The sequence below is a fragment of the Yersinia sp. IP36721 genome (assembly GCF_003634395.1).
In the GTDB taxonomy this organism is placed as follows: domain Bacteria; phylum Pseudomonadota; class Gammaproteobacteria; order Enterobacterales; family Enterobacteriaceae; genus Yersinia; species Yersinia entomophaga.
The window spans coordinates 1-57,671 of sequence record NZ_QCZL01000026.1 but is presented as its reverse complement, the minus strand read 5'-3'; the positions used below and the strand labels follow the sequence as shown (position 1 = coordinate 57,671).

Below are 57,671 nucleotides of genomic sequence, written 5' to 3'. Positions count from 1 at the left end.
AATAATACGACCAGCAACCGCATCCGGTGAGAACCCGCCGAAAATTACCGAGTGAACGGCACCGATACGCGCACAGGCCAGCATAGCTACCGCGGCTTCCGGCACCATTGGCATATAAATAGCCACTACGTCGCCTTTTTTTACGCCAAGTTTTTTCAATACATTGGCAAACTGGCAAACATCTTGGTGTAGCTGTTTATAACTGACGTTCTTGGATTGGGTTGGATCATCACCTTCCCAAATAATTGCGGTTTGCTCACCGCGCTCGGCCAAATGGCGATCCAGACAGTTAGCGGATAAATTTAGCGTACCATCCTCAAACCAACGAATACTGACGTGGCCAGGATCAAATGAAGTGTTCTTAACAATACTATAGGGTTTTATCCAGTCGATAATCTTGCCCTGTTCGCCCCAGAATGCATCGGGGTTTTGTACAGATTGTTGATAATAATCATGATATTGGGCTGGGTTGATCAGGGCATTTTCTGCAATTGCAGCGGGAATTGGGTGTTTAGGTAGTTGGCTCATATTTATTCTCCTTTAGATTGTTAATAATATGTCAACTAAAGGTTAATTATAGTGTTGGGCGTCGTTTTGTTTCTTTTTTGGGCGACAGATCACGCAGAAAAGATGTTGTTTTAGGGACTTACTTGATGTGCTGTGTGGTGTATCAATATCTCAATAGGGAAGGGATTTAATCGAGAATTGAAGTTTGATCAGATGAAATACTCCTGTGTGCCATTTATTTCAGCGAAAGAAGTATTACACCGTGATTGTGTATATAGGTGACTTCTTTGTTTGAATAACGATTAAGACAAAATCCATTCGCAATAATGGCAGGAAGTTTATCTAAAAATAATTCTGATAATGATTAGAGCAAGTCGATTATTAGATTTTTATTATTACTTAATAGTATTTAAAGTCAGTAGATATTCTTAATGGAAATAAAAAACGAGTTTAAGAATAACAGCATAGTTATGCAGCAAAGATTTGTTCGATTAATCATGATTTTTCTCATTTTTGAATGAATTTATTGGGGGCTTTGGTTGCAGAATACCTAAAATAGGTAGAAAATCGAAATACTGCCCATTTAACAAAATGCGAACAAAATAAGGCATTAAATACAACAAGCCGCTGATTTTATCGGCTAATTAATTTCGCCTATTTTTTATACCTAAGGGTGAAGTGCTTATTTGCTATGGTTTAAATTTATTATTTTAATAACAGTTGGTTATGGCTTATCACTCTTTGTTCCTACCAAAAGATACTCGGCGTAGTGGGTTAAGCCAGAGTAAACAAGGCTTGCAGAACAACGGGTTGAAATGATACTGATTGAAAAGGTGGACGGCTGGCGGGAGGCCGATCCGCGGATTTTATTAACTATAGCCCCGTATTTAATGATTAAGTATTCCATCTGAAGTGCATGTCCATCATGCGCTTTGGGGAATGCTTTGAGGGATTTTTTTGGGTATGAAAAGTGTAAAAATAAGTCTTGCTTGGCAAATCCTAATTGCGCTTGTATTAGGTATTCTGGTTGGTGCTGTTCTCCATAATCAGGCCGAGTCTCGTGATTGGTTAGTCAGTAATATTCTCAGCCCTGCTGGCGATATTTTTATTCGCTTAATTAAAATGATTGTGGTTCCTATTGTTATTTCAACGCTGATTGTGGGTATTGCTGGCGTTGGAGATGCAAAGAAATTAGGGCGAATTGGCCTGAAGACCATTATTTATTTTGAAGTGATCACCACTATCGCGATTATTGTCGGTATCACTTTGGCCAATTTTTTCCAACCGGGTCATGGCATCGATATGTCGACGCTAACCGCAGTGGATATTTCTCAGTATGAAAAAACCACGGCGCAGGTACAAAGCGGTAGCCATAGTCTGGTGAGTACCATTCTATCGCTGATCCCATCGAATGTTTTCTCCTCGATGGCCAATGGCGATATGTTGCCGATTATTTTTTTCTCGGTACTGTTTGGTTTAGGGCTGTCTTCTTTACCAAAAGAAACCAAAGAGCCGCTGCTTAACGTGTTCAAAGCCGTTTCTGAGAGCATGTTTAAAGTCACACATATGATCATGCGTTACGCCCCAATAGGTGTATTCGGCCTGATTTCCGTGACCGTAGCGAATTTTGGTTTTGCCGCCTTGCTTCCGCTCGCCAAGCTGGTGATATTGGTTTACGCCGCAATTCTTTTCTTTGCCTTGGTTGTGATGGGCGCAGTTGCCAGAGCCTGTAATCTGCGGATCTGGACGTTAATTCGCATTCTGAAAGATGAGCTGATTCTGGCTTATTCTACTGCCAGCTCAGAAACCGTTTTGCCGCGTATCATCGAGAAAATGGAAGCCTACGGCGCGCCAAAGTCGATTACCAGCTTTGTGGTGCCAACCGGCTATTCCTTTAATCTGGATGGTTCTACGTTGTACCAAAGTATTGCGGCGATCTTCATCGCGCAGCTATATGGTATTGAGCTTTCTATTGGTCAGGAAATCGTTCTGGTGCTGACCTTAATGGTGACTTCCAAAGGCATCGCGGGGGTACCGGGCGTGTCATTTGTGGTGTTGCTGGCAACCTTAGGCAGCGTGGGCATTCCATTAGAAGGTCTGGCATTTATTGCTGGTGTTGACCGAATTCTGGATATGGCGCGAACTGCGTTGAACGTTGTGGGTAACGCACTGGCAGTATTGGTGATTGCCAAGTGGGAACACCAGTTTGATCGGAAGAAAGCCCGAGAATATGAGAAATCTTTCTTCGCGGAACAACAAACTCCAGCTAGCCAAGGTTAGTTAACTCCTGTCTGGATCGAAGCCCGCGGTTTGCCGAATGTGCGCCGCGGGTTTTTTATACCGGCTACCCTATTTCTCTTCGATAAACCCGATTATTTAGCGTTCACGTTTCTGTTCTGCACCAATGTAACTTTCCTTTCTCAATAATAGATCTCCGCTCCACTGCGTGGCGGGAAAGACAAAAACCTTACAAACTATGCAGGATTAAATGTTCTGTGGGTTTAAATTGCCTTATCATTGCGAGTCTTTTTAACTTTTTATTCCATCGGCGATAACAAACCTCGCTGCGTGGGGGATGAATATTGCGTGGAGGAAGCATGACCTGGCAGTCGTTTAAATCCGAATATTTGGTGCGATTTTGGGCACCGCTTCCGGCGGTGATCGCCGCAGGGATCTTATCGACCTACTATTTTGGCCTGACCGGTACTTTTTGGGCCGTGACCGGAGAGTTCACACGCTGGGGCGGGCATGTAATGCAGTGGTTCGGCGCTAACCCGCAGGAGTGGGGCTACTTTAAAGTTATAGGTTTCGAAGGTACGCCGCTGGACCGTATCGACGGAATGATGATTATCGGCATGTTTGCCGGTTGTATCGCTGCGGCGCTGTGGGCTAACAATATTAAGCTACGTAAGCCCCAACACGGTATTCGAATTGCTCAGGCGCTGGTAGGTGGGATTATTGCCGGTTTTGGCGCTCGTCTGGCTATGGGGTGCAATTTAGCTGCATTTTTTACTGGTATTCCTCAATTTTCATTACACGCTTGGTTTTTTGCCCTCGCAACGGCGGCTGGCTCCTATTTCGGGGCAAAATTTACGCTGTTACCAATATTCCGCATTCCGGTGAAATTGCAGAAAGTCAGCGCAGCAGCACCGTTAACGCAAAATCCTCAGCGCGCAAAGCGCCGTTTCCGTCTGGGTATGGTGGTATTCGCGCTGGCATTATGCTGGGCGTTAACCGAATTATTCCAGGCGCCTAAACTCGGCATTGCTATGCTATTTGGCATTGGGTTTGGCTTATTGATCGAACGGGCGCAGATTTGCTTCACATCGGCTTTTCGCGATCTGTGGATTACTGGCCGTACCCATATGGCAAAAGCCATTATTCTCGGCATGGCGGTGAGCGCTATTGGTATCTTTAGCTATGTTCAACTGGGTGTTGCGCCGAAAATCCTGTGGGCAGGGCCAAATGCGGTCATTGGTGGCCTGTTATTCGGTTTCGGCATTGTGCTAGCTGGGGGCTGTGAAACCGGCTGGATGTATCGTGCTGTAGAAGGGCAAATTCACTACTGGTGGGTCGGTTTAGGCAACGTTATCGGTGCCACTCTATTGGCATATTACTGGGATGATTTTGCCCCAGTGCTCGTGACAAACCATGACAAAGTCAATCTGCTGGACACCTTCGGCCCAATCGGAGGGCTGCTGATAACCTATCTGTTATTAGGCATCGCTTTTGCCGCCATGTTGTGGTGGGAAAAACGCTTCTTCCGCAGTCGTAAAGCTGCCGCGCCAATTTTATCTAAGGAATCACTATGAGCACCCAACCGATAGTTCCAGATTACCGACTAGACATGGTCGGAGAGCCCTGTCCATATCCAGCAGTCGCTACGCTGGAAGCCATGCCGCAGCTCAAACCAGGGGAAATACTGGAGGTGATCAGCGATTGCCCACAATCGATCAATAATATCCCGCTGGATGCACGTAATTATGGCTATAAAGTGTTGGATATTCAGCAGGATGGGCCGACCATTCGTTATCTTATTCAAAGGTAGCTACGCCCTTGGCTTTGTTAGGTGACTGGCTACTGCGCGTGACCATTCTGGCCTTGCGCAGTGCTCACTAATAAGCGCCTTTAACGTTGTAGGCGATAGGGGCGATGACTTCGATAGTTCCGTTGTTTAGAATGTCTGCCGGTGGCGCGGGCATTGGCTGAGCGCGGGAAATCAACGTCATAGCTTCGCGGTCAAGAATTCTGGCGCCGGAACTGGTGATCAGCTCTGCTAATAACACTTTTCCTTTCAGATCAACCACAAAACGCACATGGCTCACCCCTTCCAAACGATAGCGTAACCCTTCTCGGGGATAACGTTTATAGCGATCGATATGGGCTAATACTTCCCCTTGCCATGCGGCTTTACCGTTGATTGCCGCGGAAGAAGCGCTGGAAAAGTTGGCGGCGTTTTTCTTGGCCGAACCGGGCAATGGGGCGCTGGTGGTTGATGCGGTATTTTCGGCTATGACCGGCAACGGGGTTTCGGTTGGTTTCGGTTTTACTACCGGTTTTTTCTTGCTATCGACTTTCTCCGGCCGAATCGCGTGAGTACCGCGGGGAGAAAGCGCCAGCTTCGGCTGCTCCAGCAACTCCTTTTTGACCGGCTGAACGTCATCAGGTGCCGCCATTTGCTGCAAAACACCTTGTGGTACGTCAGTTGGCGCGGTTTTAGCTTGCTGAAAAATCGCCATTTCTACCATTACCGCCGGTGGCAACGCGCCCTGAGGTGAAAGCCGATTCCACCAGCCCAGCATTAACACTGCGGCCAGTAAATGTAGCGCTAAGCCCAGCAGTAAACTGGCGGTCCAGCGGGTGCGCGGGTTGCCTTCCGGTGGTCCAAAAGTGTTTGGTGTAAAGTGAGCCGCTGCAGTGGTTGGGCCGTGGCTATGGGCTGGCTGTGGGTAGAATGATTTCATTACCGACTCCGCGAACGCCGTATTCTCGGCGTTATTTTATTGATTATAAACCATTTTTATAACTGGCTGCCCATGCCGTGCCGATGATATTTATCACTTTCCCTGCACTCAATAACACCGACAGCCAAGCTGCGGATTATACGTAACAATAAGCATATTGATAGTTATAGGCATTATCATTTGCATTTATTCCGAGTTTTGCTTATAACCGCCAGCTTCAGAAGAGCGGGGCCTACGAGTATCCGCCGAATCAGCAGAGAAAATTGTGGAACGCTATTTTACAGCCAGATGTGGGCAACCGGATTGATGTACCTGACGGCTTCAATACCTATGCTGGCCTGAACGGCACAGGTCAAAAGGACCGCGCGACTTTAACGGATGCATTCATGGATAAACCCCCATCAAACAGGGTGAGTTTGGCCTATCAGGCCACTTACGGTCAGTTGGTTAGCTTCTTTCGTAAAAGAGTGGATAACGCCAGCGATGCCAAGGACTTGTCACAGGACGTATTCACACTGTGGTTGAAACGTGCCAGGCAAACACCGGTGGAGCATTCGCGCGCCTTTTTGTTCAAAATTGCTCATCGGGTGCTTATCGATCATTGGCGTGCTACCGGAAAGCAGCGGCTATTATTGTCTGAAAATCATGAAGATAGCCTAGGTAGAGAGGAAGTTGCGCCGACAGAAACCGAACCGCAGCGTTTATTCGAACACCAACAGCGTTTAAATCGGCTGGAGGAAGCGTTGCAAAGCCTTTCTCCTCGTCGTCGGGAGGCTTTTTTAATGCACCGCTTTGACGGTTTATCGCAAATTGAAGTGGCCGAGAGAATGGGAATTTCTGTCAGTATGGTAGAAAAGCACATTGCCGGTGCCTTGGTGCATTGTAAACGCTACGTAGCGGAACAGGAGAGTGAGCACAATGACGGACGCTAGCCGCCTTCTGGAAACAGAAATCGACGAACAGGCTGCGCTGTGGTTTAGCCGCAGCCAGGGGCGTCGCCTTAACGATGCGGAACAACGGCAATTTCAGGAATGGTTACAGCGCTCTGCGGCTCACGCTGAGGCTTTTCGACAGATGCAGCAAATCTGGGGGGACTGTGCCCTGATTACGCGCCCGGCGAGTGCTGCGCAGCCTAAGGCAAAACCGAGCTGGTGGCGTCCGCTGCGCGCCTGTGCCGCTGGGGCTTTCTTTTTGCTTGCTCTGTGGTTGCCTGCCAGTCAGTTGCCGCTAGTGCTGATGCACGATATTCATCTGCAAACCGATAATTATGCTCGTGAAGTGGTGCTGTCCGACGGCAGCCGCGTGCATTTGAATCGATATACTAAAATGCGTGTTCACTACGCTAGGAAAAAACGCCAACTCTGGCTGGATCATGGCGAGGTGTATTTGCAGGTGGCGGCAAATAAGCAGCGACCTTTTTTGGTCTATGCCGGAGAAAGTCAGGTGCGGGTCGTGGGAACCGAATTTGACGTCCGCTATGACGCTGATGAAATGGGGGTGGCGGTACGCCAAGGTACTGTAGCGGTCACCGGGCGGCCATCTATGGAAACCGTGATGTTGCATGCCGGAGATTCAGCGCGCTTGCTGAAAGGGGAAAACGATCTACAGCGAGGTCAGCGGCAGGTGAATGAAGTCGGCGAATGGCGTAGTGGGCAAATTTCATTCCGCAATCGGCCATTGGGCGAGCTACTGAAAGAGTTGGCGCGCTATCGGTCAGGAAAAATCGAGTTGACCGACGGGCGCTTGGCATCGCTGCCGGTTTCAGGTTCGCTGGATTTAGCTAATCCGGATGAGTTCTTAAACGCTTTACCGCTGCTTTTGGCGGTGAATGTTGTACAGGACGCTCAGGGTAACGCGTTGATTTTGCCGCGCCCGCAGCAAAAGTAAAAAATAATTCATTTCATAGGTGAGGATAATTCTCATTCTCTCGTCTTCCCTGATGCCTCTGCCCATTGGCAAGGCATTTTTATTTTCTAGGGAAGAAATTGCGAGATGACTTACAACAAAAAGAAACCTTCTGGGATGCCTGTTCTTTCTGCCCTGGCGCTGGCAACGCTGCTGATGAGTCAAGGGGCAGGCGCCGCCGATTTACAGCTCAATATGGCGGAGCAACCGTTAGCCAACGCTATTGCCAATGTGGCGCAGCAAGGCCAACTGCATGTGTTATTCGATGAATCCGAGCTGCGTAACCTGCGAGCGCCCGCTCTGCATGGTAATTACAGCCCGCAGTCTGCGTTGCAGCAATTACTGGCGGGCAGCGGCCTGGAGTTGGTTAGCAGCGGTAGCGGTTTTGTTATTCGTCCACCGACGATGAAAGGTGCTAACACCGGCGCTATTATTCTTCCGACTACCTCTGTGATGGGGGAAACCAGCGGTCGGGCAGCGGATAATCTGATGTCAGCCCCGCAGGTGATTACTTCGGAAGAGATTCGCCAGCGCACTACCGGCAACGGTAACATTACCGAATTATTGCGTACCAATCCGGCGGTACAGTTTTCTAACAGCGGTAACACCAGTCTCAATCAAGGGGAAATCAAGCCGAGTGCGATTTCTATCCACGGTTCTTCCAGCTACCAAAACAACTACAAACTGGATGGCGTGAGCTTTAACAACGACGTCGATCCGGCCAGCAGTGGCAATGGTGAAACCACGACCCGCGTTGACAGCAGCGATCAGGGGATTTATCTCGATAGCCGTTTAATCGACAGCGTGACTGTGTTCGATAACAACATTCCGGTGGAATATGGTGGTTTTACCGGCGGTACGCTGGATGTCACCAGCCGTCGCTGGCGTGGTGATAACAGCGCACATTTATATTTCCGCGAAACCCGTTCGGCGTGGAACAAGGTGTTTACCGATCCCGGCACCGCTTTTGACAGCTCAAAGAATGACACCAGTCGGCCAGATCGCTTCCAGCCGAAATACAGTAAACAGAACTTCGGGGGTTGGTTTGAAGCGGGCATAACCGATAATCTGGGCGTAGTCTTTTCTGCCTCGCATCGTATTTCGGATATTCCGACTTATACCAGCGGCGGCAGCGGTTTACAGATAGGGCCGAATAATGAGCTGGAAGGCGTCTCAATGGACGGCGGCTACCGCAGCCAGAAACGGGTGTCTGATAACTATTTCGCCAAGTTCTCATGGGATGCCAATGAGCGTACCAGCCTGCATTTATCCGGCAATTACTCGGCCTATACCAGCTCGCTCTTTTCCAGCAGCGTAATCAATTCAGGCTACGATAACGATCATAATGGCTTGAGCACGACGTTGCAGTTAGAGCACCGCTTTGATTTTGCCAACCTGGATTTAACCGCCGGTTACCAAAAGCTGGTGGATGAGCGCACCAATGATGTGAAAGATTTCTTCGCCCTGGAAGATTATTCAAACTGGCCGAATACGGGTTATTACAACAATGGCGGGCAGGGGGACTTGATCACCCGACAAAACAGTGCCACGGCGAAAGGGGTGCTGCGCTTTAATCAATTTGAGACGCTGGGGATGTTCCACTCGCCAAACGTTGGTTTTGAAGTTAATAAAACCGAGGCGCGCTATCAACGGGATCGGGATTACTACCGCTATCGGTTCTACGGATCGCCAGACTGGCTTACTTCAGATACTCAGCCCAGCAATATCACCCGCTTTCGCGCGGGAACCTATAAAGCGGATTACACCAGCTACGCCCTGTTCCTTGACGACAGCATGCAGTATGGCCGTTTGACCGTGCGTCCGGGCGTACGTGTGGATCGGGATGATTTTGTCGGCCAGACCAATATTGCTCCGCGTTTGAGCAGCAGTTTGGATATTTTCGGAACTGGTAATACGGTGCTGATCGCTGGGGCTAACCGTTACTATGGTCGTTCAATGCTGACCTATGCGCTGTATGAAGCGCAAAACGCCGGTATGCAGAATTGCTACTACGACTGTCACCTCGATCCCAATCAGGTTGAGTGGGGCGACGTGAAAGATTTCGAAGGTATCGATAAACTTTCAACGCCTTATAACGATGAGTTAAGCCTCGCTCTGCAACAGCAAATCATGAAAACCCAGTGGCGTTTGCAATATGTTCACCGCGAAGGTTATGACGAGGTACGCAGCCGTACTAAGTATCCGAACAGCGGTAATAGTTTGCAGTCGCGCATTCGTACCTTTGATAACGGCGGCCGCAGCAGCAACGATACGGTTTCACTTTCCGTGAGCAACAATCAGCCGTGGGAAACTGGTGCGTTGTCTCATGCTATGACCGGTTCCCTGAGCTGGCAGCAAAGTAAGAGCAATACGCCGAAAGATCAGGGTTACGCTTTCTTCGACCCAAGCACCAAGCTGGATTCGGATAAAGTCTGGTACGACGGCAAGGTGATTAACGCTTCCGATTTACCCTCCACCAACTTTAACTCGCCGTGGCGCTTCAATCTGGAGCTGACCAGTGATTGGCAGGAACACAACCTGACCTTCTATAACCTGCTGCAATGGCGTGGCCCGCGGGATCAGGCGGTACGCTACCAGCAAGATTATTACACCGATCCGACCACCGGTTCGCAGATGTTGAAGTACGAGAAGACCCACTTTGCCAGCACCTACCGCTGGGACACCAAAGTGACCTGGAAACCTGATTTTGCCTATGGTGCGGGGATCTCGGTCGAGGTGAATAACGTACTGAACAAACGCAACGTGGCGGACACTTTTGTGTATGAAGACAAGGTGTTGCACTCCTATGAACCGGGGCGCCAGTTCTGGCTGCAACTGAGTTACGACCTGTAATTATGTTGAGAAGTCACTGAACGCAGTCGGGCGGCTTAGGCAGCCAGACGTTTTGGTTTTTAGGTCAGTACAAGATCGGTTGATTGATGAAAACGTTAAAACAGTTCTGTTATCTCGCTAGGCCTTTTTGGGGCGTTGGCACCGCATGGTTTGCCTGGTTGCTATTGGCGATAGTGCTGGTGCTCAGCCTATCATCGGTTTGGTTTAATGTGCGTCTTAACCAGTGGAACGGCGATTTTTACAATGCGCTACAGCAGCTAAACAGCCAGGCTCTCTATCAGTTACTCCAGCATTTTATCGTGCTGGTTAGCGCTTTGATTCTGGTGGTGGTGTTTGCGGATTATTTGAAGCAACGGCTAATCATGCGTTGGCGTATCGGTATGACCGAATATATTCTGGCACGCTGGCTTTCTCGCAACGGGCAACACTATGCACTGAAAATCAACGCATTGGAGCCAGATAACCCAGACCAGCGAATTGCCGAGGATGTGCGTTTGCTGATTGAATCTAGCCTGCGTCTGTTGATTACCTTCCTGCATTCCATGCTGACGCTGGTGTCGTTCGCCGCCATTTTATGGCAACTCTCTGGCAGCCTGAATTTTTCCCTGTCGTCCCACAGTTTCACCCTTCCTGGTTACATGTTCTGGGTGTGTATTTTCTACACCTTGATTGGCATTGGCCTGACCCACTGGATCGGCTATCCGCTGCGTCAGCTCAATATGGAAAAACAGCGTCGTGAGGCCGATTACCGCAGTGGGCTGATTGCCCGACGGGAAGCCAGCGACGCTATTGCTGGCCAACGCGGCGAATTGCACGAGCGAGCGGCTTTGCTACAGCGTTTTCACGCCATTGCCGATAACTGGTATCAGCTGATTCGCTATGAGAAAAACCTATCGTTCTTCACCGTCGGTTATCAGCAGCTTAGCGCATTGGCGCCGATTTTTTTCGCGTTACCAAAATTCCTCGCCGGTGAACTGTTATTGGGCGGATTGATGCAAATCCGTCAGTCATTCGCTCAGGTGGCGGGTGCTCTAGGCTGGTTCATTTTCTCCTATCGGGACATTGCCGCCTGGCAGGCCACCGTAACCCGATTGTATAACTTTGTGGTGCTGCTGGAAGCGGAGCCGTCCAGCCCGGTAGAAACGGCTTCGGACGACGCGATGCCGCTACGGGCCAGCTTGAATTTACAAACTGCCGATGGAAATTCACTGCTGCGAGGCATCCTCGTAGAGGCTGCGCCAGGTAGCCTGACGCTGATTCAGGGACGATCCGGCATTGGTAAATCCACGTTATTACGTGCATTCAGCGGCCATTGGCCACATTACCGCGGGCAGATTACCCGCAGCGCCAGCGTGAGCTGGCTGCCGCAGCGGTTATATCTGGCGCATGAGCGATTGGACGATTTACTGGCATATCCAGCGGATCGCAGTGCTTTTAGCGATGAACAGTATCGGGACGTCCTGACACAGGTTGGTTTGCCGCAGTTCATTTATCAATTGGCCTTATCGACGGCGTGGCAACAGCGCCTTTCCGGCGGCGAACAGCAGCGGCTGATGTTTGCCCGTTTGTTATTGAATAAGCCAAGGTTGATTTTGTTGGATGAAACCACCTCGGCGCTGGATGCATCCAGCGCGCGCCATCTGCTGCGGTTGCTGCGTTCGGCGTTGCCGCACAGCGCCATTTTACTGGTAAGTCACCAGACATTCCTGGCCGATCTCGCCGACCATCGCTTGTACCTGGATGTAAAATCTGTTTTTTCTCAAGGAGTTGCTACACCATGTTTAACCGACTAGTGCTTGTGTCGCTTGTCTGCGTATTGTTGGGCTGCGCGCCGACAACCCGTGAAACCGAGCTATCTGACGGGCAGTCTTTGCCGATTCGCAGTGATGTGCAGCACTTCACGCTGGATAACGGCCTACAGGTTTATTTGCTAGCGCGATCGCAGCCGGGCGTGGAAATGCGGCTGCTGGTGAACAGTGGTTCATTGCAAGAGAGTGAAAAACAGCGTGGTTTAGCGCATTTTGTCGAGCATATGGCGTTCAAAGGTACGCGTAATTTCCCCGGCACCTCCAGTTTTAAATCACTAGAAAAACAAGGTATTACCTTGGGAAGTCACGTTAATGCAGTGACTAGTCTGAATGCCACGACTTACAAGCTTTCTCTGCCTAACGCAGAGGAAAAGCAAATTCAGCTCGGGCTGCGGATTTTGTCCGATTGGGCGACAGGTATCAGTTTTGAACCCGAAGCTTTTGATAAAGAGCGGCCAGTGATTGTGGAGGAGTGGCGTTTGCGTCAGGGCGTGGGTTTCCGTATTAACCAGTCACTGGAGCAACTACGGTATTACGGTAGCCGCTATGCACAACGCGATCCTATTGGTTTGCTGGATGTGGTACAGCAGGCTCCGGTATCTGAAGCCGTGGCTTATTATCAACAATGGTATCAGCCGCAGCGAATGGCTCTGGTGATTGTCGGAAACTTCAAATCTACGGAAGTGCGTAAACAAATTACTGGGTTATTCTCCGTTCCTGCTACCCAGCCGTTGGCTCAGGATAATCCAGATTGGAAGAAATTTGCGCCTCAGCCTGGCATGTTAATCAGTGAATTATTCGATGCAGAACAAGGCTCGCGCATTATTCAGTTGGGGTTACAGCGTGATTTGCCGGTTTCCTTAAATAGCGCTAACGGTCAGTGGCGAGATTTGCTGGATACTTTGTGGCTGACCATCTTTAACCAGCGCTTATCATTGCTGGTGGATAACGAGATGCTCTCGGTTGCCAGCATTAATCAGCAGCCCGCTTTGCTGGATAATCAGCGTATTCAGCATTTATTAATCGCTCGCCCGCAGGGGAGTGATTACAACGGAACGCTGAAACAGCTATTTACCGAGCTACAGCGCATGGCCAGCACGCCGGTGAGTGCAGAAGAACTGAATGCAGCGCGTCAGCAAATATTAACCAAACTGCGTCAGCAGGCTGCCGGTGAAAGCCGTTATCAGCCTGGTTATCTTGCAGATAATCTTACTACGGCGGTTGAACTCAATTTACCGATGCTGGATAAACAGCAGCAGCTAGCAATGACGGAAACCTGGCTGGCCGCGATTGGCCCGCAGCACGTTCAGGCGCAGGTGGCGGAATTGCTGGATACCGCTTCAGTACGATTAGCTTTAATTGGCCCAGATATGGATAAAAAACAGGTGGATAGTAAAGCTATCGCGGCGTTGTGGAACGCAACTCGTCAAACCCAGCTGGGCGCTTTCACCCTAAAACCCAAAGCGGTGACTTTAACGCTAGATACGCCGGTGGCCGGGAGGGTTGTACAGCGCCAGATTTTGCCTATCGCCAATACACAACTGTGGACGCTGAGCAACGGAATGCGGGTGATCGTTAAATCGGACGCGGGAATGAAAGATAATGTGCAGATTTCATTACGTATTCCCGGTGGGCGTTCGTTGGAAGATGAGAATGAGGTCAGTGAGGTTAGCTGGGCGATGCGCTTACCGGAAGCCAGCGGTTACGGAAAATACAGCTCGCGCCAGTTGGCTCAACTGAGTAAACAGCAGGATTTGGCGCTGACGCCTTACGACGAGATGTTATTCCACGGTTTACGCGGCTCTGCGCCAGCGGCACATTTGGAATCCCTATTGCAATTGCTGCACTTGAAAATGACTGCGCCTCAGTTTTCCGGCGAAAAGCTGGAGCGGCAGAAGCAGTCCTATGCTTTGGGCATTGATAAGCAACCGGTAGAGCGCCGTTTTCTCGATAGCATGACTCAGGAAGGCTATCAACATGGGGATCGCTTATTGGTGACAGCTAACGGGCCGTGGCGCGACTTTAATATAAAAGGGCTAGAGCAACGCCATCGTCAGCTATTTTCCGCCACGCAGGATATGACACTAACTATTAGCGGTTCTTTGGATGAAGGGAAGTTGCAAACGCTGGTGGAACGTTGGATGGGAAGTATTCCTGCTACCGAGCAGCGACTACATTGGCGTGATTTGGGCATTAAGCCGCTGAATCGTGCAATGTCGAAGGACTACCCATTAGCCAGTAGTCCTAAGACTATGGTTAGTATGCAATTCTCATCGTATGCGGTCTGGTCACAGCCGAATCAGCTAGCCTTACAACTGATGGATAAAGTGGTTTCTCTACGCTTGCGCTATGCGCTGCGGGAACAGGCCAGCGGCGTTTATACTCTGGGCTTTAGCCAAATGGTAGCCAAGTTGCCAACGCCTTATTATTTGGCTCGATTGAACTTTACCTCTGCGCCAGAAAGGGCAGAAGAAATGGCGCAGTTGGCGCAGAAAGTGCTGAAGCAGGTTGCAGAAGAAGGAATCAGTCCGCTAGAGCTGAGTAAAGCCAAAAAAGCTTGGCGAATTGAGCAGGAAGAAGGGCGAAACAGTGCAAGTTATTGGACTGATGCCTTGGCTCAGGTTGGTAGTGATGACGGCAATTTCGCCCTGCTGGCTCAAGAGGCAGAGCAGTTGGAAGCGGTGACGCCAGAACAGGTCAATGCACTAGCCGCTCAATGGTTAGGAAGAAACCCAAAAATATTTACCCTAAGCCCAGCGAAGTAATTTCATCGTCGGTTAGCCACCTTCTTTGAAGGTGGCTTTTAATGTGCGAAAAACCTGCGAATAAATAAAAAAATTCGCCTTGGAAAATAGACGTCATATATAAAAGGTTAGAAATCATCCGTATTTATTACTTTAACGACTAAAACGTCGAATAACGGAGGAAAAACTCTCGCTACGTATTTTTGTCACTTCATTTGGCCATAGTGGATTGACCGGAATGTAATAGTTTTCGTTTTTAGCGGCGATGATCAACTCCTTAAATTCATCTATATTTTTTATCACGCAAATATCATTCAATTTTCCTAGTGGCTTTGGTAGCACGAAGGTCGCGGGGAAATTTGCCGCTATGTCGCTTGCCGGGCTGCCTGCGTCAGTGCTGTGATGGACAACCGGTTCACCCTCGCCCACCATAGCTTTATTTATAAGTGGTATCATTGCGCGGATTCGCGGTGAGACATTGCCAATATTGCTGTCTTCCCGCTCATAAAATTTAGCGGGATCAAGATATTCCGCCTGAAAATATTTATTAACTACCTCGCTATGACGACGACGCTTATAAACATCCATGTTTCGTTTGAATACATCGTGGGAAACCTCTTTGATTAGGAGATTATCTTTAGCCCCGTACTCTTGTAAGTGTGGTGCAATCATCAATAAATCGTAATCAGCGGTCAGCGGTTTTTTATTTTCACCGGGCGGTGCCAGCACCTCAATGGTCTCTCCATGATGTTGAACTAAATATAAATCCGCATGTTCTTTTACTGGTATCAGCTCAAATTTATACAGTTTTCCACTGGGGGTTCGGGCATCCAGCGCAATGGGGAAACCATTAGCATCTATCTGAATATCAACCATATTTCTCTTCATCAAGATATCTAACCTTGCTGCAGTTATTTCCAGCGGTACTTTTTGCGCGTGGCCTTCGTCAATGCAGGCTTGAATTTGTTGATTAAATAACGCAATTTTATCTGGCTTATCTACCAGTTTGCTCAGCTCCTGCTTAACGCAGATAAATGCAGCCTGAGGGCCCCAGTTAGCACTTTTTCCCTTAATATGAAAACCCTTGGTTGGGTATCCATTTTTGATCAGGTCTGTTGCCATAACATCCACGGGCCTGATACCTATCAGACAATTATTTTCTTGAGCAAATACCTGTAATTTAATTAGATGCTCAGGCACTATACCTATGCAGCCTTGATCACAAAGCGTTTTTATTTCTTCTAGTCTGGGTATATCAAATTTAGATATTGAAGATGCAGATGCATTTCCTCCTGAAATAAGAGATTCTGACTTAGGCAACGACCAGTTTTGGGGTGCTTTATAAGTATTGTTTACAAGCATTAGTTTTCCCATCGGTTTCTATCGTTATTAATAGTGCCTATTCTCTCTTTTATTTGTATTTTATTTTTATGTTTTTCGCTCATTTATGCTTATGATAATAATGTGTTTAATTTTATTATTCTTACAGCGTTTTTAAATTAATTGTGAAAAATGTAATTTACATTACTTTTGCGGTGGTTATCTGTTGTTGGTGATTAATTTTATTTTGATATATTTATTATCTTAAGTTAAGCGTTGTGTAATTTGGTAAGTGAATGAATAAAAGCGAATAGGCATGTTTTTAGTATTGCTCTTGATTTATACCGTGCTATTTCCGTTGTTTTTACATGTGACGATATGTGTTTTACTGAAAAATTTTATGAATAATGAAGTGATCGTTATCACATTTTATTATCTATCCGACTTTATGGTTAAAACTGTAGGTTTGTTATATTTAAACATAAACACAACCATTTATTAACATTGAGTGAGGCATAGCGATAAAATATTATGATAGTAAAAAACTTTGGCCTGACGGCTTTGATTTTCATTAAATTTATTCTTATTCCTTACCTCATGGCTCTCTTCCGCTGCTTTCCTGTCTATTTTATTTGGTTATAAACGTTTTTTAAGTGAAATTTAATTCCCCTCACCTTTTCAGATAAATAAAACTAATTTCTCTCTTAATGTCGACTCCGTTGCATTTCTTGAAATAAACCACTGTTCATTAGATATCAACCGCTTCTTTTTGCTATTTCCGTCACATTAATCCAGTTTTTCGTGCCGTAGCATCCAGCCCTATTATATATATTATTCTTTGAATTATTATTGATCAGGGCTATAAACATGAAAATTTACAATGACTTAAAAATGACGATTAACGACGTGATTAGCGCGCAAAAAAGATTAAAGGGGCATATCTATAAAACCGGTCTGGCGAGATCAAATTACCTTAGCGAGCGTTGCCATGGTGAGATTTACCTCAAATTTGAAAACATGCAGCGTACCGGTTCATTTAAGATTCGCGGGGCATTTAATAAACTCAGTTCACTTACTGAAGAAGAAAAAAAACAGGGTGTCGTTGCCTGTTCCGCAGGGAACCATGCACAAGGCGTTTCTTTATCTTGCGCCATGTTAGGCATTAACAGCAAAGTTGTTATGCCAAATTGTGCGCCGAAATCAAAAATTGCGGCGACCAGTGAATATTCTGCTCAGGTGATACTGCACGGAGAGAACTTCAATGACACCATCGCCAAAGCCAGTGAAATTATTGAATTGGAGAATAGAATTTTCATTCATCCCTTTGATGATGAAAAGGTGATTGCCGGCCAAGGGACCATTGGTTTGGAAATACTCGAAGATCTTTACGATGTCGATAATGTGATTGTTCCTATTGGCGGTGGTGGTTTGATTGCCGGTATTGCTTTGGCGATCAAATCAGTCAACCCGACTATTAATATTATCGGCGTACAATCGGAAAACGTTCATGGCATGGCGGCCTCTTATTATAACGGTAGTATTACCAATCATCGTAAAACCTCAACATTGGCCGATGGCTGCGATGTCGCGCGCCCAGGTAATGCAACCTTTGAAATAGTCAAAGCGCTGGTTAATGACATTGTCTTGGTCAGCGAAGATGAAATAAGAAGAAGTATGATCGACCTTATTCAACGTAACAAAATCATAACCGAAGGTGCAGGGGCATTAGCATCAGCGGCATTACTGAGCGGAAAGTTAAAAGACTATATCACCGGCAAAAAGACCGTCAGCATTATATCAGGCGGCAACATTGATTTATCACGAGTATCACAAATTACGGGGTTAAGCAGTATTTCGTAAAATATCTTAATAAGGAATTTATTAATGGATATCGATAATGCTATATCAACACCAGTCAAAACAAAAACGTGGCGTAAGTCAGATACAACCTGGACTTTAGGATTATTTGGCACCGCGATAGGCGCAGGCGTTCTATTTTTCCCTATTCGTGCAGGTATTGGCGGGCTTATTCCAATATTAATCATGTTGCTTTTGGCTTATCCAATCGCTTTTCTTTGCCACCGCTCATTGGCTCGCTTGTGTTTGTCAGGAAAAAATTGTTCAGGGGATATTACTGAAACGGTTGAAGAGCACTTCGGTAAAACCGGCGGCGTCGTTATTACCTTCCTTTACTTTTTTGCTATCTGCCCACTTCTGTGGATTTACGGCGTTACTATTACCAACACCTTTATGACCTTTTGGGAAAATCAGCTTCAGTTGGTTCCGCTAAACCGAGGTTTGGTGGCGTTAGGATTACTGCTATTAATGTCCGCAGTGATTTACTTTGGCAAAGATCTCATGGTTAAGGTCATGAGTTTCCTGGTATTTCCATTTATTGCCTGCCTGGTACTTATTTCAGTTTCGTTGATTCCTTACTGGAATACCTCGGTTATTGAGCAGGTGGGTGTCAATGATATTTCTCTGTTCGGACATGACGGAATACTGGTAACGGTGTGGCTGGGTATTTCCATCATGGTGTTTTCCTTTAACTTCTCACCGATCGTTTCTTCTTTTGTTGTATCAAAACGTGAAGAATATGAGCCGGAATTCGGTCGTAGTTTTACTGAGAAAAAATGTTCTCAGATTATTAGCAGAGCCAGCATGTTAATGGTCGCGGTTGTTATGTTCTTTGCTTTTAGCTGCTTATTTGCGCTATCGCCTCAGAATATGGCAGAGGCCAAGGTACAGAATATTCCCGTACTGTCCTATCTCGCTAACCATTTTTCCGCCATGGCGGGAGGCCAGTCAGCTTTCTCCGTTACGCTGGAGTATGCCGCTTCGTTGATTGCGCTGGTTGCCATTTTTAAATCTTTCTTTGGGCATTATCTCGGCACGCTAGAAGGCCTAAATGGTTTGATTGTTAAATTTGGTTATCAGGGTGATAAAACCAAAGTTTCCAGCGGTAGGTTAAATCTGATCAGCATGGTTTTCATTATGGGATCGACCTGGATAGTGGCATATATCAATCCCAATATCCTCGATTTGATTGAAGCCATGGGGGCACCAATTATCGCCTCATTGCTGTGTCTGCTGCCGATGTATGCCATCCATAAACTGCCAGCGCTGGCTCGATTCAGAGGTCGCCCAGAAAACTACTTTGTCACTCTCGTCGGTCTACTGACCATTCTTAATATCGTCTACAAATTAGTTTAAGTATGGCGCTAAAAGCCCTCAACTTGCCCTCAATAATACATGGGCGGAGTAATGACATGACTTTAAACCCTACGGTTCTGGTTATTAACAGCGGTTCATCATCGATTAAATTTTCAGTCCTGAACCTGAGTAATTGTGAAGCCATCACGTCAGGAATTGCAGACGGTATTGGTTCCGAAGCCTCTTTTTTAAGAATTGATAAAAACGCCAAGATTCAACTGGGTAAAGGCAATTATGCTGATGCGTTGACAGCTATTTCCGATGAGTTAGCAAAGTGCGGACTGGATAAATCTATTGTCTTAATCGGCCATCGTGTTGCCCATGGCGGTGAAATATTCAGTGAATCAGTGTTAATTAACGATCGCGTCGTTGATGAGATAAAAAAAGTTTCACCACTGGCTCCTCTACATAACTACGCAAATTTGCATGGTATTGAGGCTGCACGTCAGCTATTTCCAGGCATCAGGCAGGTGGCCGTTTTTGATACAGGTTTTCACCAAACGTTGAAACCGGAGGCATATATTTACGCGCTGCCTTACCGTTATTTTCGCGAGCAAGGTGTCCGACGCTACGGTTTTCACGGCACGTCTTATCGCTATGTGGCGAGTAAAGCCGTTGATATTCTCGGATTTGATAAGCAGGACTATGGTCTGATTATTGCGCACCTCGGCAATGGTGCATCTATTTGCGCCATTCAAGATGGTAAAAGCGTAGATACATCAATGGGAATGACGCCGTTGGAAGGTTTAGTTATGGGAACTCGTAGCGGTGATGTGGACTTCGGGGCACTAGCTTATCTGGCGCATCGAACCGGACAAAATATGGCGGATTTGGATCATGTATTAAACAAGGAATCCGGGCTTTTGGGCATTTCTGGCTTATCCGGCGACATGCGGGTTTTAGAGAAAGCCTATCGTGAAGGGCATGCGGGGGCACGTTTAGCGATAAACGTTTTTGTACATCGGCTTGCCAAACATATCGGCGGACACGCCAGTTCGCTGCGGCGGTTTGATGCTTTAATCCTGACTGGCGGCATGGGTGAAAATTCGGCGTTGATCCGTCAGCTAACATTGGAGCATCTGGCCGTTTTTGGTTTTGAGACCGATTCAGCGAAGAATGCTCAATTACAGTGCGGTGCTACTCAGGTTATTACCACTAAGGCGTCGAAAGTCATCGCCGCTGTGATTCCGACTAATGAAGAGAAAATGATTGCGCTTGATGCTATCCGTCTTGGTTATGTACAAAGAGAGGTAGAAACCGTAGAGGCAGCTTGTTAAACGCGTGAGAGACAATTTTCTGCTGGTTTATATCTGAATTTAGGGGCGATTTAGCGTTCAGACAGGTAAAACACGGCGGAGATACCGCGCTTGGGCTTTTCCTCCAACGTTCCGTCATTTCCACTGACCCTCCTTATTTCTGGAGGGTTTTTTTGTTTTATAGCTCTGAGGCGTCAACAGCCGTATTGCAGAGTTTACCAGCGATGTGCTTATCACTGCTTTCTGGTCGATGAAGTTTGTATTTATAACGAGAGTCAGTTAAAAACAGTAGCTCATTTGGATTGATAGACAGGCTTGCTATTCAGGCTACCGAACTTTATTGTCACTTATTGATAACCACTTTTATTTTTTAAATATAGCAGCTAATAACATTTTTTATTTATTGAAAATATTGAGTGTATTACCGGTAGTAATGCTGTGGGAAGAAAGAGTAAATGCGGTATTTAAGGCTGCCTGATAAACCGCTAACATAATTATTTATTCGATTTATAATACGAAGTAGAGAGTTTTTGCTTCATGACAATATATTGGTTTTTCTTTTAATCAACAGGGAATCTCATGTCTTGATATGACCTATGCAAAAAAATTTTTATTAAAAGTTTTCCTGACATTTTTTATTGGGTATAAGTCAATATTCATCTGGGAATCAAAGTCTCGGACGTTATTGCTGTGGCTGGATACTCTAAATCTTATTTTGACTTGAAGGCCAAAGCGAAATAGGCATGAGCTTATCCAAATATAGACGGTGGAAAAGACTTATTTTATCCGCGGATAAACGGGTAGAGACAAATCTGAGAGTGAGTGAAATCAGCCAGGATATGGCGTTCCCTAGTCAGAGTACTTTCTGCCAGGATTTTAAAAGTTATTTCAATATGTCGCCAACTCAATACCGTTCAGAAAAGAATGGGCTTTATCAATGGCATTAATGGTTTCATAGATGCAAATATATAGACTACATATTGCTGTTACAGTATCTGTATTTCCAGATAGTAGAGTTCTTAATTCTGCTGAATTAAAAACCAATATCTATTGGGTCACTCTGAAGTAGGTTCAGTGTCGATAGAGTAATTGGCGGACTCGGACAACGCCGCTAGGCGGCTTTGAACGTCGCTTGCGACGGCCCCGCAGGGGTGAGAGCCTTTGGCTCGAATAATCGAACGTGTTCGATGAAGAGTCCAGATGCCAGAAAGCAAAAAACCAGCCGTAGGCTGGTTTCTCTAAATATGGTGCCCGGACTCGGAATCGAACCAAGGACACGGGGATTTTCAATCCCCTGCTCTACCGACTGAGCTATCCGGGCAACGGGGCGTATTAAACTCGATTACCGTTGGCTCGTCAATGTAAATCCTTCCACTTCTTGATTGCCTGCCTAATGTTTCAGCGTTTTAGCTGGTTTTGATGCATTATCGCTCATTGTTGGGCGCTGAGCGACATAGTGCCGCGAGTTTCTCAAAATCTCAGGGACGACACGTTGCCCATTACGATGTTGATAAGCTCATTATTAAATTGATTATAAAGAGCTTGGCTGATTGGTTCTGGGTAGCTCAATACCACCAGTTCGTGATCGTCAAGATCCGGATGATAGCGGGGGTGGCGGTGCTCGAAGCTGTTTTCTACGAAGCCGAGTCCTTGATAGAAGCGCAGGCGCTTACGGGCGATTTCAGTCGTCAGTGGGTCGACCTCCAGAATAATCACCGGATGCTGTCGTATAAATTGCTCAAGTATGCGTTTGCCGTATCCCTGCGAGCGTTGCTGGCTACTGACAGCCAGATGTTCAATATAGGTATAACCGTTAAACGCCCATGAACCAATCATTCCTACAAATAGTTCGCCGTCGAACCAGGCAAGTAACGAATAATTATCGTTGTTTAACGCGCTGGTTTTAGCTTTAGGAGTGCGTTTTTCATGGCGGGGGAAGGCGCTTTCATACAGTTTGTCTACTTCGACAAAGTAAGGTGCATCAGTATGTGTAATTCGACGGCTGGTTAACATTCCGGTTTTTTCCACAGCGAGAATGAGTCATATAAACGAAATAAGCCCCGCTTGAACACGGTCAATGCGGGGCCTATCTGTTTGGTTCAATGGGAAAACTTAATCTATCAGGTGAGCAATGTCATCATGATCGACAGAAGGCGGCGCCTGGCGCAGGCCTTTGGTCAGATAAACCAGATAGATAAACCCAATGACCAACCATATCAATCCTACCTTCAGTGCGTCTGGCTCCAGATTGACCCAAAGCCACACCGACATCACAAACCCTATCATCGGGAGCAGGCCATACTTAATCATGGCGCTGGTGCCGCGGCGTTTCTCATTGATCAGGAAGTGTTTGACCACGCTGAGATTCACGAAGGTAAATGCGCCGAGTGCGCCGAAGCTAATCATTGATACCACCATGCTCAAATCGAGGAACAGTGCGGAGAGCGAGATAATCGCGACAAAAATGATGGCTCGATAAGGCGTGTGGAAACGTGTGTGAAGATGGAAAAAGATTTTGCGTGGCAGCACGCCTTCACGACCCATGGCGTAAAAGATGCGTGAAACCCCGGTCTGAGCCGTCATGGCAGAGGCATATACGCCGGTCAGATAGGTCGCCATAAAGAAGGTGTACATCCACTTGCCGCCTACTTTTTCCGATATCACCAAACTGGCGGTATCTTGTACCGGAATCAGCGCTTTCCAGTCTGGGTAGATAAGGTGAGCGGCATAAGAAACGGCCATAAATATAGTACCGGCTGCGATAACGGTAATCAGAATAGCGCGTGGCAGCGTGCGTTTGGCGTCATGCGCTTCCTCCGCCATGGTCGCTATGGCATCAAAACCGAGGAAGGCTAGACAAAGCACCGCCGCGCCGGATAACAGACCGGAAAAGTCAGATGAGCCCACCAACAGCGGCTTTAACAGTGCTTCCGGGCTGAGATCGGCCTGGCTGAACGATAGTGCCAAAAACAGAACGATAAAGACCATTTGCGCCGAAATCAGCGAGAAATTAACCGACGTTAGCAAGCGAACGCCGAGGATATTCAGCAAGCTGACGCTGACGATCGAACCCAGGACAAAGACTGCCGCAGGAATAGCCGGGAATGCTTCGTGTAAAAATATACCTAAAACTAAATAGTTAAGGATCGGCAGGAACAGATAATCCAATATTTGCGCCCAACCCACCAGAAAACCGGTTTTACCGCCAAAACAGCGCTGTACGTAAGAATAGGCAGAGCCAGCCAGCGGGAGCGCGCTGGTCATACGACAATAGCTGAGAGCAGTAAATAAAATGGTGATGATCGTGATGAGATAAGCGATAGGTAAGTGGCCATGACTGAGAACCGTCACCTGACCGTAAGTGGTGAATACGCCCAGCGGAACCATATAAGCAAGGCCGAAGGCGACCAAGGCTGGCGTTTTAAGAACTCTGCGTAACTGAATATTTTGTGGCATTACCCTATCATCTCCTGGTATCAACGGATACCGTCGTTCTGGTGTTCAAATATAAAAAGGGAGCGGATTTTGACACAGGGGGTACGGGTTGGAAAGCTCAGCGTGAGTACGGAGAGTAATAATAGCCAAGGCCGCGGTTTTTTTCGGGTAAATACGATGAATTTTAATTAGCGCAGGAGGGCGATAACGCGATTATTTCTTTCTAATTATTGGGAATATATAAAATTAATCAATGTTAATAATAGATATCCTAAAGTGGTGTTTTTGGTTAACTTGACCGGCATTTATATTCTGCTATTGAAATACAAAGTGATAATGTTCAATAAAGGGTGGTAATGGCCTAAAATAAAAAGGCAGCGCCGCAGCACTGCCCCTTTTTTATAAGGTTAGATTAACTTTGGTAAACGATTTTCCCACCGATCAGCGTTTTTTCGATTTTGGTCTGATAAATGGTTTCCGCCGGTTGTTCAAACAGATTATTTTTCAAAATAATTGCATCGGCAAATTTACCGACTTCCAATGAGCCAATGTATTGTTCTTTGGCAATCATATAGGCAGCGTCAATAGTTGCCGCTCGCAGCACTTCGATTAACGTCAAATCGCGGTCGTTATCTAAACGCGGGCCAGCCGGGTTTCCTTCACTATCCCACGCGCGACGAGTCATTCCCACCTGAAGGTTATACCACTCATCCAGACGATCAATCGGCCAGTCGCTGCCATAAGCCAGACGCGCGCCCGCATCGAGGAAACGGGCGGTCGGTTCCATATGCTGGAAACGCGCTTCTCCCAGCATTTCCCGCTCTTCGTCGATCAACACTCCCGGCAAACCACACCATTGGAATGACAGCACCGCCGTCGCTTTCAGTTTGGCAAAACGTTCGTATTGATGGGCTGCAACCAATTCGTTGTGTGCCAGGCCCGGACGAATATCCTTCTCAGGATAAGCTTCACGCATCTTCTCAACGGCGTTGAGTACCATTTCAATGGCACCGTCGCCGACGGTATGGGTATGAGGATGCATACCGGCGCGAGCACATTCCACCATCAGGGCGTCCACCACCGGAGCCGTAAAGTACAGGTCACCGTAACGTTCGGTTGGCTGCCAGTCTGGTTGCTCGGCTGTTCCGCGATTTTCACGATAGGGTTCCAGCAGCGAGGCCGTCATTGTCGGCGGCTGGAGTACGCCATCGATAAATAATTTAACGTGATCAACGGCCAAACCTGGTTCTGGCGTCCAGTTTTTATCACCCCATTGGCGACCAAATTCGACAATTTCATCAACGGCTCGTCCGGCATCCTGCGGCCCTTTCAGGCTGTCGGGAGTGACTTCTTTTGCACCCAGCAGTCGCAGCGTGAGTTCGCCACGATCGCGCAGTGCGCCGAATGCGGATAATTGTTCGGCAAATACGCGGGTATCCATCACCGTTGTCACGCCCTGAGCATTTAAAACCTGTTGCACATAGGCGGCGGTATTCACGTTTTGCTCAGGCGAGCCGGAAGGAATGCTGTCGAAAGCGCGCATTGCGGGCGCATCTTCCAGAATTCCGGTCAGTTTTCCCTGCTCATCGCGGGCAATTTTGCCATCGGACGGCGTTGGGGTATTTTCATCAATGCCCAACAGTTCCAGTGCGCGGCTGTTGGCGGCCAAGGTGTGGCAGTCGTTGGAAAACAGCACCACCGGACGGCGAGTCTTTAAGGTGTCCAACGCAGCACGGCTCATATCTGCACCGACAGGAATCATGGCCTGACGCTGCCACGCCCGCACGGGTAGCCAGTCGGTATCCCCCTGACTTGGATCGGCATCCAAATGTTGTTGGATGAACGCCAGCGTCTGTTCAACGGTCAGCGCCGCATAGTTCAGGTGGCAGCCGCGTAGCTGCTTGCCGCCCCAAAACGGGTGCATATGGCTGTCAATCAGTCCTGGCATCATCAGCTTGCCTTGCAGATCAATTAGCTGAGTTTCTGGAGTAGCGAGGCGTAGTACCTCGTCATCGCTGCCAGTTGCCAGGATATAACCCTGCCCGATAGCGATAGCGCTACAGATCGTATTATCTCGATCCGCAGTATAAACAGCGCCGTGGTAATAAATCACTTCGGCAACAGAGGTTTGTTGGGCCATTTCTGAATTCTCTATGAGTCTTACTGAAAATAAAGGGCCACTATAATGCGGGTTGAGCGCGATAGATGCAAAGCCGCTGGCCCTGAACTTAACTCAGCGCGCCGTTTTTGCGGCACTGGGCGACGGCCAGAACGTCTTCCGCCAGACGTTTTGCCACTTCCACATCCTGCGGTCGACGTTTGATTAATAGCTTGCTCAGGCAGCCTTCCAGAATTAACTCCATTTGCTGTGCCACCATTTCAACGTCGTCGGCATCCATTTCATGCAGTAATTCTTCGGTATATTGCAGAGAGGCCTGTTTCTGTTGTTCCGCCAATTGATGGATGGGATGGTCGGTTTCTGGGAAGAAGCTACAGGCGGCGATAAACAGGCAGCCGGGATAACGCTGTTGCTGAACCTGTTCATTCAGCGTTTGGTAGCGAGCCAGCAGTTTTTGCTGTGGCGTCAGGCTTTCGTCGAGCTGTAGCTGCCGACGCCAAGTGTCGATTTGCTGGCCGTGGTAGCGCAGGCAATCGTATAGCAACGCTTCCCTATCTGGCCAAAAACGTTGAAGGTCGCTGACGGGCAAGGATAATTTTTCTGCCAGCATTTCCAGACTGGTCGTTGCGAGGCCTCGTTGCTCTAACAGGCTGAGGGCGTTGCTCAAAACGTCTTCTCGTTGCACGTTGCTTCTCCTTCCACATCGGTGTTTTGCTAGTGTGGATTACCGCTGGCTATTCTGCAAATGATGCAAAAAAGCTTCGGCATCCATATAACCGGTGACCCGCGACGGCGTCATTTCATTTCCCTGTTCGTCGAAAAACAGGATAGTTGGCAATCCCAGCACTTTGAGCGCTTTCAGCATTGCGGCGTGTTCCGCATTATTGGCTGTCACATCGGCCTGTAGCAGCACCGTGTTGGCTAATTGAGACTGCACCTTAGGATCGCTAAAGGTGTATTTTTCAAACTCTTTACAGGCTACACACCAATCGGCGTACAAGTCCAACATCACCGGTTTACCTTTCGTCTTTGCCAGCGCTTCCTGTAATTCCGGTAGGTTATTAATCTGCTGGAAGTTGAGATGGCTAATCGTCGTTTGCTGCGTAGCGCTGTGACCAAAAGCCCAATCCTGCAATGGTCGGGCTGCAATCAGTAATCCTGCCAGCAGCAGAAGTTGCAGCGCCCGAACCCAGCCTTGATGCGTTTTTAAGCTGATAATAAAGGCCCAACCGAAGAAGGCCACCGCCAGCAGGCTCCACAGGCGAATGCCCCAAATATCGCCGATAATGCGTTCCAGTAGGAAGACTGGCAGTGCCAGAATCACAAAGCCGAACGCTTCTTTCACGTATTGCATCCACGGCCCACTGCGCGGTAGCAGGCGGTTGCCAAATAGCGTGACCGCAATCAGTGGAATCCCCATCCCCAGCGCGTACAGGTAAAGCGTACCGCCGCCAGCCAGCATGTTTCCGCTTTGAGCGATATACAACAAAATGGCGCTGAGAGGCGCAGTGGTGCAGGGGGAGCAAATTAATCCGGCTAGCGCTCCCATGGCAAAGACGCCGAACAGGGAACCGCCGCGTTGATGGTTGCTCCACTCGACTAAACGGGTTTGCAGGGAAGCCGGTAATTGCAGGGAATACAGGCCGAACATCGATAACGCCAGCAGTACAAACAGCGCCGACAGCCCAATCAGCACGTAAGGATGCTGTAACGCCGCCTGAAACTGTAGCCCGGCAGCGGCCACCACTAATCCTAATAAGGTATAAGTCAGCGCCATTCCCTGGACGTAAACCATAGCTAAAACAAATATTCGTCCTTGGCTATGGGGTTTTTCTCTTCCAAGAATAATGGCTGAAATCAACGGATACATTGGCAAAACGCACGGCGTAAAAGCGATGCCGATGCCAATCAACAGTGCCCAGAGTGGAGAGAAAGGCAATGAGGCCGGTTCAGATTCGGTTTGTGCCGGCGGCGTAACAGGCGTTTCCGCTGCGGTGTGCGGTGTGGCGACAATGGCGCTCAGCGGTACAATTCTGGTTTCCGGCGGATAACAGAATCCCGCATCCGCGCAGCCTTGATAGGTCACGCTGACGCTGGCTCCTTTCTCTGCCCGAATCATCGGGATCTGTAAATCCAGCCGCTGTTTGAAAATCGCGACTTCGCCATAGAACTCGTCTCTATGAGCAAGGCCTGCGGGAATGTTCACCGCGCCAAGAGTCGCCTGTTGCGGAACAATCTTGATCTGCTGGCGATACAAATAATAGCCGGGGTGAATTTGCCAGCTTAAATCGAGCTGCTCGCCCTGTTGTCTAAAATCAAAGGCAAATGCCTGATCGACCGGCAAAAAGCGGCTCTGACCGTTTTGGCTAAAAAGAGATGCCTGAGCACTTTGAGGTGCCAGTAGCGCGCTGCATAGCAGCAGTATCAGTGTAAAGAAGCGTTGAGCCATGACAGGTAATCTTTATCTCCATCCCGAACCGGCAAGACCAACAATTCTGGCGTCTGGTAAGGGTGATGTTGTTTGATAAAACTCAGTAATGCCTGCTGATGGGTGCTATTGCTTTTGAATAGCATTTGTACTTCGTATTCCTGCTGCAAACGTCCTTCCCAGTAATAAAGAGACGTTGCGCCGGGCAGCAGCGTAGCGCAGGCCGCCAGTTGTTCCCCCAGAACTCGCCCTGCAAGATCTTGAGCACTGGCTTCATCGGGTGCGGTGCACAGTACGACAATCACATCAGAATCAGACATTCTAACCTCGCTAGGAAAAGCTGACAGTCATGCACTATACCCCGAAGGAGGGGCGGGTCTGAAGATGATTTATCCAATATGGAGATTAATGCAGCGGGATAAGAGGGGATTGATGAGGGCGCACGGGGCGCCCTCGGGGAGAACTAGAGAACCAGACCGCCCATCACGAAGCCGAATACAACGGCTAGCGCGACCCCGATGGTGCCGGGAATAAAGAACGGATGGTTAAAGACGAAGCGACCGATGCGGGTGGTGCCGGTATCGTCCATTTGAACCGCCGCAACCAGCGTTGGGTAGGTTGGTAAAATGAACAGGCCGGAAACCGCTGCGAAAGAAGCAATCGCCGCCAGTGGAGAAACGTTCAGCGCCATCGCCATTGGCATCAGTGCCTTGGCAGTCGCAGCTTGAGAGTACAGCAGCGCAGAGCAGAAGAAGAAAATCACTGCCAGCAACCATGAATGAGCCTGAATCAGGCCACCCGCCGTTTCTTTAATCCATACCAGATTGTGCTGTACAAAGGTATCGCCCAGCCATGCCACGCCCAGAATACAGATACAGGCGCTCATACCGGCTTTAAACGTGCTGGAGTTGAGAATGGCATCTGTATCCACGGAGCAGACCAGCGTGGTCAGCGTCGCGACGCTCAGCATGATAATCAGAATCGCGTTGGTGGTGTTCATCAGCGGCGTTTCTACCAGACCGACGCTTGGGCTGTTGATAATGGCATAAGCCACCACGCACATAACGCCCAACAGGAACAGTAATACCGAGGTTTTGGCCCGAGGCTTGATCACTTTGACCTGATCGCCGCGCAGCGTGACCAAACCTTCTTCGAGGCGTTTCAGATAAACAGGGTCATCGGACAGTTTGGAGTTAAAGCACCATGACACGATCAGCGACATTAAGAATACGGCGCACAGCGTGGAGGGAATAACGATCATCAGTAGATGTAAATAGCTGACTCCGTGGCCTTCCATTACCGAGGACATATAGACCACGGCGGCAGAAATCGGAGATGCTGTAATGGCGATTTGCGCTGAAACCACGGCCGTAGACAGCGGACGGCAAGGCTTTATGCCTTGCTCCTTCGCCACTTCAGCAATCACTGGTAATGCGGAAAGAGAGATGTTCCCTGTACCGGCAAAAATGGTCAAAAAATAGGTGACCAGAGGCGCCAGAATAGTGATGTGTTTTGGGTTTTTACGCAGCAACTTCTCAGTTTGCTGTACCAGATAATCCATGCCGCCTGCGACCTGCATTGCAGAGATAGCGGCAATTACAGCCATAATGATTGAAATAACGTCAAAGGGAATACTGCCGGGTTTTACACCAATAATGGCTAAAACCAATACGCCAATGCCCCCTGCAAACCCTATCCCGATACCGCCCAGCCTGGCCCCTAAAAAAATGGCCAGCAGAACAATGACTAATTCTACGGCTATCATAGTGTTTACTCCTTGAATGAAATGAAAATAAAAAGTTATAAAGTTGTGTTTGTCAGAAAGTAAAAAGGCACGCTGTCCAGGGGAGCTAGCGTGCCTTTAAGGGCTACCGGATGGTTATTTTATTGTTCGTTTTCATCGGTATAGCGTTTTGCTTTGTAGGCTGGGTGCATCAGGTTCTCAACAGAGAAGATATCATCCAGCTCGGCTTCAGTTAGCAGGCCGCGTTCAAGAACGACTTCCCGCACATTTTTACCGGTTTCCGCACAGATCTTCCCAACGATGTCACCATTATGGTGGCCAATGAAAGGGTTCAGATAAGTTACGATACCGATGGAATTAAATACGTAGCTTTCGCAAACTTCTTTATTTGCCGTAATGCCATTAATGCATTTCTCCAGCAAATTGTAGCAAGCGTTAGTCAGGATGTGGATAGATTCGAACATCGCTTGACCAATCACCGGCTCCATAACGTTCAACTGGAGCTGACCCGCTTCGGCCGCCATAGTAACGCAAGTGTCGTTTCCAATCACCTTAAAGCAAACCTGATTCACAACTTCAGGAATAACCGGATTCACTTTGGCTGGCATGATAGAAGAACCCGCCTGCAATTCTGGCAGGTTGATTTCATTCAAACCGGTACGTGGGCCGGAAGACAACAAGCGCAGGTCGTTACAGATTTTTGACATCTTAACAGCCAGGCGTTTCAGCGCGCTGTGCACCATTACGTAAGCGCCGCAGTCAGAAGTCGCTTCAATCAAATCTTCGGCTGGAACTACCGGCAGATTACTGATTTCAGCCAATTTCTTCACGGCCAGTTCGGAATAACCTTCAGGAGTGTTCAGTGCGGTACCGATAGCGGTCGCGCCCAGATTCACTTCCAGCAGGAGTTCGGCGGTGCGTTGCAGGTTTTTGGTTTCTTCGTTTAGTAATACCTGGAATGCGCGGAATTCCTGACCCAGAGTCATGGGTACAGCATCCTGTAATTGGGTACGACCCATTTTCAGAATGGTTTCGAATTCTTTGGATTTTTTACCGAAGCCTTCACCCAACTGATTGATGGCATCGATCAATTTCATGATAGATGCGTAAACCGCGATGCGAAAACCGGTAGGGTAGGCATCGTTGGTAGACTGGCACTTATTCAGATGGTCGTTAGGGTTCAGGTACTGATATTCACCCTTTTGATGCCCCATCAGTTCCAGACCAATGTTGGCCAGAACTTCGTTGGTATTCATATTTAATGAAGTACCTGCACCGCCCTGGAATACATCGACCGGGAATTGGTCCATGCATTTGCCTTTATCCAGAACTTCGTCACACGCCCGAATGATGACGTCAGCAATTTTGTGCGGGATGGTATGTAATTCTTTGTTAGCCATCGCGGCGGCTTTTTTTACCATCACCATACCGCGGACAAATTCAGGCACGTCACTGATTTTGCTATTGCTGATGTAGAAGTTTTCAATCGCACGCAGGGTATGAACACCGTAGTAAGCCTCTGCGGGGACTTCTCGTGTACCTAACAGGTCTTCTTCGATACGAATGTTATTTGACATGAGAACCTTCTCTATTGTGCTGTCTAATTATTTGCTTGTTGAATAATTTATGTCGCCGTGGGCAACAAGTGCGGAAGGATTAACCGTTCAACTTATTGCTGCCACGATCATATGCTGCTTATAGATAAATGCCTTGAACTCAGATCACTATATGGTGGTAATTAATCAACAGGATTTGATATCTGTGATTGTTCTCACAGTTAGATAAAACCTTAATAAAAGAGAGTGGACTGCTTGAAAAATGTCATGGGCACCACCACGTTAGTGTAGTAGGCATAATGCGCCGCGGCGGCGTTGCCCCCATTCTCATGATTTTCGTCTGAAGTGCCCTGATTCGGCCCTCGACGGAAGCTAGATGAGCTGAATAAGGAGAATACGGTGCGTTGGTTACCGTTCATGCTGATATTTTTATTGGCTTACATAGAAATATCGATATTTATCAAGGTGGCAGCCGCTTTAGGCGTGTTGGTTACTTTACTGCTGGTGATTTTTACCTCCTGCGTGGGCGTGTCTCTGGTGCGCAATCAGGGGGTGAAAACTTTTATGCAAATGCAGCAAAAGCTGGCTGCGGGTGAAAGCCCTGCTGCAGAAATGGTGAAAAGTGTATCGCTGGTACTGGCTGGCTTCTTGCTGTTGATACCGGGCTTCTTTACCGATTTCCTCGGTTTATTATTGCTGTTGCCGCCAATTCAAAAGTCCCTGACTTTGAAACTGATGCCGCATTTGAATATTTATCGTTCAAGGAGCACCGGCCCGACGGCGGACGGGAATACCTTTGACGGCGAATTTCAGCGTAAGGATGATGGCCGCTTCCACGTGGAACACCGTGACGAAGAAAGCGATCGTTCTCGCGATGACCGTTTCAAAGACGATAAATAAGCGCAACGAAATTTTATAATGCTATGTTTTTTAAAAATAAAATCACATGGTGAATATGACCGTGGTCGCAGTGGGGCTGAGTTAGCTTAGTTTGCCCTTTTAAGACAAAAAAATTAAAAATTTTTTGTCTTATCCCTTGAAGGGATGGGTAAACGTCCCCACTTAGAAACCCACGGTACTGGTTATGAAGGCAGACCGGTATCAATCCTAAATCTGATACGGACCTTCTCAAAGGAGAGCTATCAATGAAAATTCGTCCATTGCATGATCGCGTTATCGTCAAGCGCAAAGAAGTTGAGTCTAAATCTGCTGGCGGCATCGTTCTGACGGGCTCTGCGGCGGGTAAATCTACCCGTGGTGAAGTTCTGGCCGTCGGCAATGGTCGCATCCTGGATAACGGCGAAATCAAGCCACTGGATGTGAAAGTAGGTGACGTGGTTATTTTCAACGATGGCTACGGCGTGAAGTCAGAGAAGATCGACAACGATGAAGTGTTGATCATGTCCGAAAGTGACATTCTGGCAATTGTTGAAGCGTAATCGCGCTCTCACTATCTTCTGAACTGAACGAGTTTAAAGGAAAATACCAATGGCAGCTAAAGACGTAAAATTCGGTAACGACGCACGCATTAAAATGCTTCGCGGCGTAAACATCCTTGCTGACGCAGTTAAAGTCACCCTGGGCCCTAAAGGTCGTAACGTCGTTCTGGACAAATCTTTCGGTTCACCAACTATTACTAAAGACGGCGTTTCTGTAGCGCGTGAAATCGAGCTGGAAGACAAGTTCGAGAACATGGGTGCTCAGATGGTAAAAGAAGTTGCCTCTAAAGCGAACGACGCTGCGGGTGACGGTACTACCACTGCAACCGTACTGGCTCAATCCATCATCACTGAAGGCCTGAAAGCTGTTGCTGCTGGCATGAACCCGATGGATCTGAAGCGCGGTATCGACAAAGCGGTTATCGCTGCGGTTGAAGAACTGAAAAAACTGTCTGTACCTTGCTCTGACTCTAAAGCTATCGCTCAGGTAGGTACTATTTCTGCAAACTCCGACGAAACCGTGGGTAAACTGATTGCAGAAGCGATGGAAAAAGTCGGTAAAGAAGGCGTTATCACCGTTGAAGAAGGCTCAGGCCTGCAAGACGAGCTGGACGTTGTAGAAGGTATGCAGTTCGACCGTGGCTATTTGTCTCCTTATTTCATCAATAAACCAGAAACAGGTTCTATTGAACTTGAAAGCCCATTTATCCTGCTGGCTGACAAGAAAATCTCTAACATCCGTGAAATGCTGCCAGTTCTGGAAGCCGTTGCTAAAGCCGGTAAACCACTGCTGATCATCGCTGAAGATGTTGAAGGCGAAGCGCTGGCAACATTGGTAGTTAACACCATGCGTGGCATCGTGAAAGTGGCTGCGGTTAAAGCACCTGGCTTCGGCGACCGTCGTAAAGCTATGCTGCAAGACATCGCGACTCTGACTTCAGGTACCGTTATTTCTGAAGAGATCGGTCTGGAACTGGAAAAAACCACTCTGGAAGATCTGGGTCAGGCAAAACGCGTTGTGATCAACAAAGACACCACCATCATCATCGACGGTGTAGGTGACGAAGCTGCGATCCAGGGCCGTGTTGCTCAGATCCGTGCTCAGATCGAAGAAGCAACTTCTGAATACGACAAAGAAAAACTGCAAGAACGCGTGGCTAAACTGGCTGGCGGCGTTGCGGTTATCAAAGTTGGCGCAGCAACCGAAGTTGAAATGAAAGAGAAGAAAGCTCGCGTTGAAGATGCTCTGCACGCAACTCGTGCTGCGGTAGAAGAAGGCGTAGTCGCGGGTGGTGGTGTTGCACTGATTCGTGCAGCTCACGCTATCTCTGGCCTGAAAGGCGACAACGAAGATCAGAACGTGGGTATCAAAGTTGCGCTGCGCGCAATGGAATCTCCACTGCGTCAGATCGTGGTTAACGCCGGTGAAGAAGCTTCTGTTATCGCGAACAACGTGAAAGCAGGCGAAGGCAGCTACGGTTATAACGCTTACTCAGAAGAGTACGGCGATATGATCGCAATGGGTATCCTGGATCCAACCAAAGTTACCCGTTCAGCTCTGCAATACGCAGCTTCTATCGCTGGCCTGATGATCACCACCGAGTGCATGATCACCGACCTGCCACGCGACGATAAAGGCGCTGACATGGGCGCTGGTGGCATGGGTGGCATGGGCGGTATGGGCGGCATGATGTAATGCCCCACACCCTATAGCTTCATTGATTGCGAATAAGCTATAAACCTAAAGCGAGCGGGGAAACCTGCTCGCTTTTTTCTTTTCTCCCTCTCTGCTCCGGCGCTATCACGGTCAACCTTGCCATAATCAACAATCCCGCACCTTTCCTTCACCTGTTGCCAAATTGATGAAATTCGTATTTCTCCGTAGATATAAGCTTGTTACCGGATTTTAGGCTTATACATTTATTTAATGAATTTAAAATGTGGTTTAATTCAGTCGTGTGATGCCCACTGGGATTTTTTTAGCCACAGCGCAGAGTTAGCGTGTAAACTGTAAGCTATTATTGCCCAGATAAATGTGGCAACGGATGCCTAAGCGGCGACTTTGCTTTCTGGTAAACTTTGGCGTGATTCTCAATATCTGATGGGGAAAAAAATGCGGATTAAAGTATTACTTGGTCTTTCAGCGGCAATGTTGCTGGCTGGCTGTAGCTCTACCACCCAGTTAACTGCGGCTGGCGAGCAGGTTAAGTTCTCTGATACTAAGCCTGGTAGCGAATGCCAGTTAGTTGGCGAAGTCAGCGGTAGCCAAAGCAACTGGTTATCCGGCCAGGGCGGTGAAAGCAGTTCTATGCGCGGTGCAGCCAACGATCTGCGTAACAAAGCGGCAGCGATGGGCGGCAACGTGATTTTTGGTGCAACCAGCCCGAGCGAGACCTTCTTGTCCAGCTTCGCTCCGTTAGACAGCAAGATGGTTGGTCAGGTTTATAAGTGCCCATAACCTTTGCTTGCCAGAGTTTAAGCGAAAAGAAATAAATCATCAGGAGATGCCAAGGTATCTCCTGATTTATTTTGCAGGCTAGCTTTGCGTCAAGCGTAAATCCAAAGGTGTTTTACTCGGCTCCCCGCCAATTTCCCGCGCCAGCCTTGGCACTAAATAACCAGAAACCCGACTAAGTAGCCCTTTCATTAGCAATCTTGCTTCATCATCATCCACCATAAAATGCGCAGCGCCCTGCACTTTATCCAGCACATGGATGTAATACGGCAGAATTCCTGCGTCAAACAGCGCATTACTTAACGCTGCCAGCACGTCGGCATCGTCATTTACATCCCGTAGTAATACACTTTGATTCAGTAGAGTTACGCCGGCCTGTTTGAGGCGCGTCATGCTGTCACGCAGCGGTTGGTCGATTTCATTCGGATGATTGATATGCGTCACCATCAGCACCTGTAAGCGAGAATCTGCAAACCGCTGACATAGGGTAGAGGTAATGCGCGCAGGAATAACAACCGGCAGACGAGTGTGAATGCGCAGGCGTTTCAGGTGCGGAATGGCCTCTAACTGGGTGATCAGCCAATCCAGTTCGTGATCTTTGGCCATCAGCGGATCGCCGCCGGAGAAAATAATCTCATCCAGTTCAGGGTGGAGAGCAATATAGTCCAAAGCTTGCTGCCAGTTGGCCTTGTTGCCTTGATTGTCCTGATAAGGGAAATGACGGCGGAAACAGTAACGACAGTTAACGGCGCAGCCGCCTTTTACCAGCAGCAGTGCGCGATTGCGGTATTTGTGTAGCAAGCCTGGAACAACGCTGCGTTGCTCATCCAGCGGGTCGGTAGTAAAACCGGGAGCGGTGACGAACTCTTCGCGTGCGGTAAGGACTTGTAGCAATAAAGGATCTTTTGCATCGCCGCTGCGCATCCGTGCAACAAAGCCGCGGGGCACGCGCAGCGGAAACAGGCGACGGGCGTCCCTACCTTGCTGTAGCTCGGCATGATCATTTAGCGCTAAAAGTCGGAGTAATTCATCAGGATCGGTAATTACATCGGCGAGTTGCTGCAACCAATCTTCTCTAATTGGCATGTTTCGGGTTACAATGTTTGCCATTTTTTGGGCTTAACACCAGTTTCAATATTCAGAGGGCCATTATGGCGACTTATTCTAGCAACGATTTCCGTCCCGGTCTTAAAATCATGTTCGAAGGCGAACCTTACGCCGTTGAATCAAGTGAGTTCGTGAAGCCAGGTAAAGGCCAGGCTTTTGCGCGTGTGAAAATGCGCCGCCTTCTGACTGGCAAACAGTTGGAAAAAACCTTTAAATCTACCGACTCTCTGGAAGGCGCAGACGTCATGGATATGAACCTGACTTACCTGTACAACGACGGTGAGTTCTGGCATTTCATGAATAACGAAACTTTCGAACAGCTGGCAGCAGATGTTAAAGCCGTAGGCGAAAACGCCAAATGGCTGATCGATCAGGCTGAATGTATCGTTACCCTGTGGAACGGTCAGCCTATCGTTGTGACTCCACCAAACTTTGTAGAGCTGGAAATCACTGATACCGATCCAGGTCTGAAAGGTGACACTGCCGGTACCGGCGGCAAGCCGGCAACCCTGAGCACCGGCGCAGTGGTTAAAGTGCCATTGTTCGTACAGGTTGGTGAAGTTATTAAAGTTGACACCCGCTCTGGCGAATATGTTTCTCGTGTTAAGTAATTAGTGCCTGAAATAGTTATGATTTATTAACTGATCCAGATAACTCTGGCAGTTAATAAATAAAGAACCCCAATAATTGAGTTATATTCGAATATTGGGGTTCTTTATCTTTCCCACTTCAAAACCAATCCGGGAACCGATCTGTATTTTCCACTGTGTATTTGTTTCTCTGGTTGTTGATAACATTAACCAATTATATCGACATCTATTACTTGATAGAACGCATTATTCGTATCTGCAATATCCCATACACCAAGGATGATGTTGTAACCAGTGCGGTTGTTAGGTAATACACATTGATGAGTAACGGATTTATCAGGAATACTTCCATAATCATTATATTGACAAAATGGTATTAAATTAAATGATGCACGAGAGAGTGGTGCTGATCTATTCCAATTTGGTTTGGTCATAAAATAACGCCAGCGAGTTGTACTATGTTCTACCGTAATATTCCAAGTGAATGTAATGGGGCCAGAGTAAATGCTTGACTTAGACCAACGGGTGGGCGTTTGAATATCCAGCGGTGTAAACATACCGACTCCTGCACTCGCGATAGCTCCATCAGTGGGACCATGTTCTGGGAAGTTTTTTATACCCTCCACACTTTGCGGTTCATATTGTACAGAACCACATTGAGTATTATTGCCTAATTGACATAGATAGGCTCGACTAGCTGGATATTGAATATATCCATGGGCTTGGGCAAATGAAGAAAATTGACTGAATATCATGAAAATAGAAAATAATATGAATGCTATAGTTTTGTTATCTTTCATAATTCATTCCTTTTTTATGTGTAATACTCCAATTTTTCTCTATGGTATATTCTTCATCTATTGCTGGCAGGACGTTAACTCTTTATTTTCTTCATGTAACAATCACTGATACCTATGGTTTTCGCAACGACTTAATATGAGTGATGTATTTCATAAAATAATTAAATATCTATAAATATTAATTCCAGTGATTTTTTTTTGATGGGGGGGTTATTGATGACATGATTTTTATGAACTGCTCATCCGTTAAGCTAAAGTGATGTGGAAAATAATAATGGTTTTTCTTTATATTCAGATAGATCTGGCCTGATTTGATAACACCGCTAGCACCGAATAAATCTATCCATATCACGTATCCACTAAAATCAGCGGCAACAGATCAGGTTGCTGCCGCCAATTTGAGTTATTGACCTTGATTTGTTGATAGATCCAGATAAAGAGAAAGCCGATTGCTCGCACCTAATTTGAGGCGAATATTACGCTTGTGGGTATAAACTGTTTTAATATGAATATCTAATGTGTTTGCTATTCTTTTATCAACCCAGCCTTCCAGCCAGTAATTTAATATCGACTCCTCTCTATCACTAAATAATGCCGGAGCGGGTTGTAATGGTTGCTCAGAGTAATTTCCCATCGGATTGCATAATGCAGCACTTACTAATTGTTCCAATTGACTGATGTTATGTTTTTTGGTGATGACTTTCCACGCTCCACGATCTAGAAGATATTGGCTGAGCCAAGGCAAAGGGGAGTGCAGATAAACCAGTAACTTGCTGGAGATACAGGTAGCCAAAAGTGACTCTAAAATTTTAAGGTTATGTGTTTCAAAGACGTAAGAATAAAGATCGGCGATAACCAATTGAGGTTGCCACAGTTTAATTTGTGCATTGGCGACCACCAGATTGCTGGTTTGCGCCAGTGCAACTTTAGATGCCAAATGCATGCGCGAGTTTATTAACCATTCAACACCAACTCGGCTAAAGCGGCATGGATCAATCAAAACGACTTTCTTCATTTCAATCCCCTACAAATCCATATGAAGGACGTTCAACCGCATCTGTCCCGAAGTTTAGAGATAGAGAATTTCCACCGTCGCAGTCGCAGAAAATGGCCCGACTTTAATCTCGCCGAGAGGAACCAGCTCAGCGCTGAGTAACACTTCGTGCTGTGTATCTAACGCGGTGAAATCCGCTAAAAAGAACGGTTTGGCCAATGGAATCTGACTATTGGTTGCCAGATCGGTTAGTTTGATACCAAAGCCACTGTCTGCGCTGGGTAGCAGATAGTCGCCATAAGCATTGGGAGTCGTGATATAGCCGTTGATTTTAATCGGTGTTTTACAGCCGCTTTTATCCAGAACCAGTGAAAAAAACTGTTTCGGTACCGCCGGTGAAAAACCGGAGGGAGTCTTCTGCACCGTGCCGAAATCGACGACGCCGGGGGAAGGTGTGATGGTTACATCCACGGTACAATCGGTTGCGGTTATGAGACTTAAATCGGTAATAACATAGGTAAAGTTGGCGCGAGCGTTATTTAGGCCGTATTTGCCGTCCAGCTGGTACAGGGCATAGGTGCTATCCGGCGTTGGTGAGAACGGGTCCAGCCCACGTTTGCGGATAATCGGCTGAAAGGTGACGGCAAAGGTGACATCAGGACACTGTGCCAGCGGAATTCCTGCTTTACAGGCCGGTATCACGCTACCGGTATTGATTCCAGCACCGTTGCCACCGCCCTGCGGCCACTGGTCAGTGCCGTTAAAACGCATCCCGAATTCAATTCCCCAGTTCAATGGATTGGTGTTTCTCGGATTGACGTAGAAGTAAATGTTCTCCATTTCGCGAATATTGTTATCGCGATAACAGCGAGCGGAAATACTCCGGGTGGGGCCGCGCCAAATCACGCTGTAATCGGGGAGAGTGGTGGGCACTTTGACCGTTGAGCCGATACTTTCGGTCAGGATTAAACCGCTGCCATCGGTGCGAACGCAGGCCAAGGCCCAAACTGCGGGTGACAGAAAGGCCAAAGCCATGCCCAGGCATAAAAGAGAGGCTAAACGTCGCATTATGACCTCTGCTTATCGTTACTGGAGCATTCAGAAGCTGAACAATCGTAGGCGGTATCCTGCTGGCCACCATAATCATTCATATGAGATATATAAATCCGGCCGTTAACAGGATGGTTTGTGGGTACTACGATGCTTTCTCCCGGCGATAACATTTTTGGTTCAAATACCAGCGGGGACTTTCCGGCTCCTATGGCGATGGCCACCAAGGTGACATGCAGCGGCGTCGTATTTTTAATGGTTAGCTGCTTACCTTGGGTGGTGATGGCCAGTTTGGCGGCATTATTTTCCCCACGCGGAGGAATAACGGCGGTAGGCCGGTAAAATAATTTGATTTTAGAATGCAGGGCAATTTGCAATGCGTTCGGTTTATCAGTTTTCGGCGGTATTTCGCGAATATTTAAATAAAAAACTGATTCTCGATCTTTAGGGATCGCGTTATCCGGTAGGAGAGTGACACGAACGACGTTGCGATCGCCGGGTTCCACTCGTTGTAGCGGAGGTAATGCTAGAAAAGGCGAAGCGATCTTTTTCCCTTCGCTATCTTCGATCCAAGACTGCGCCACATAAGGCAAGGTGCTTTTATTGGTCAACGTGATGCTAATAGACTGCGCGCCTTCCTGATAAATGATCCGTGTGCGATCCAATACCAGAGCCGCCTGAGCGGAGCTGAGTCCACCGCATAACAGCAGCGTCAGAATGGTGATGAAATAGCGATGTAATGTTCTCTTCATATTCAATTCCTAAGCGTCATTTTTAACAAAAGGGTTAGCGGCAACTCATGGGTTGAGGCGTCGTAACGGCATCAGGCAATACCTGTGGCAGGACGAGGGTGCAGCTTTTATCCGACCAGCGAACTTTAAGCTGACTCTCTGGTTTCACGCCGATCAGGTAGGTCAGGCCGTCTTCGCCGACAATGGCGTTAGCTTTACCGGTTTGGGTATTGGTGACTTCGGCCCCGAACGGCACGGAAACACCTTGGTAATCCTTCAGTAATACCAACAGCTTGCTGCCCTGATTCATTTCAAACGGCAGGTAGCCGATGGCACCTTCAGTCAGCACCAGACTGCGGATCGGCGCATGGGCTTCGGCATTCGCGGGGAGGTTATTCATATCGACTCGCGCCTCGAAATTCTCATAGGGAGGATCGCCATCGATAATGGAATAGCCGAATGAATTAGTGTGGTTTTTACCGTTATTAAAGGTCACATCTGAAACACCGTGGGTATCAACCAATAAGCGTGTGTTGCCGGAACTGCCGGAAGAATGTAGCGCGGAGCCGTACAAAGTACTGACCATAGAACCGCTGAGATTAGCGCTAGCAGAATGATAGCTGTCAGACACATAGCTGCCGCTTAATCCCAGCTGGTAGGCATCTGATTTATGCTGATAGAAGCCGCTGACCAGAGCGTTATTTTGCTGGCCGCCGGTAGTTAGCTGGTAATAATCGTCCTTACCTCGGTTTTGTCGCAGAGACACGGTTTGGTCAAAGCGACCGCGGCCAGTTTGCTGGTTATAGCTCACGCGGGTCTGCCCTTCGAGAGGTATGCTGATCCCCAAATAACTCACCAGATCGTTACGATCCTGATCTTTGTTATAAGACAGGGAAATATTGAGAGAGACATTTTTAAACTGCTCAATGTCGAATAGCGTGCTGGCAGAAAGATCGAAACGTTCGCTGGATTTAGCGTTCCAGTACGCATCATGGGTATAAGAAAGATAGGTAGAAAAGCCATCGAACTGTTTAGCCGTAACTACCGAGTAGCGTTGCTTATTATCTCGCTGTAATACCCCGTTGCTGGCATTGGTAAATTCGCTGAGGGAAATGAATTTCTTATCGGAAAAACGATAGCCAAAGAAGCGGATATCGGCATCGAGGCTGTCGAAACGCTTGGCATAGTTAAAACGATAGGAATGACCAATATATTGTTGATGTTCCAAAGTCGCGCGAGCTTGGGTCACATCGAGCGAAACTGCGCCGAATTGATATAAATCTTTACCCAGACCAACGGCGGCAGAGTGGTAATCGTTAGCCAGAATAGTGCCGCCGTAGGCAGACCAGGTGCTGCTGACGCCATAGGAGATTTCACCCATGGTAAAGAATGGGTTTTGTACGTGATTACCGCCGTTGGTCGGTTTACCCATCGCGGTGTTATAGCGAATTTGTCCCTCTCGCGTTAGAAAGGGAACTGAGGCGGTATTTACGGTAAATTGGCTGGTGGAACCGTCTTCTTCTTCAACGCTGACCTGCAGCTCGCCTTGTACTGCGCTGCTCAAATCCTGAATATTGAACGGGCCGGGCGGCACGGTGGTTAAATAAATGGTTCTACCCTGCTGGCTGACGGTTACCTTGGCATTCGTTTTAGCGATACCGGTGATCCGCGGCGCGTAGCCGCGCAGGCTGGGCGGCAGCATACGCTCGTCGCTGGCGAGCTTGATGCCGCTGTAACTGAGCGTGTCGAAAATATCCGAGGTTAAATAGGTTTGCCCCAAAGTGAGCTGCGATTTTATTGAGGGCAACGGACGAAAGGCATGGATGTTATTAAAATCTAAAGATTGATTGCCTTCTTTATTACTGTAATTAGCAAACTGATAGTCGCCACGAAAACGCCAGGCACCTAAATTAGCCCCGGTCGTGCCAAATGCAGAAAGGGAATTAACTCTATCTTCATGTTTATTCTGGCGGATATTTCCGATGATGCGGTAATCCAGCATCAGGCCGGCAATACCGCTATCCCATTGCTCTGGTGGAGTATAGTTTTTGTCATAATATTCCAGTAGGGATTGCGGCACGGTAATTTTCAACTGTCCGTTATTTTTATAATAACGTGCGGTAATACCGGGTAAATCAGTAGGCATTAAGCATGAGTGTTCAGGCAGCGACGAGATATATTCTCGTTTTAAACCAAAAGTGCTAATCAGACTACGAGGCAAACAAGGTTGTGTTTGCGGATGTTTCGCATTTTCGACAAAGTTAATTTCTTGTTGCTTGTAGTAGTTATTATTTACAACTATATCGACGAGATAATTTCCCGGGGCCAATCGATCGGGCGCGGAGAATTGTGAAAGGTCAGCCTGACCCTGTTCACCAATTTTTAAAAATTCAGTATTAAACTCTACGCCAACAGCCTCGAAGGCAAAAAAAGGTACGCAGAGTACCCACTTATAAAAGCTATAAGTTTTCACAATTCTTGCCCTGTATGTTTAGGGGGAATATATTCCCCCTTAATATTAAAGCCGTTGAATATTATTAGAGATAATTAACCGTAAATTGCGCTGTAGAATCTGCGTCACCTGCGGTTACGCCTGCATCAGTGGCTTCATACATGGCCGAAAATTGCAGTCGGTTATCCCCATTGCTCAACATAATAGGTTTAGTGGCGGTGCCTAATGCCAGATATTCATTATTGCCGGCCTGTAGGCGGATACCCACATGAGTTGCTGCACCAGTAACGCCTAACAGTTCGCTATTTTCTTGGTGGCCAGCACCGGTAAAGGTTACGGTGGCATTTTTAGACGTAGTGGTATCGCAGTCGGTCAATACGATATCGAACTTAGCCGCCGTCGAACGGTCGCCTTTTGCCGTAAATAAATGGGAAGGAACCTGACCTAAATTAACGGTTTGATCTAAAGAATTAGAATCAATACCGCAGGCGCCGGTGACGATTTCGCCTTCAAAACGGATGGTCCCAGGGGAACCGGCAGCAGGTGGCGCCGCATGAACAGCCGCAGAGAAAGATGCTGCAATAACAGCAGTTAATAATAACTTTTTCATTATCAAATCCTTGAGATAAAAATGATGTTGTTAAATTCCACATATTACTGGCGTGGGGGAATAAGCAGGCGAAGCCCTGATTTGTTAAATCATGAATTTAATTGCCCGGCTTAATTCTCGGCTTAATATACTGCAAATTTTGTTTTTTACATTATATTCGATCGATGATTGAGCTAATTTGGGATAATTATTTGTCTCTAAAGTAAATATTGAAATATAAGATCGAATTTTGCAAAAAAATAGCCATGAACTAGTGTTAAATAATGAATTTAATAAAATTTTCTTTTGCGTGTTTCTTTAAAATCAATCAATAAATTGTGATTAAGATAATGGAAATGAAATATATCAATGTTAGGACTATTCTCAATCGAGAATTTAAGGTTATTCCTAGTGTTGATTGTATGTACTTCAATAGCTAATTAATAATTTTAAATCATTAATTTTTTGTTTTTTATTCTTCTAATGATTTTTATTAAATCTTAACGGCGGAAGGTCATTCCTGTTATATCTTTCCCTAGCATCCCTTAGCCATTCTTGGGCACCAGATTGTTCCTCCCACCTTATTGATGGCCGTTAGGCGTCGTGCTAATTTAAATGCGGTTTTATTTGCAGCCCGGGACGACCCGGCAAAACCGCTGCTATCTGGGGACGACCCCTCCCATTAGGATGATTACTATGGCTTGGGTTATTCTGGTTATTGCCGGATTATTAGAGATTATTTGGGCTATTGGCTTAAAATATACTCAGGGTTTTACTCGTTTGGCGCCCAGTATTATTACGCTGGCGGCAATGGTTGTGAGCGTGGTGCTATTGGCTCATGCAATGAAAAGCCTGCCTGCGGGAACCGCCTATGCGGTTTGGACGGGAATTGGCGCGGTAGGTACGGCCATTTTAGGTATTGTGCTGCTTGGTGAGTCCGCCAGCGCGGCACGTTTGCTTAGCTTAGGCATGATTGTCGCTGGTATTGTTGGTTTGAAATTAGCTAGTTAAGCTAAACGTTAGCGAATTGATAAATATCAGAATAGAAAAGGGCCGATCTTCGGCCCTTTTTCGATCTCAGTTCTAGCTTATTCCTGCTTCACCCAGATCAGTTTTTCCACTGGGAAACCATAGCCTTTGGCCGTTAATAGCAGTTTTTCACGTACTTCGGCGCTGAGGTTTGGCGTACGGGATAGAATCCACAGATAATCACGGTTAGGCCCGCATACCAGAGCATAACCATAGTTTTCATCTAACTCAAAAATGTTGTAACCGCCATAGAATGGGCCGAAAAAGGAGACTTTTAGCGCCGCCCGATTGGGTTCGCCAATGAAATAACCTTTGCCTTCACTTTCCTGCCAACGCTGTTTTTGTGGGTTATAGCCGCGGTTTATTACTTTTATCCCGCCATCGCCGCGTAGTGAATAATTCGCCGTCACCTGCTCTAAACCTCGCTCAAAGGAGTGATCCAGACGGGCAATCTCATACCAGGTGCCCAGATAGCGAGGTAACTGAAAGTTATCGACAATTTTGACATCTTTTGGCGGCGTTACGCTGCAAGCCACGGAGAGCAGGGCAGACATAAGTACCGTTATTTTTGACCACAGTGGGACAGACATAGCGAGGCATCCTGTTAGTAATAAGTTCTTATTGAAAATAACTCTCATCTATCAGTGATGCAAATTTTGAGGGGGATGACAAGTGGGGCAAAGGGAAGACGGCCCGCGCGGGGCAGGCCGTTTTGTTCAGAATTACAGAGTGAGAACGCCGATAGCAGCGACTACGCTGAGGATGGCTGCCAGACCGTAGAAAACCCATTTGCCGGCTGGCACATGAATTTTCAGGTCATGCATAGCGTGGTGAATACGATGCAGGCCACACCACAGCGGCAGAATAATCATCAGCAGCAAGAATACGCGGCCGATGAAGCTCTGGCTGAAAGCCAAAACCCGCTCGTAACTTAAAGCGTCGCCTGGATATGCGCCGAGGGGGAGCAAAATAGCAACCAGCAGAATAACCGCTGGTGCAATAATGGCTCCCCACATGCCGCCAGCACCAAAAAGACCCCAGAAAATCGGTTCATCGGAGCGCTTAGGAACTTGATTCATCTTATTTCCCTCCGGGTTAGATTAAGGCGACGGCCAAAATGACCGCTGTCGCAACAATAGTCACCACCCAAAGCGATTTAATGATCAGCTCTGGTCCCATTTTGTCGTCTTTTACCACTATATTGGCGGCCTTAGGTGCCAGCTCAAACCAGGTTTTGGTATGAAGCAGCGCGGCCAATAGCGTGATGATATTAATCAATAGCACCAGCGGGTTTTGCAGGAAGCTAACAAATCCTTCCCAGCCTGCCGGGCCACCTTTCAGGGCGAAAACGCCGTAAATCAGGATAATACTGAACCAGACCGCCGGAACGGAGGTGCCTTCACGCAGCATATAGAAGCGGTAAAAACCCAGCTTCTGCCACCAGTTCGGGGCCATGGTGCGGACATAAGGTTTACGTTTAGTTGTCATTGCTGTTTCCCCTCCCTTATTGTGGCTTCAGCATGGCGATCATGAAGTCTTTCGCACTTTCAACTTTGCCCTGCTGAATCGCGGCGGCTGGGTCAACGTGCTTAGGACAAACTTCAGAGCAATAGCCGACGAAGGTACAGCTCCACACGCCGTTGTTACCGTTGAGCTGAGGCATACGCTGTTTCTTGCCGTGATCGCGGGTATCCAGATTGTAACGGTGTGCCAGCGTAATCGCTGCCGGACCGATGAACTCTGGGTTCAGACCGAATTGCGGGCAAGCGGCGTAGCACAGACCACAGTTGATACAGCCGGAGAACTGATGGTATTTCGCCATCTGTGCCGGAGTCTGGCGGGTTGGGCCATCTTTTGGATCTTGTTTATTGCCGATAATGTAAGGCTTGATGGCTTCCAAACTCTCGATAAAGTGAGTCATATCCACGACCAGATCGCGTTCGATCGGGAAGTTGCCTAAGGCTTCGACTTTCATGCCCTCGGTATATTCCCGCAGGAAGGTTTTACAGGCCAATTTAGGTACCCGGTTGACCATCATGCCGCACGAACCGCAGATCGCCATACGGCAAGACCAGCGGTAAGACAGATCTGGCGCCAGATTGTCCTTGATATAACCCAAGGCATCGAGCAATGAAGTTTGCTCATCGTAAGGCACTTCGAAAGTGTCGAAGTGAGGCTCGCTATCCTGTTCAGGGTTGTAGCGCATGATCTCCATTTTCAGGACTTTCATATCAGCCATTCGCCTGCTCCTTATCCTTTTTATCTTGTGCCGTCTTCTTATCTTGCGCGGTGGCTTCGGCGCCGTAGACACGTTTAGCCGGTGCCAGTTTGGTAATTTTCACATCGCTATACTCGAGGCGCGGCGTGCCGCCCGGTGTGTGGAAGGCCAGAGTATGTTTGAGGAAGTTGACGTCATCGCGTTCGGTACAGCCTTCATCCAGACGCTGGTGGGCACCGCGAGACTCTTTACGGTTAAGTGCAGAGTGCGCCATACATTCAGCTACATCCAGACCGTAGCCCAGTTCGATGGTGTACAGCAGGTCGGTATTGAATACGCTGGAGTTATCGGTGATTTTCACGCGTTTAAAGCGCTCTTTCAGCTCGGCCAGCTTATCGACGGTTTTTTGCATGAGTTCTGGCGTACGGTAGATACCACAGCCTTCTTCCATGGAAAGACCCATTTCATCGCGGATTTTAGCCCAGTTTTCCGTTCCTTCCTGTTTCATCAGGTTGGCCAGGCGAGCCTCTACGTCGCGGGTTTGCGCATCCAGCGCGTTGCCGTTCGCCGGGCCACTTTCCATGGCGCGCTGTGCGGCTTGTTCACCGGCTACGCGGCCAAAGACCACCAGTTCGGCCAGTGAGTTAGAGCCAAGGCGGTTTGCACCATGCAGGCCAACGGAAGAACATTCACCGACGGCAAATAGCCCTTTAATACGGGTTTCACACTGCTGATTGGTTTCGATGCCACCCATGGTGTAATGTGCGGTTGGACGTACTGGGATTGGATCTTTTACCGGATCGACACCCACATAGGCTTTGGCCAACTCGCAGATGAACGGCAGGCGTTCCAGCAGTTTTTTCTCACCCAGATGACGTAAATCCAGATAAACCACATCGCCACGCGGTGTCGCAATGGTGCGGCCAGCGCGCCATTCGTGCCAGAAAGCCTGAGAAACTTTATCTCGCGGCCCCAACTCCATATATTTGTTTTCTGGTTTACCCAACGGAGTTTCTGGCCCCATGCCGTAGTCCTGTAGATAGCGGTAGCCATCTTTATTCACCAGGATACCGCCTTCGCCACGACAGCCTTCGGTCATCAGGATGCCTGAGCCAGGCAAGCCGGTTGGGTGATATTGTACAAATTCCATATCCCGCAGCGGAACACCGTGGTGGAAAGCCATGCCCATGCCATCACCGGTGACGATGCCGCCGTTGGTGTTATAGCGATAGACACGTCCGGCACCGCCAGTCGCCATGATAACGGCATTGGCGCGAATCTGGATTTTGGTGCCTTCCATCATATTCAGCGCAACAACGCCGCGCGCTTGTCCATCATCCACCAAAATATCGAGAACAAAATGTTCATCAAAGCGTTGGATTTGTGGATATTTCAGGGAAGTTTGGAACAGAGTATGCAGCATATGGAAGCCGGTTTTATCGGCGGCAAACCAGGTGCGTTCAATCTTCATACCGCCAAAGCGGCGCACGTTTACAGAACCGTCGGGTTTACGGCTCCACGGGCATCCCCAGATTTCCAGCTGCGCCATTTCTTCCGGGCAACTGTGAACAAAGTGGTCAACGACATCCTGTTCACAGAGCCAGTCGCCGCCGGCAACCGTATCGTTGAAATGGTAGTCGAAAGAATCGTGGTCCTGAGTGACTGCGGCTGATCCCCCTTCGGCGGCCACGGTGTGGCTACGCATTGGGTAAACTTTCGAGATAAGAGCAATCTTCAGTTGGGGGTTGGCTTCCGCTGCGGCTATTGCTGCACGTAAACCAGCGCCCCCGGCCCCGATAATGGCAAGGTCGGCGTTAAAGGTTTGCACTGCGCTTCTCCATTGTTCAAGTGAAATTCTTATACCCTTGGTACCTGAGGCTGCGGTGGGTTAACTGTACTTTCTCAACCGAATCAAAAACCTGAATCAGTTGATCGGGATCGGTTTGCCAGTTGCCTACCTGTAACTTCAATGACCTCGGCTATATAAAAGGAATGTCTATTCTTAATATGGTTTTTAATATTATTGCCTTGCTAATCAATTACCCGATGCAAGGGGGAACTCATTAAGAATAGCAATTTCTTACTATTTGTATGGGAATGAGTATACCTAATCATAAGTAGTAGAAATTTGATGTGATCGATTGTTTTGTTTTATTTGAACCTCTGCGCGCGGGCTAACTGGCAGAAACGTGATCGCAGACAGGATCTGCTGTTGATAAGGATTTTTGACGACGCGTTATGCTGAATTCGTGGCATAAATAGGCAATCTTTGTCGCAAATTTGTTTGCCTGATAGGATGCGAGTAGACTGCATCCCCTGTTTGATTTCGGAGTTAACCACCATGAGCGAAACGGCAAGCTGGCAGCCAAGTGCACCCATCGCCAATTTGTTGAAACGCGCAGCAATAATGGCAGAAATACGACGGTTCTTTGCCGATCGCGGCGTATTGGAAGTTGAAACGCCAGCCATGAGCCAAGCGACAGTGACAGATATCCACCTGTCTCCTTTTGAAACCCGGTTTGTTGGCCCGGGTGCTGCCGATGGCATGACGCTGTACATGATGACCAGTCCGGAATATCACATGAAGCGCCTACTGGCGGCTGGCAGCGGCTCCATTTATCAATTGGGTCGTAGTTTCCGCAATGAAGAGGCCGGTCGTCACCATAATCCCGAGTTCACCATGCTCGAGTGGTATCGTCCTCATTATGATATGTATCGCTTAATGAATGAGGTCGACGACCTGCTACAGCAGATCCTGGATTGTAGCAGCGCAGAAACGCTGTCTTATCAGCAGGCTTTCCTGCGTCATTTGGATGTCGATCCACTGTCAGCGGACAAAACCCAGCTGCGGGAAGCGGCGGCGAAGCTGGATTTGAGCAATATCGCCGATACGGAAGATGACCGCGACACGCTATTACAGCTGCTGTTCACCGTTGGTGTAGAACCGCATATTGGCCGTGAAAAACCGGCCTTTGTGTATCATTTCCCTGCTTCTCAAGCGTCACTAGCTGAAATCAGTACCGAAGACCATCGGGTAGCCGAGCGTTTCGAGGTCTACTTCAAAGGTATGGAGTTAGCCAACGGTTTCCGCGAGCTGACCGAAGCCAACGAGCAGTTGAAACGCTTCGAGCAGGATAATCGTCGACGCGCCGTTCTGGGATTGCCGCAAAATCCAATCGATGTCAATCTGATCGCAGCGTTACAGCACGGTATGCCCGATTGCTCCGGTGTTGCGCTGGGTGTCGATCGTTTGGTGATGCTGGCGCTGGGAGCGGAGCGATTGAGCGAGGTTATGGCGTTCCCGGTCGATCGCGCCTGATTACCCTTCGTCCTTGACGCTGCAGCGGTGTTGGCTGCGTTCACTCCCCCGAATCACTGACGGGTGTCAGCTCATCGGGATGAGTTCGCTGGCTGCCTTGCTGCAACGGCAATGACTGTGGGTAATGTCGTGGAATTCTTGACGCTGCAGCGGTGTTGGCTGCGTTCACTCCCCCGAATCACTGACGGGTGTCAGCTCATCGGGATGAGTTCGCTGGCTGCCTTGCTGCAACGGCAATGACGGTGGTTAATGTCGTGGAATTCTTGACGCGCAGCGGTGTTGGCTGCGTTCACTCCCCCGAATCACTGACGGGTGTCGGCTCATCGGGATGAGTTCGCTGGCTGCCTTGCTGCAACGGCAATGACTGTGGGTAATGTCGTGGAATTCTTGACGCTGCAGCGGTGTTGGCTGCGTTCACTCCCCCGAATCACTGACGGGTGTCAGCTCATCGGGATGAGTTCGCTGGCTGCCTTGCTGCAACGGCAATGACTGTGGTTAATGTCGTGGAATTCTTGACGCGCAGCGGTGTTGGCTGCGTTCACTCACCGCAATGATAAATTGGTGTAAGTTCGCTGAGATTGTCCGATTGTAAAAATGGCCCGATTCCGCAAAGAATCAGGCCATTTTTTTACCCCAAAATCAGGCTAATGAATCACTACAGGCTGCCCGGCGTGCGGGTATTATTGCGAGTTGGCGTGTTCACGCTGCGGCCAGCGCGCCCCAGCGTTTCCATTCGAACCTGGAACGGTGGGAACGGCAGAACAATACCATGCTCGCGGAAGCCTTCCAGAATCAGTTGATGTATTTCGTGGCGCATTGGCAAGCGATGAAGCATTTCGGCGGCATAGATACGCAACTCGAAAATCTGAATGCCTTGCTGTAGATCCATCAGGAATGCTTCTGGCCCAGGGTTATCCAAGACCATGGAACAACGTCTGGCGGCGGTAAGCAGCAGTTCGGTCACTTCTTCGCTATTGGCTTCGGCCGGAGCCGGTACTGTTAAGACCACGCGAGTAATAGGATCGGACAGTGACCAGTTAATGAACTGCTCGGTGATAAAGGCCTTATTCGGCACGATAATCTCTTTGCGATCCCAGTCGGAAATGGTGGTGGCGCGGGTATTGATTTTGGTTACGCTACCGGTTAAATCGCGAATAGTTACGGTATCGCCAATACGAATCGGTTTTTCAAATAGAATGATCAGCCCAGAGACGAAGTTGGCAAAAATTTCCTGTAAGCCAAAACCTAACCCTAAACCGAGAGCGGCGACCAGCCATTGAAATTTCGCCCATTCAATCCCCAGTAGTGAAAAGCCTAATAGGCCACCGAACAAAATCACCAGATATTTAGTTATTGTCGAAATGGCATAACCGGTGCCGGGCGTCAGGTCCAGATGCTGTAATAGCGCCAGTTCCAGCAGGGCAGGCAGGTTCCGCACTAACTGAGTCGTCACGATTATGACCAGAATGGCGATGATCAGCGATCCCATAGTGATCGGCTGGATGGATTCGACGCCGTTGATAGTCGAAGAAACATCCCATAGGCGAATATTTTCCAGGAAACCAAAGGCTGAATGGATCTCTGACCACAGGAAGATCACTGAAACCAGCGCGATCATAGTGAGTATGGAACGAACCAGACGCAGCGATTGAGCGCTGATCACGTCCAGATCAATAACCGGCTCATCAACATCGACCGACCCCTCGGAACTATTCGTATGCGGCGTATCTTCTTCACCTCTGGCACGCTGCGCCAGGATATCGGCCCGACGCTGTTTAGCACGGTCAAAGGCAATACGGCGGCGCTGAATCAGCATCCAGCGGCGAATAATATGGTAAATCACCAGCAGGAAGAACCAGATGGCGACGGAGGTTTCCAGACGAGCCAGCAGCGCCTGAGACGTGGTGAGATACCCCATCAGCGAGGCCAGCGCGGCAATCAGCGGAGCGGAAAGCAGCAGCCCCCACAGCGCCTGATTGATCTTATTCTCTCCCGAACCTTTTTTATCCAGATACAGCGGAATACCGGCACGTTTCAGACTGTTGGTGACCAGACTTAGTGCGATACACAACAGGACAAAGCACAGTCGGCCTAATGTGCCGGCGAATTCGCGGTCGTTATAATTCTCGAAGGTTATCAACGCCATCATCAACGGAATAATCAGCCATACCGACATACGGTAAAAGCGCATCGCACGCGCGACCTGATCTGGCGCCCAGCGGAAATGGGTGATAAACAGGCCGTGAGGATGAGCAAAAGCGGCGCTGATCATAAACACCCACAGTACCGGAACCGTGGCGGTCACTGCGTTGCCAATGGCAATCGCCATCGGGTAGGACCACGCGTTTTGCAACCCGTAACCCAGCGCCGCCCAGAGCACAGGAAGCGGCAAGGCCACCAGAATCGACCAGAAAACGGTGCGCAGCGTTAATGAAAACTGATCTTGCGTAACTTTGCCGACCCGGCTGCTGGCTCGCTCCAAAAACGCATGATAATGGCGACGGGAGCTGACGCTAAAGCTGACAAACAGCAGCGCGGCGATAATCGGAATCAGCGTTTCCTGACTGGTCATCATCATCACAAAGGCACCGCTGAGCTGGGATAAGGTATCCAGCGAAAGCAGGCGCGTCAGGTCACGAGCGACATCGATCGGATAAGACAAGGAAATTGGGCTAACGTCCGCAACCCAAAACAGATAGCGGTGGGTCGCCTCGCGGATTTCATTCAGGGCATCAACCAATTGACTATTGGCGACTTTCAGCTTGGTCAGTTCGAGAATCTGCGTGTCATAGCCAGAAAGCAGTGAATTTAGCAGTTCTCGCTGGGTGCGTAGCTGAGCGTCCATAATGCGTTGTTGCTGAACCGTCAGCGGCGTACCGTCGTCCTGCGTCGCTTTGGTTCCTTTTTGCTGCTGCTCCAGCATCCCTTCATAGGTCAGACGCTGAACTCGAAGCTGAGCCATATCTCTATCTAACTGTTGAGATTTTGGCATTTCAGGCAAGCGGGCTACGTGCGCTCGTAGGGTTTCCCCCAGTGCAGTAGAAATACCCAGCCATTGCGCCTGTTCGCGAATGGTGCTGAGAGTCTGCCGAACTCGCAGAGTGTCTGCCGCCGCCTGACGTTGTTGAGAGGAAATCAGGTCCATGCGCTGAGCCTGACTGTTCAGCGCGCGGGATAAATCTCGGTTGGTTTCTAGCTGCTGGCTGATGGAGGCCGGCAGATCGCCACCTTGTTCCGCCAGTAATTCGGTGCGTTCCAGCGCTCTTTCCGCTTCAAGCTGGCGCTGATTATTCAAATTGTTACGCAATGTCTGCAATAAGGTGTCTGTCCGCTCATGGTTCTTTTTATATACTTCGGCGCGCATGCGGGACAATTCTTGCCGGTTATTGGCAGAAAGCTGAGAAAGCTCCAGCTCATTCACTTTGGCTTTACGAGCCGTAACTTCCGCCTGTAATAGTGCAAATTGCGCCTGCGCCAGCGGAGAGGTTGGTGAGTTTTGAGATTGCAGACGCGTCGTGGCTTCACCTAGTAGGCGGCGGGCATCTGATTGTTGTTGAGGAAGTTGCCCCAGAGAGTCGCTAATTTCCCGCAAACGATCCTGTTCTTGCTGCATTTGACGGGAAAGTTCCAGCAGTTGGCTGCTGGTTTGCAGGATTTGCTGCTCCATCTCATTGGTCGATAAATTGGTTGGCACCGGCAGCGGTTTTTCGCTATCCGGCGTCAACTGTTGACGTAACTCTCTGGTTAATTTGGGGAAATCATCAATGACTTTCTGGTATTGCTGTGCCCGTTCGTCGGACTCTTTCGCATCATTAAGCCAGTTGATAGCACCTTGCAGCGCCTGAACAATTTCCGCCTGGTTGGCGGCGCCTTTATTCGCCTCAGCCTGCTTCAGCTCTTGTCTGAGCTGAGCCTCATTAGGCTGAGTTGCCGCATAAAGCGGCAGAGAGAGAAAAATACCAAGCAGGAATGTGGTTATCAGGCGCACGTTATGCTTCCTTAAATCAAGTTACGCCATAAAGCGTTAGGTTAGCACGGAGGCGTCGGTGGAACGGCTTCTGCCAGTAGCTCACCCATACGGGTGACGGAGCCACTGTTTAGCTGCGGAGCCAGATACACTTTGCCTGATGCAAATAGGTTAATAACCGTTGAGCCCAGCTTGAAGCGACCCATTTCCTGCCCTTTCTCCAATGCAATCGCCCCTTCTTCACCGGCCTGCGGGTAGGTCCAGCGGCGGATAACCCCTTCGCGGGTTGGATTGGTTGTTCCTGCCCAAACGGTTTCAATGCTACCGACAATGGTGGCACCGACCAGAATCTGCGCCATCGGGCCAAAAGCGGTATCAAAGATACAGATCACGCGTTCGTTACGGGCAAACAGGTTAGGGACATTGGCTGCGGTCAGCGGATTGACGGAGAATAAATCCCCAGGTACATAGATCATTTCACGTAGTACGCCGTCACAAGGCATATGCACTCGGTGATAATCGCGCGGCGCTAAATACGTGGTGATAAAGGTGCCGTTCTTGAATTCTTCAGCCAACAGGTAGTTACCGGCCAGTAAAGCTTCCAGCGTGTAATTGTGGCCTTTTGCCTGCAAGATTTGGTCTTCGCGGATAGCGCCAAGCTGACTGACGGCGCCGTCAGCAGGCTGTGCCAGCGCATTGTCTTCCGCCACCACAGGGCGTGCATCCGGGCGTAACGGACGAACGAAAAATTCGTTGAAAGTGGCATAAGCGGTGAATTCTGGGTTCTGCGCTTCTTTCATATCTACGTTATAGAAACGGGCAAAGCCTTTAATAACCAGTTGAGTCAACCAGCCGCCTTTTTTGTCTGCACCCCAGCCAGCCAGGCGCGTAAGTCCTTGCTTCGGAAGTAAATATTGCAGTCTGATTTTGATGCTATCCAGCACGAGAACCTCTTGGATTAGGCATTAGCCATTAGATAAAAGGGGCGCATTGTAACGTTCGGCGCCCGCAATGTCAGTTATTCAGAATCTGAAAGCGGTTTGCGTGGTTTGACTTGTTCCATGCTTTCCAGAATTCGATGGTAGTTATCGAAACGCTCTTCGGCAATATCACCGCGCTCCACCGCTTCGCGCAGGGCGCAGCCGGGATCGGTGGTATGGCTGCAATCTCGGAATTTGCAATGACCAATGTAGTTGCGGAATTCGACAAACCCTTGCGTGATTTGTTCCGGTGCTAAATGCCACAGGCCAAATTCGCGCACTCCAGGTGAATCGATCACATCGCCGCCGTGCTGGAAATGATACAAGCGCGCGGCGGTGGTGGTGTGTTGTCCTAAACCTGAGTTATCGGAAACTGCGTTGACCAAAATTTGCGTATCGCTTGGTGGTAACAGGGCGTTCAGCAGGCTGGATTTACCCACGCCGGATTGGCCGGCGAAAATGCTGATACGGCCAGCCAGCGCCTGTTCAAAGGCTGCCATCCCTTCGCGAGTCTGGCTAGACACTTCCAGTACCTTGTAATCGATACGGCGATAGATATCCATCATGCCATCGACGAATTTGCGGCCTTCGGCATCCAACAGATCGACTTTATTCAGTACGATCAGCGGCTCTACGTCCAGCGTTTCACAGGCCACCAGATAGCGATCGATAATATTGAGTGAGAGTTCCGGCAAAATGGCCGAGACGATCACGATTTGATCGATGTTAGCGGCGATCGGCTTCACGCCGTCGTAAATATCAGGACGGGTTAAAACCGAAGTACGTTCATGTACCGCTTCAACAATACCTTTAACTCGAACACCTTCCTGCTGAATACCCGGTCGCCAAACGACACGGTCACCGGTTACCAAAGAGGTAATGGTGCGACGGATATTACAACGGTGTTGGGTGCCATCAGTGGCTTCAACGTCGGCGTGCTGACCGAAACGGCTGATTACGATACCTTCTTGCGCATCGCCAAGCTGAGAGTCATCTAACTCAGGTTTTCTATCAGTGCGTAGCCGGCGCTGATGGTTAGCCTGCACGCGGCGTTGTTGACCTTTGGACAGTTTATTCTTGCTCACTGCGCCTCACTTGAATCTGCATTTATCGCTCGTTGCGACTAAAAGAACTATGATACACATAATTTTATCATTTAACCGTTTGTTCGGTTGATCCCCCCGATGAATAGGCAGGAAATATCATGGCAGGAAATGAAAATAATCTGATCTGGATTGATCTGGAAATGACCGGTCTCGATCCAGAGCGGGATCGGATTATTGAGATCGCAACGTTGGTAACGGATGCCAATCTTAATATTCTGGCAGAAGGCCCGGTTTTGGCGGTGCATCAGTCTGATGAGCAACTGGCGCTAATGGATGAGTGGAATGTGCGTACTCATACCGGTAGTGGTCTGGTTGAGCGGGTAAAAGCCAGCCCATTCAACGACCATGATGCAGAAATGCAGACCATTGCTTTCCTCGAACAATGGGTGCCGGCCGGCAAATCGCCTATCTGCGGTAACAGCGTGGGTCAGGATCGCCGCTTCCTGTTCCGCTATATGCCTGCGCTGGAAGCTTATTTCCACTATCGCTATCTGGACGTCAGCACATTGAAAGAGCTGGCTCGCCGTTGGAAACCGGAAATCCTGCCGGGCTTTAAAAAGCAAAATACGCACCAGGCGCTGGACGATATTCGTGAATCTGTGGCGGAACTGGCTTATTACCGCGAACATTTTATCCAGCTTTAGTCTTTAATAGATAAAATCTGGTTTAAACACGGCAGAATCTTGTTCTCAGTACTATGATTCTGTCGTGCAAATCACGGGTTTTAAGCGCTTAGCCGATTTATTCAACACCCGTCGCTGGCAAAAAGTACATATTGTTGATTTAATCGACACTTGAACAAAAAAATGATTTTTTTGCTTTCAGGGGCTTGCAGCAAAACGGAATTCTCGTATAATGCGCACCCCGTACCGATGAAGATTTTCGCCAGTTAGCGAGATCGAATTTAGTACGTAGAGCGGGAATAGCTCAGTTGGTAGAGCACGACCTTGCCAAGGTCGGGGTCGCGAGTTCGAGTCTCGTTTCCCGCTCCAA

At 48.4% G+C, this 57,671-nt stretch carries 45 protein-coding genes and 2 tRNA genes (1 of these 47 running past the window's edge); 20 read left to right on the top strand and 27 right to left on the bottom strand.

The window, feature by feature from the left end; translation table 11 throughout:
• Window positions 1–528, bottom strand: the start of a protein-coding gene (gene acs, locus DBA33_RS17205) for an acetate--CoA ligase (RefSeq protein ID WP_120806877.1). The gene continues 1,431 nt to the left of window position 1, outside the view; 528 of the gene's 1,959 nt are visible here — the first part of the coding sequence; the start codon lies at window positions 526–528; the stop codon falls past the left edge of the window.
• Window positions 529–1,470: 942 nt separating this feature from the next.
• Between acs and gltP the strand changes: the two genes are divergently transcribed.
• From gltP to yedF, 3 genes are all read left to right on the top strand, one after another.
• Window positions 1,471–2,787 carry a glutamate/aspartate:proton symporter GltP gene (gene gltP / locus DBA33_RS17200; RefSeq protein WP_064514735.1) on the top strand — a complete coding sequence of 439 codons (1,317 nt, stop codon included), beginning with the start codon at window positions 1,471–1,473 and terminating at the stop codon, window positions 2,785–2,787.
• Between the two features lie 317 nt (window positions 2,788–3,104).
• Window positions 3,105–4,319: a selenium metabolism membrane protein YedE/FdhT gene (gene yedE / locus DBA33_RS17195; RefSeq protein WP_064514734.1), complete on the top strand. Its 1,215-nt coding sequence runs from the start codon at window positions 3,105–3,107 to the stop codon at window positions 4,317–4,319.
• The gene (gene yedF, locus DBA33_RS17190) at window positions 4,316–4,555 is read left to right on the top strand and encodes a sulfurtransferase-like selenium metabolism protein YedF (protein WP_049599155.1); all 240 of its coding nucleotides are present in this window, start codon (window positions 4,316–4,318) and stop codon (window positions 4,553–4,555) included. Before yedE ends, yedF begins: the two co-directional genes overlap by 4 nt.
• A gap of 67 nt (window positions 4,556–4,622) precedes the next feature.
• On the opposite strand, the gene DBA33_RS17185 is transcribed toward yedF, so the two are convergent.
• Complete coding sequence (locus DBA33_RS17185; RefSeq protein WP_120806876.1) at window positions 4,623–5,471, bottom strand: TonB family protein; 849 nt, start codon at window positions 5,469–5,471, stop codon at window positions 4,623–4,625.
• Window positions 5,472–5,857: 386 nt separating this feature from the next.
• Between DBA33_RS17185 and DBA33_RS17180 the strand changes: the two genes are divergently transcribed.
• The 5 genes from DBA33_RS17180 (at window position 5,858) to DBA33_RS17160 (ending at window position 14,802) form a co-directional block, all read left to right on the top strand.
• On the top strand, window positions 5,858–6,403 hold the full coding sequence (locus DBA33_RS17180; protein WP_064518330.1) for a sigma-70 family RNA polymerase sigma factor: 546 nt from the start codon (window positions 5,858–5,860) through the stop codon (window positions 6,401–6,403).
• Window positions 6,390–7,358 carry a FecR domain-containing protein gene (locus tag DBA33_RS17175; protein WP_064514732.1) on the top strand — a complete coding sequence of 323 codons (969 nt, stop codon included), beginning with the start codon at window positions 6,390–6,392 and terminating at the stop codon, window positions 7,356–7,358. Before DBA33_RS17180 ends, DBA33_RS17175 begins: the two co-directional genes overlap by 14 nt.
• A gap of 105 nt (window positions 7,359–7,463) precedes the next feature.
• On the top strand, window positions 7,464–10,229 hold the full coding sequence (locus DBA33_RS17170; RefSeq protein WP_120806875.1) for a TonB-dependent receptor: 2,766 nt from the start codon (window positions 7,464–7,466) through the stop codon (window positions 10,227–10,229).
• An 86-nt stretch (window positions 10,230–10,315) separates the two neighbouring features.
• Window positions 10,316–12,022, top strand: coding sequence for an ABC transporter ATP-binding protein/permease (locus tag DBA33_RS17165; RefSeq protein WP_120806874.1), 1,707 nt, complete (start codon window positions 10,316–10,318; stop codon window positions 12,020–12,022).
• Window positions 12,007–14,802, top strand: coding sequence for an insulinase family protein (locus DBA33_RS17160; protein ID WP_120806873.1), 2,796 nt, complete (start codon window positions 12,007–12,009; stop codon window positions 14,800–14,802). The genes DBA33_RS17165 and DBA33_RS17160 overlap by 16 nt, the downstream gene beginning before the upstream one ends.
• Before the next feature lie 132 nt (window positions 14,803–14,934).
• On the opposite strand, the gene DBA33_RS17155 is transcribed toward DBA33_RS17160, so the two are convergent.
• The gene (locus DBA33_RS17155) at window positions 14,935–16,143 is read right to left on the bottom strand and encodes an anthrax toxin-like adenylyl cyclase domain-containing protein (RefSeq protein WP_120806872.1); all 1,209 of its coding nucleotides are present in this window, start codon (window positions 16,141–16,143) and stop codon (window positions 14,935–14,937) included.
• An 825-nt stretch (window positions 16,144–16,968) separates the two neighbouring features.
• Here DBA33_RS17155 and tdcB point away from each other — a divergent pair.
• From tdcB to tdcD, 3 genes are read left to right on the top strand one after another with little or no spacing between them, the layout of a single operon-like run.
• Window positions 16,969–17,961 (top strand): bifunctional threonine ammonia-lyase/L-serine ammonia-lyase TdcB, encoded by a 993-nt coding sequence (tdcB, locus tag DBA33_RS17145; RefSeq protein WP_064514723.1) that lies wholly within the window; start codon window positions 16,969–16,971, stop codon window positions 17,959–17,961.
• A 24-nt stretch (window positions 17,962–17,985) separates the two neighbouring features.
• A complete protein-coding gene (gene tdcC / locus DBA33_RS17140; RefSeq protein ID WP_064514720.1) occupies window positions 17,986–19,314 on the top strand; it encodes a threonine/serine transporter TdcC in 1,329 nt (442 codons plus the stop codon).
• 56 nt (window positions 19,315–19,370) lie between these two features.
• Window positions 19,371–20,591, top strand: a complete 1,221-nt coding sequence (gene tdcD, locus DBA33_RS17135) for a propionate kinase (RefSeq protein ID WP_064514718.1) — start codon at window positions 19,371–19,373, stop codon at window positions 20,589–20,591.
• Between the two features lie 1,224 nt (window positions 20,592–21,815).
• Here the strand turns inward: tdcD and DBA33_RS17125 are convergent.
• From DBA33_RS17125 to aspA, 9 genes are all read right to left on the bottom strand, one after another.
• Window positions 21,816–21,891, bottom strand: a tRNA-Phe gene (locus DBA33_RS17125).
• Between the two features lie 149 nt (window positions 21,892–22,040).
• The gene (locus tag DBA33_RS17120; RefSeq protein ID WP_120806871.1) at window positions 22,041–22,583 is read right to left on the bottom strand and encodes a GNAT family N-acetyltransferase; all 543 of its coding nucleotides are present in this window, start codon (window positions 22,581–22,583) and stop codon (window positions 22,041–22,043) included.
• Window positions 22,584–22,682: 99 nt separating this feature from the next.
• The gene (locus tag DBA33_RS17115; RefSeq protein ID WP_064514714.1) at window positions 22,683–24,026 is read right to left on the bottom strand and encodes an APC family permease; all 1,344 of its coding nucleotides are present in this window, start codon (window positions 24,024–24,026) and stop codon (window positions 22,683–22,685) included.
• A gap of 391 nt (window positions 24,027–24,417) precedes the next feature.
• Window positions 24,418–26,145, bottom strand: coding sequence for an amidohydrolase (locus tag DBA33_RS17110; RefSeq protein ID WP_120806870.1), 1,728 nt, complete (start codon window positions 26,143–26,145; stop codon window positions 24,418–24,420).
• 88 nt (window positions 26,146–26,233) lie between these two features.
• Window positions 26,234–26,809: a transcriptional regulator gene (locus DBA33_RS17105; protein ID WP_064514710.1), complete on the bottom strand. Its 576-nt coding sequence runs from the start codon at window positions 26,807–26,809 to the stop codon at window positions 26,234–26,236.
• Between the two features lie 39 nt (window positions 26,810–26,848).
• Entirely contained in the window at window positions 26,849–28,573 is a 1,725-nt protein-coding gene (locus DBA33_RS17100; RefSeq protein ID WP_120806869.1) for a protein-disulfide reductase DsbD, read from the bottom strand.
• Window positions 28,549–28,872, bottom strand: a complete 324-nt coding sequence (gene cutA, locus DBA33_RS17095; protein WP_064514707.1) for a divalent cation tolerance protein CutA — start codon at window positions 28,870–28,872, stop codon at window positions 28,549–28,551. Before cutA ends, DBA33_RS17100 begins: the two co-directional genes overlap by 25 nt.
• 143 nt (window positions 28,873–29,015) lie before the next feature.
• Window positions 29,016–30,317, bottom strand: a complete 1,302-nt coding sequence (locus DBA33_RS17090) for an anaerobic C4-dicarboxylate transporter (protein ID WP_064514705.1) — start codon at window positions 30,315–30,317, stop codon at window positions 29,016–29,018.
• A gap of 119 nt (window positions 30,318–30,436) precedes the next feature.
• Complete coding sequence (aspA, locus tag DBA33_RS17085) at window positions 30,437–31,873, bottom strand: aspartate ammonia-lyase (RefSeq protein ID WP_064514703.1); 1,437 nt, start codon at window positions 31,871–31,873, stop codon at window positions 30,437–30,439.
• 378 nt (window positions 31,874–32,251) lie between these two features.
• Between aspA and DBA33_RS17080 the strand changes: the two genes are divergently transcribed.
• The 4 genes from DBA33_RS17080 (at window position 32,252) to DBA33_RS17065 (ending at window position 35,749) form a co-directional block, all read left to right on the top strand.
• A complete protein-coding gene (locus DBA33_RS17080) occupies window positions 32,252–32,752 on the top strand; it encodes an FxsA family protein (protein WP_064514701.1) in 501 nt (166 codons plus the stop codon).
• A 245-nt stretch (window positions 32,753–32,997) separates the two neighbouring features.
• Entirely contained in the window at window positions 32,998–33,291 is a 294-nt protein-coding gene (locus DBA33_RS17075) for a co-chaperone GroES (protein WP_004722430.1), read from the top strand.
• Window positions 33,292–33,340: 49 nt separating this feature from the next.
• Entirely contained in the window at window positions 33,341–34,987 is a 1,647-nt protein-coding gene (groL, locus tag DBA33_RS17070) for a chaperonin GroEL (RefSeq protein WP_120806868.1), read from the top strand.
• Window positions 34,988–35,404: 417 nt separating this feature from the next.
• Complete coding sequence (locus tag DBA33_RS17065) at window positions 35,405–35,749, top strand: DUF4156 domain-containing protein (RefSeq protein ID WP_049599206.1); 345 nt, start codon at window positions 35,405–35,407, stop codon at window positions 35,747–35,749.
• Between the two features lie 78 nt (window positions 35,750–35,827).
• Here DBA33_RS17065 and epmB read toward each other — a convergent pair whose 3' ends face one another.
• Window positions 35,828–36,856, bottom strand: a complete 1,029-nt coding sequence (epmB, locus tag DBA33_RS17060) for an EF-P beta-lysylation protein EpmB (protein ID WP_064514696.1) — start codon at window positions 36,854–36,856, stop codon at window positions 35,828–35,830.
• Window positions 36,857–36,897: 41 nt separating this feature from the next.
• Between epmB and efp the strand changes: the two genes are divergently transcribed.
• Complete coding sequence (gene efp, locus DBA33_RS17055) at window positions 36,898–37,464, top strand: elongation factor P (RefSeq protein ID WP_064514694.1); 567 nt, start codon at window positions 36,898–36,900, stop codon at window positions 37,462–37,464.
• Window positions 37,465–37,649: 185 nt separating this feature from the next.
• Here efp and DBA33_RS17050 read toward each other — a convergent pair whose 3' ends face one another.
• From DBA33_RS17050 to DBA33_RS17025, 6 genes are all read right to left on the bottom strand, one after another.
• Window positions 37,650–38,198, bottom strand: a complete 549-nt coding sequence (locus DBA33_RS17050; RefSeq protein WP_235601033.1) for a lytic polysaccharide monooxygenase — start codon at window positions 38,196–38,198, stop codon at window positions 37,650–37,652.
• Window positions 38,199–38,646: 448 nt separating this feature from the next.
• Window positions 38,647–39,258, bottom strand: coding sequence for a LuxR C-terminal-related transcriptional regulator (locus DBA33_RS17045; RefSeq protein WP_064514690.1), 612 nt, complete (start codon window positions 39,256–39,258; stop codon window positions 38,647–38,649).
• 54 nt (window positions 39,259–39,312) lie between these two features.
• Window positions 39,313–40,305 (bottom strand): fimbrial protein, encoded by a 993-nt coding sequence (locus tag DBA33_RS17040; protein ID WP_205582785.1) that lies wholly within the window; start codon window positions 40,303–40,305, stop codon window positions 39,313–39,315.
• Window positions 40,305–41,039: a molecular chaperone gene (locus DBA33_RS17035; protein WP_064514687.1), complete on the bottom strand. Its 735-nt coding sequence runs from the start codon at window positions 41,037–41,039 to the stop codon at window positions 40,305–40,307. The genes DBA33_RS17040 and DBA33_RS17035 overlap by 1 nt, the downstream gene beginning before the upstream one ends.
• 34 nt (window positions 41,040–41,073) lie before the next feature.
• On the bottom strand, window positions 41,074–43,491 hold the full coding sequence (locus DBA33_RS17030) for a fimbria/pilus outer membrane usher protein (RefSeq protein WP_120806867.1): 2,418 nt from the start codon (window positions 43,489–43,491) through the stop codon (window positions 41,074–41,076).
• 64 nt (window positions 43,492–43,555) lie between these two features.
• A complete protein-coding gene (locus DBA33_RS17025; RefSeq protein ID WP_064514685.1) occupies window positions 43,556–44,080 on the bottom strand; it encodes a fimbrial protein in 525 nt (174 codons plus the stop codon).
• A 675-nt stretch (window positions 44,081–44,755) separates the two neighbouring features.
• On the opposite strand from DBA33_RS17025, the gene sugE reads away from it, so the two are divergent.
• Window positions 44,756–45,070: a quaternary ammonium compound efflux SMR transporter SugE gene (gene sugE / locus DBA33_RS17020; protein ID WP_064514683.1), complete on the top strand. Its 315-nt coding sequence runs from the start codon at window positions 44,756–44,758 to the stop codon at window positions 45,068–45,070.
• A gap of 77 nt (window positions 45,071–45,147) precedes the next feature.
• Here the strand turns inward: sugE and blc are convergent, their stop codons facing one another.
• From blc to frdA, 5 genes are all read right to left on the bottom strand, one after another.
• Window positions 45,148–45,678: an outer membrane lipoprotein Blc gene (blc, locus tag DBA33_RS17015; protein ID WP_064514681.1), complete on the bottom strand. Its 531-nt coding sequence runs from the start codon at window positions 45,676–45,678 to the stop codon at window positions 45,148–45,150.
• Between the two features lie 132 nt (window positions 45,679–45,810).
• Window positions 45,811–46,167: a fumarate reductase subunit FrdD gene (gene frdD, locus DBA33_RS17010; protein WP_064514679.1), complete on the bottom strand. Its 357-nt coding sequence runs from the start codon at window positions 46,165–46,167 to the stop codon at window positions 45,811–45,813.
• A 16-nt stretch (window positions 46,168–46,183) separates the two neighbouring features.
• The gene (frdC, locus tag DBA33_RS17005) at window positions 46,184–46,576 is read right to left on the bottom strand and encodes a fumarate reductase subunit FrdC (RefSeq protein ID WP_120806866.1); all 393 of its coding nucleotides are present in this window, start codon (window positions 46,574–46,576) and stop codon (window positions 46,184–46,186) included.
• A 16-nt stretch (window positions 46,577–46,592) separates the two neighbouring features.
• Window positions 46,593–47,327, bottom strand: a complete 735-nt coding sequence (locus DBA33_RS17000; RefSeq protein WP_064514675.1) for a succinate dehydrogenase/fumarate reductase iron-sulfur subunit — start codon at window positions 47,325–47,327, stop codon at window positions 46,593–46,595.
• Entirely contained in the window at window positions 47,320–49,134 is a 1,815-nt protein-coding gene (gene frdA / locus DBA33_RS16995) for a fumarate reductase (quinol) flavoprotein subunit (RefSeq protein ID WP_064514673.1), read from the bottom strand. The genes DBA33_RS17000 and frdA overlap by 8 nt, the downstream gene beginning before the upstream one ends.
• A 513-nt stretch (window positions 49,135–49,647) precedes the next feature.
• Here frdA and epmA point away from each other — a divergent pair.
• Window positions 49,648–50,625 (top strand): elongation factor P--(R)-beta-lysine ligase, encoded by a 978-nt coding sequence (gene epmA, locus DBA33_RS16990; RefSeq protein ID WP_120806865.1) that lies wholly within the window; start codon window positions 49,648–49,650, stop codon window positions 50,623–50,625.
• Between the two features lie 655 nt (window positions 50,626–51,280).
• Here the strand turns inward: epmA and mscM are convergent.
• From mscM to rsgA, 3 genes are all read right to left on the bottom strand, one after another.
• Complete coding sequence (gene mscM, locus DBA33_RS16985) at window positions 51,281–54,613, bottom strand: miniconductance mechanosensitive channel MscM (RefSeq protein WP_064516021.1); 3,333 nt, start codon at window positions 54,611–54,613, stop codon at window positions 51,281–51,283.
• A gap of 41 nt (window positions 54,614–54,654) precedes the next feature.
• On the bottom strand, window positions 54,655–55,536 hold the full coding sequence (gene asd, locus DBA33_RS16980; RefSeq protein WP_120806864.1) for an archaetidylserine decarboxylase: 882 nt from the start codon (window positions 55,534–55,536) through the stop codon (window positions 54,655–54,657).
• 74 nt (window positions 55,537–55,610) lie between these two features.
• Window positions 55,611–56,657, bottom strand: a complete 1,047-nt coding sequence (gene rsgA, locus DBA33_RS16975) for a small ribosomal subunit biogenesis GTPase RsgA (protein WP_064516025.1) — start codon at window positions 56,655–56,657, stop codon at window positions 55,611–55,613.
• 119 nt (window positions 56,658–56,776) lie between these two features.
• Here rsgA and orn point away from each other — a divergent pair, with 119 nt between their 5' ends.
• Both orn and DBA33_RS16965 read left to right on the top strand, forming a co-directional pair.
• A complete protein-coding gene (gene orn, locus DBA33_RS16970) occupies window positions 56,777–57,322 on the top strand; it encodes an oligoribonuclease (protein WP_064516027.1) in 546 nt (181 codons plus the stop codon).
• A gap of 272 nt (window positions 57,323–57,594) precedes the next feature.
• Window positions 57,595–57,670: transfer RNA gene (locus DBA33_RS16965), tRNA-Gly, on the top strand.
• The last annotated feature ends 1 nt before the right edge of the window (window position 57,671 follow it).

Coding starts and splice junctions, on each gene's coding strand:
- gltP (WP_064514735.1), top strand. CDS start 1,471: ATGAAAAGTGTAAAAATAAGTCTTGCTTGGCAAATCCTAATTGCGCTT.
- yedE (WP_064514734.1), top strand. CDS start 3,105: ATGACCTGGCAGTCGTTTAAATCCGAATATTTGGTGCGATTTTGGGCA.
- yedF (WP_049599155.1), top strand. CDS start 4,316: ATGAGCACCCAACCGATAGTTCCAGATTACCGACTAGACATGGTCGGA.
- DBA33_RS17185 (WP_120806876.1), bottom strand. CDS start 5,471: ATGAAATCATTCTACCCACAGCCAGCCCATAGCCACGGCCCAACCACT.
- DBA33_RS17180 (WP_064518330.1), top strand. CDS start 5,858: ATGGATAAACCCCCATCAAACAGGGTGAGTTTGGCCTATCAGGCCACT.
- DBA33_RS17175 (WP_064514732.1), top strand. CDS start 6,390: ATGACGGACGCTAGCCGCCTTCTGGAAACAGAAATCGACGAACAGGCT.
- DBA33_RS17170 (WP_120806875.1), top strand. CDS start 7,464: ATGACTTACAACAAAAAGAAACCTTCTGGGATGCCTGTTCTTTCTGCC.
- DBA33_RS17165 (WP_120806874.1), top strand. CDS start 10,316: ATGAAAACGTTAAAACAGTTCTGTTATCTCGCTAGGCCTTTTTGGGGC.
- DBA33_RS17160 (WP_120806873.1), top strand. CDS start 12,007: ATGTTTAACCGACTAGTGCTTGTGTCGCTTGTCTGCGTATTGTTGGGC.
- DBA33_RS17155 (WP_120806872.1), bottom strand. CDS start 16,143: ATGCTTGTAAACAATACTTATAAAGCACCCCAAAACTGGTCGTTGCCT.
- tdcB (WP_064514723.1), top strand. CDS start 16,969: ATGAAAATTTACAATGACTTAAAAATGACGATTAACGACGTGATTAGC.
- tdcC (WP_064514720.1), top strand. CDS start 17,986: ATGGATATCGATAATGCTATATCAACACCAGTCAAAACAAAAACGTGG.
- tdcD (WP_064514718.1), top strand. CDS start 19,371: ATGACTTTAAACCCTACGGTTCTGGTTATTAACAGCGGTTCATCATCG.
- DBA33_RS17120 (WP_120806871.1), bottom strand. CDS start 22,583: ATGTTAACCAGCCGTCGAATTACACATACTGATGCACCTTACTTTGTC.
- DBA33_RS17115 (WP_064514714.1), bottom strand. CDS start 24,026: ATGCCACAAAATATTCAGTTACGCAGAGTTCTTAAAACGCCAGCCTTG.
- DBA33_RS17110 (WP_120806870.1), bottom strand. CDS start 26,145: ATGGCCCAACAAACCTCTGTTGCCGAAGTGATTTATTACCACGGCGCT.
- DBA33_RS17100 (WP_120806869.1), bottom strand. CDS start 28,573: ATGGCTCAACGCTTCTTTACACTGATACTGCTGCTATGCAGCGCGCTA.
- cutA (WP_064514707.1), bottom strand. CDS start 28,872: ATGTCTGATTCTGATGTGATTGTCGTACTGTGCACCGCACCCGATGAA.
- DBA33_RS17090 (WP_064514705.1), bottom strand. CDS start 30,317: ATGATAGCCGTAGAATTAGTCATTGTTCTGCTGGCCATTTTTTTAGGG.
- aspA (WP_064514703.1), bottom strand. CDS start 31,873: ATGTCAAATAACATTCGTATCGAAGAAGACCTGTTAGGTACACGAGAA.
- DBA33_RS17075 (WP_004722430.1), top strand. CDS start 32,998: ATGAAAATTCGTCCATTGCATGATCGCGTTATCGTCAAGCGCAAAGAA.
- groL (WP_120806868.1), top strand. CDS start 33,341: ATGGCAGCTAAAGACGTAAAATTCGGTAACGACGCACGCATTAAAATG.
- DBA33_RS17065 (WP_049599206.1), top strand. CDS start 35,405: ATGCGGATTAAAGTATTACTTGGTCTTTCAGCGGCAATGTTGCTGGCT.
- epmB (WP_064514696.1), bottom strand. CDS start 36,856: ATGGCAAACATTGTAACCCGAAACATGCCAATTAGAGAAGATTGGTTG.
- efp (WP_064514694.1), top strand. CDS start 36,898: ATGGCGACTTATTCTAGCAACGATTTCCGTCCCGGTCTTAAAATCATG.
- DBA33_RS17050 (WP_235601033.1), bottom strand. CDS start 38,198: ATGATATTCAGTCAATTTTCTTCATTTGCCCAAGCCCATGGATATATT.
- DBA33_RS17045 (WP_064514690.1), bottom strand. CDS start 39,258: ATGAAGAAAGTCGTTTTGATTGATCCATGCCGCTTTAGCCGAGTTGGT.
- DBA33_RS17040 (WP_205582785.1), bottom strand. CDS start 40,305: ATGCGACGTTTAGCCTCTCTTTTATGCCTGGGCATGGCTTTGGCCTTT.
- DBA33_RS17035 (WP_064514687.1), bottom strand. CDS start 41,039: ATGAAGAGAACATTACATCGCTATTTCATCACCATTCTGACGCTGCTG.
- DBA33_RS17025 (WP_064514685.1), bottom strand. CDS start 44,080: ATGAAAAAGTTATTATTAACTGCTGTTATTGCAGCATCTTTCTCTGCG.
- sugE (WP_064514683.1), top strand. CDS start 44,756: ATGGCTTGGGTTATTCTGGTTATTGCCGGATTATTAGAGATTATTTGG.
- blc (WP_064514681.1), bottom strand. CDS start 45,678: ATGTCTGTCCCACTGTGGTCAAAAATAACGGTACTTATGTCTGCCCTG.
- frdD (WP_064514679.1), bottom strand. CDS start 46,167: ATGAATCAAGTTCCTAAGCGCTCCGATGAACCGATTTTCTGGGGTCTT.
- frdC (WP_120806866.1), bottom strand. CDS start 46,576: ATGACAACTAAACGTAAACCTTATGTCCGCACCATGGCCCCGAACTGG.
- DBA33_RS17000 (WP_064514675.1), bottom strand. CDS start 47,327: ATGGCTGATATGAAAGTCCTGAAAATGGAGATCATGCGCTACAACCCT.
- epmA (WP_120806865.1), top strand. CDS start 49,648: ATGAGCGAAACGGCAAGCTGGCAGCCAAGTGCACCCATCGCCAATTTG.
- orn (WP_064516027.1), top strand. CDS start 56,777: ATGGCAGGAAATGAAAATAATCTGATCTGGATTGATCTGGAAATGACC.